Source organism: Rheinheimera sp., from assembly GCF_036782235.1.
In the GTDB taxonomy this organism is placed as follows: Bacteria; Pseudomonadota; Gammaproteobacteria; order Enterobacterales; family Alteromonadaceae; genus Pararheinheimera.
On sequence record NZ_DAIPZL010000001.1, the window covers coordinates 409,175 to 466,845 of the forward strand.

The following is a 57,671-nucleotide window of genomic DNA, read 5'->3' on the forward strand; positions in this document are numbered from 1 at the left end:
GGCCATATGAGTTTTTTTGAGCAAACAGTGGCCGAACTGAACCAGATGACAACATTGCTCCAGTTGGAAGCTTATGTCATTAAGTTCGCGGAATTGTCCCATATAGACTGGTGTTGTTTTGTTGTACATAGCAATCACACTGTCTTTATGGGTTCAGTACCTGAGCCTGTCAAACAACGCCTGACTGCGGCGACGTTAAAACAGCTCAACCTGCATTGTTGCAAACCTTGCTGGTCTGACTCCGATGACTTGCTCAAAACGACTTTACCACAGGCCAGCTTGCTGATTCCTGTGGTGGCGTCGCGTCCGGATTATGGATGTCTCATTTTGGGTTTTTCCGCATCAGTTATCGAACCAAAACTCGCTGAAAAGCTTGGCTGGTTTTGGCAAGTGATTGCGATGTATCTGTATGACACTTATCGACGACTGAACGGCAGCGACAAGGTTCGCCACTCTCAGTTAACCCCACGTGAAATAGAATGCGTTTACTGGGCTGCTCAAGGTAAAACTTCCTGGGAAATTAGCCGGATCCTCAGCATCACCGAACGCACGGTGAACTTCCACCTTAGCAACAGCATGCAAAAAACCGGCAGCAGCAACAGGCAGCAGCTCATTCATAACTGCATGAATATACTGTGATTTTTTGTAGTTATTAATTAGTTATAAAAAAAGAATAGCCTGATGATTGTTGTATCAGGCGCTTCATCACACCCTTACACAACCCATTGATTAAGTATCGAGGCGCATCATGAATGATTTTTTTAGTCTGGACCAACCGTTAACTGCAAATACCACTTTAGAAGGTTTTATCGAAGTCACAGCCCTGGATGAACTGGACAAAATTGTTGGTGGTTTTCTCAATCCCGACGAGATTTACATCCAGCTGGAAGACGATGCAGTGACTACACCACGGCCTTAACCAGACGTTGGATACTGAAGTTTTTGACAGGGTGACAGAGGGTGAGACGTCGCTGATTATAAACACCTTATTTTCCGAACAGGACAGTCTGAGATGTCATATCTGAAGCTCTTTCGTAAAGAAGCGCTGCGCCAGCAATACAAATCACAGGAGTTTGGTGATTCGGTGATTCAGCAGCCGTTATTGTTGGATAAAGCGCTGCTGGCCATGGTCATTGCGGTTTTTTTTATGTTGTCCCTGGCGATTCTTTATCCCTTTGTCAGCACAGAGCGATTAAACCTTGTCGCACATGAATCCAATTATTTTCCGATCGTATCACCAGTGCCGATTGTGGTGGAAAGACATTTACATCCGGATGGCAGCCGTATCAACCGGGAACAGGTTATTACTCAGGTTCGTACTTTTGATATAGCCAGTCGCATTGAACAGACAGATCTCATCAGCAGCAATGAAACAGGCATTTATTTTTCAATACTCAATGCAGGAACAACAGCTGAAGCTTTTCAAGCCTTCGCCAAAATTCTGCGGGTGAATAACGAACACTTATTTTTCTTTACCTTGTCCGGGGCAAAATCCGAGCAGTTAAAACCCGGCCAGCTGGTCAAACTGAAAGCGGGTCATCATCAGGCGAAAGGCAAGGTGCACTCGGTCGTCGGCCCATTTCAAAAAGGCATCATGAACATCGGTATTCAGTTAGAGCCTGCTTATGATGTTGCGGTATTGCACCCTGCAGCGGCGGTTCGACTGGAGCTCAGCGTAAAGCGCGACAACTTTTTTGCTTTGCTTGGTGAGGGTCGTCAATGAACATGTCTGACTACATTCAATTTAGCAGCAAACAGCTGCCGGTTTATCTGCAAAGCGAAGTCGCTGAATGTGGCATTACCTGCATTGCGATGGTCGCCTGTTATCACGGTTTTAAAACCAATATGTTGGCGATGCGTCAGAAGTACCCTACAGGTTTGCATGGCGTGACCGTAAAACAAATAGTGCAGATTTCTGACGAATTAGGCTTATCGGCCCGTGTGCTTAAACTCGATTTAGGCCAACTGGCCAAAGTGAAAAAACCAGCCATTTTACATTGGAATTTTAACCACTTCGTCACATTGGCAAAAGTGACCAGCCGCGGCATTACCATTCATGACCCGGCCAAAGGGCGTCTTCATCTGGACTGGAATCAGGTGTCAGAATCCTTCACCGGCATTGTGATTGAGCTGGTTCCCTCAGGCAATTTCGAGCGCAAAGATGAACGCATCCGGGTACCGCTGCGTCAATTTATCGGCAAAGTTGATGGATTATGGTCGTCTTTAAGCAAGATTTTTATCATCGCGCTACTGCTACAGGGCTTGCTGCTTGTTTCTCCTTATTACATTCGGGTGGTGATTGATCAGGGCATAAGTTCCGGCCAGGCCAGTCTGTTGTGGTCGGTATTTATTGGCTTTTCCCTGGTGCTGGTACTCTCGGTCATGGCACAGATTATCCGTGCCGCTGCCATTATGTATCTGGATAAAAATCTGAGCTTTCAGATAAAAGCCAACATTCAACGGCATCTGCTGCATTTACCTTTGAGTTTTTTTGAAAGTCGGCATGTTGGCGATATCAAATCCAGATTTGAAGCTTTTAATGAAGTCCAACGCTTGATTAGCCGCGGATTTATCACTGCAGTGGTCGATGGATTGTTAAGCGTGTCGACCTTAATGATTATGTTTCATTACAACAAGGAGCTGGCACTTGTTTCCGTTGGCTTTTTGCTGACGCTGTACATCATTCGTTTTTTCCTGACAAACAAAGAAAATACTCATTTAGAACAACAATTAAGCAAACACGCCCGGGAAAATAGTCATTTTATTGAAACCATACGGGCAATCATGCCAATAAAAAGTTTTGCTAAAGAAAACAGCCGCTTATCCAGTTGGATGAATTTTTATGCTGACACCTTAAACGCCAGTATCCAACGCGAAAAAATTACCATTGCCAGTGATGTGACCCAGAATGCCCTGAGCAGGATCGAGTATCTGGTGATAGTGCTGATTGGAGCGCAGTTTATTATTGACGGTGCTTTGAGTCTGGGCATGTTCTTGGCTTATCTCGCCTACCGGCAACAATTTGCGGATAGTGCCCAATCCTTGATTGATAACATTTTCCGCTTTCGTATTGCCGGCACTTACCTGCGGCGGATGTCCGATATTGTGATGCAGGAACCTGAGCAGGATCAGGGCAGAATCGCAGTGCAAAGCGGGCAAGTGGCGGGTGCATTAGAAGTACGGAATTTGCATTTTAGATACAGTGAAAATACGCCATGGCTGTATCAGGGGCTGAGTTTTAGCATCAAGGCCGGAGAGTCGGTGGCGATTGTGGGCCGGTCCGGTTTAGGTAAGTCCTCTTTACTCAAAATTATGACGGGGTTAATCCAACCACAACAAGGTGATTTGTTGCTCGATGGTATGCCACTCAAGACTTTGGGCTTTCGACAGTTCCGGCGCTTCAGCGCGACCGTGATGCAAAATGATCAATTATTAAATGGCTCACTCCTCGAAAACATCACATTTTTCGACCCTTCGCCAAATCTGGAGTTGGTCAAAGAGGCACTCAAAGGTGCCGCTATCTGGGATGAGATCCAAGCAATGCCTATGGGCTTGTACACTCAGGTAGGCGATCTGGGCAGTGCATTATCAGGCGGGCAAAAACAACGAATTTTACTGGCGCGGGCCTTTTACACCCAGCCGAAGATCCTGTTTTTGGACGAAGCGACCAGTCATCTGGATAGCTTAAGTGAGCAACGCGTCAATCAATATCTGAAACAAAAAAACATGACAAGGATCAGTGTTGCCCACCGCAAAGAGACCATTGAGGCTGCCGATCGGGTGATTGATTTAGCCGAATTAACGGCGATAGCGCCAGTTGCAAAAAGTGCTTAAAAATAGGGAATAGCAACGATGAAAAATAAAGTTAGCACTCTGGTGTATAGCACCATTGGCACGCTGTCAGTGCTGTTACTGGTCAGCGGCTGGAGCATCGGCTTTGCCGGAGGTTTACATTATGTCAGCGAAGCCAGTGTCAGTGTGGCTACAGTGCAAAGCGGTGACTTTGTCCAACGGGTCACAGGGTATGGCAGTTTACAATCGCGCAACCAAAGGCTGCTGACAGCCAGCAATATTGCCACTGTCGATGAAATAAAATTGCGGCCCGGCGCCGTTGTTGAACCCGACACTATCCTGCTGACACTGAAAAACCCCGCACTTGAAGTTGCGGCACAACAAGCATTGGCGAACCTGCACAATAAACGCAGCAACAGCCGCCGCCTGGTGCTGGAGCAACAACGCGAAATTTTAGAGCAAAGCTCCCGCCTCGCTGAACTGAAATCCGACTCAGAATTGGCCGCATTACAGGTTGAGGCCGAAGCTCCGCTTGCCACTGCCGGCATTATCTCCGGCATGGATGCCAAGCGCAGCCGTGCCAAAGCAATACAGTTGGCGGAACGTTATCAGTTGGAAAAACAAAAGTTGGCCACACTGGAACAGGTGCACCAGCAGTACCTGTTGATCCAGCAGGAAGATATTCAACAAGCCGAAGCCGAACTGAACAACGCAACTGCTCAGGTACAGCAATTGGTGGTTCGGGCCGGTATGAAGGGCGTGTTGCAACGTTTGCCGGTGAACCTTGGCCAAAGTGTGAACGTCGGTGATGAGCTGGCGTTAGTCGGCAGCCTTTCACCTTTAGTGGCCGAGATAAAAGTGCCACAAATGCAAGTGCGGTTGTTGCAGTTGGGCGCGAACGCCGAAGTGGATACACGTCACGGCATTGTCACAGGTCAAGTGGTGCGTATTGACCCTGTGGTGACTGACGGTGCAGTACAGGTCGATATTCTGTTACCCGAGCAATTAAGCAGTGATATTCGCCCTATGCAAATGGTTGACGCTCGGATCCATGGCCAGAGCCGCGGCCAGGTGAGCTTTGTCGACCGCCCGGCCGGCGTGGCTGAGGATGCAAGGGTTGAGCTGTTTAAACTGGATGCGAATCAGATTGCCAGCCGCGTGCCGGTGCAATTTGGTAAGGCCTCTGGTCAACAAATTGAAATAGTGTCAGGTCTGGTGCCTGGCGATCGTATTGTTGTCAGCGACTTACAGTTTGATAGCAGCGTGTCACAACTCAAACTGACTCAATAAGGAACAGGTCATGAAAACCGATGTACTCAAAGTAAAACAACTTAAAAAACTCTTTCAGTCTGGTGACCAGTCGCAAGTGGTGCTGGATGGTGTCAGTTTTAGTGTGCAGGAAGGCGAATATGTCGCCATCTGCGGTCCTTCCGGCTGCGGTAAATCGACGTTATTAAATATTTTAGGCTTGTTAGACACTGCTGACAGTGGTGAGTATTTTATTGACGGTTTGCTCGTGTCCGACATGAACGCAGAGCAACGTGCGCAGATGCGCAGCCGGCGAATAGGCTTTGTATTTCAGGCATTTAATCTGATTGATGAATATACCGTACTCGACAATGTCGCCTTACCTCTTAAATACCGTGGTGACAGCCTGAAGCAACGTCAGGCCAGGGCGTTGGAGTGTCTGGAAAAAGTGGGTCTGGCCGATCGGGCCGCCTTGTTTCCCAACCAGCTATCCGGTGGTCAGCAGCAACGTATTTCCATCGCGCGGGCCTTGGCGGCAGATTCCGGCATTATGCTGGTCGATGAACCTACCGGTAACCTGGATTCAAAAAATGGTGATGCCGTGATGGCTTTGCTGGCTGAACTGCATGCTCAGGGCACCACTATTATTCTGGTCACCCACGACCCGCGTTATGCCACTATGGCGCACCGGCAAATAAATCTGCTTGATGGCAAGGTGGTCCATGCTGCCGCTTCACATCTTGAGGTACAGGAGCAGGTGGCATGAATTGGCAAATGATCTGGCGTCAATTTCATCAGGCACGGCAATATTATGTCACTGTAATACTCAGCCTGGTGTTTACGCTTACGCTGCTGTTTAGTGTGCTCAGTCTGGTGAATATTACTTTTTTTGCTCCCCTGCCCTATAAAAATGACCGGGAGCTGTATTTTATTGGCGGTGAACTGAATTATCAGGGGGCTACACACCAGGCCAGTAACTTACAGACCTTGTTTGATTTTCAACAAAAAAGCCAACTTATTGAACAGACGGCTATTTATTTTAATTTTCAAACGGAATACAAACTGCTGGATTTACCGGCTCGACCCAAAGTTTCGGTGCTGTTCGGTGCCCACAATATTTTTGACGTGATGGGTGTTGAGCCTTTGTTAGGCCGGTTATTTAACGAGCAGGAGCAAGCTGGCAATAAACAACCTTCGGTGGTGTTAAGTCAGGCCGTCTGGGAGCAACATTATCAGGGCAGACCGGATATTGTTGGCCAAAGTATTCAACTGAATCAACGTCAGTTTACCGTGATCGGGGTGTTAAAACAGCCGCTGGAGTTACCCGACTTTCAAGATGCACACCAGGCAATTTGGTTGCCACTGGATATGGATGAATTTGTTGATATCCGTGGCTTTGATGGTTATTCCGCAGGTTTTTATGCGTTAGGTCGGTTAAAGCCCGGCGTCACGCCACAAGAGGCCAGTGCAGAAGCCTTTCAGATCCTCAAGCAAGCCTCGGCCCAGCGCCATCCCGATTTACAACACATGTTTGAGTATTCCGGCAAGGTCGTGCCGCTCTATCAGCAAATCCGCGGCGATTCTGGCAAGTTAGTCCTGATGTTACTGGCTGGTGTTTCACTTCTTACTTTAATTGCGCTGGTGAATTTATCCAGCATGCAGCTAGCGCGAGCTGTCAAACGCTTGCAGCCAATGGCGGTTTGTTATGCCTTTGGTGCCAGCAAAAAACAAATGTTTATTCAGGTGTTTCAACACAATGCAGTGCTGTTGTTCGGTGCCGGCTTACTGGCGTTAACCCTGACCTGGCTGGGATTCAGCACTATCACACAGGTGGCCTCCGCTCAGTTACCTCGCATCAGTGCTTTGCGTATTGATGGATTGATGCTGTTGCTCACTCTTGTTGTATTACTGGCGATTGCGCTTTTATTTAGCTGGATTGAGTTGAGTAGTGTCAGGGAACAGCAGCTGATGTCGGCATTGCAAAGCAGCGGGAAAGGTGCCGGCAAACAGTTACGACAAGGGGTGGCTCATAGCTTAATTGGTGTGCAGTTATTTTTATCTTTATTGGTCCTGTTGGCGACTGCGCACGTGTTTGTCATTGCCTGGACTGAAGCAAACCGCTCTACCGGTATCAATAGTACCGACCTCTGGTCGCTGACCGTTAATTACGCAGATTTGGAAAATCGCGAGCAACGGCAAAATAACCACAAAGCCATGTTACAACGCCTGGCGGATATACCTGATATTATAGCAGTCACTGCGGTGTCAGAGCCAAGAGCACCCAGAGTCCGGAAACAGGATGCGATCAATAATGCGCAGGGTGAGGTCATTTCAACGGCACGACAAATAGCCACACTCCCTGGCTACTTTCAGTTTTACGGTCTGGAAGTGAGCGGACAGGATTTCCAGCCAGATCAAGTTGGCCTGGAGCATTATCCGGTTATCGTCAACCAGCGTTTAGCCGATCGTATTGCCCGGCTCAGTGGTAAACCCGCCACAGGACAAAGTATTTCGCTCAGCGGTGACAGTACCCAACGTCAAATCATCGGGGTCGTCGCCAATACCAACTTCCCGGGCGATCCTGGTTTTGAAGTGGATGAGGTTTTTTATCCGGCGGACAACAACGGCAATAATGACTACAGCTACCTGCTGAAGCTGAACCCTGGTGCCGTTTTGCAGCATAGCCTCATCGCAGACATGTTACAGCAACAAGATCCGCGGCTGGGTCTGTTAGAACTCACCAGTGTCGAGAATGCATTTGCACGTTTTTCACTGGCACACCGCCTCGCCGCCGCGTTATCGGCCACATTGGCGTTGATGAGTTTATTAACTGTATTGGCCGGGATTGCCGGCATAGTGAGCTATCTGGTGCAGGCGCGTCGTTATCAACTCGGGGTAGAAATGGCAATGGGTGCCAGCCTGAAGCAATTGCTGCAGGGTAATCTGATGCAACTGACACAGCCAATAGGCGCAGCATTACTGCTGGGTTTCTGTTGTTTTTTCTTTCTCGCCGGTTTTAGCCGTACCATGCCGCAGTTAATGTTTCTGGCAAACTGGGGATTGGTGTTTGCGTTATTGCTATTGTTAGCCCTGGCCGCATTATTGTGCAGTTTTATTCCGTTACGCCGGGTATTACTGACCGATCCAATTAAAGCACTGCGTAATGAGTAACAGTTGATGAGCAAAGCTATCAGAACCATCAACTGGGAAAAATACACTGCGTTGTGTTCCATGTTGGTGGCACTTTGTGCCCTGGCGACGTCCATCTGGCAGGGCATCAGTATGCAAGAGCACAACAGGATATCGTTAAGACCTTATCTGGAAACTGAGATGAACAGCAAGGATGATGGTAGCTGGGAACTCTTTATCAACAACAATGGGATGGGGCCCGCGCAGGTCAAAGGCTTACAGTATTTTGTGGATGGAAAATCTTATGCCAGCCGGGAGGATTTTCTGCTGGCATTAGGAGAAGACCCCAATTGTTATATACGTGGCAACATTGGTCGTTTTTATAAAGTTGCAGATCGGCAGATGGTCTATAGCACCTATAGAAAAGCCTGCTTTAAGGCCGAATCTGAACGAGTGGCAATGTTCAGCAGAATGAAGATTGTCATCGATTATCAATCTTTGTATGGCGAGTCTTATCAGCTGGTCATTGGTCAGGAGCAATAAACGCTCACTGGCTTAAAAGGTTAAAAACGCCTGCACCACACTAAAATCGTCAGCCCCCCATCTACGGCTGGAAAAACTAACAGCTGATCACAGTTTTCCCAGCCTTTTTCCCTGCCAACTTTGTTGAAACTTCATTATTTGGTTATAAAAATCGCACCAAATTGTCATTCCCAGGCGCAACACTTTGCAGGTGAAACCTTGCATCAACCGGGGATGACTGATGAACCGAATCAGCTTTGCACTTTTCACCCACCAGCAAACGTTGTCTGATTTACCAAGTGCCTTTCTCTTATCAGCAGGCGGTATCCAAAGATGTTGGCAACAGATACTGTGGCCATTGCTGTTGATATTGTTGTTGGCGCTGAACCAGCAGGCACAAGCTGCGCAGCCAAAGAACAGCAACTTCAGCCCTAAAGTAGTGCTGGTCAGTATCGACGGTTTGCGCTGGCAGGAATTGTTTTATGGTGCTGACGAACATCTTGCCAATGACGGCCGTTATGTCAGAGATGCAAAACTGCTTAGCCCTTTACTCGAAGGCAATAAAGCGGAAAAGTTGATGCCGTTTTTTCACCAGATGATTAAAAAACAGGGTTTATTGGTTGGTGACCGTCACCAGGGCTCTTTGATGAATGTCAGTAACAAAGCCCGGGTATCTTACCCCGGTTATAACGAAATGCTGAGCGGTGTGGCCGACCCTGGCCTGCATAACAATACCCGCAGATACAATCCCAATGTCACAGTGCTGGAATGGTTGAATCAACAACCGGCTTTACAGGGCCAGGTGGCGGCTTTTGGCTCCTGGGATATGTTGCCTTATATTCTGAACGTGCCACGCAGCCAGTTGCCGGTCAATGCCGGTTTTGCCAGTGCCAGTGGTGAGCTGACCCCAGAGCTGCAACTTTTGAATAAACTACAACGCCAAACCCCGAGCCCCTGGGCTTCGGTGCGGCTAGATGTATTTACCCATCAGTTTGCGCTGGAATATCTAAAACGGAAAAAACCTAAACTGCTCTATGTAGCTTTTGGTGAAACCGACGACTTTGCTCACGACCGCCAGTATGATCAATATTTATGGGCGGCCAAACGCAGCGACCAGTTTATTGCTGAGCTGTGGCAGCAGCTGCAAAACGACCCTTTTTACCGCAATCAAACCACTTTGTTGATCACCACAGATCATGGTCGTGGCCGCCACGCCGACAGCTGGTCACATCATGGCAGTGTTCGGGCTCTGGCCGGTTATTTGCAAAAACTCAGCGGTAGCGCTGCAGTTGAAGGTTCAGACGAGATTTGGCTGGCAGCCCTTGGCCCCGCCATTGCGGCCCAGGGCATCAAAAACACCGGCACCACTTGGTGGCAACATCAGGTGGCAAGCACAGTGGCAGAACTCTTAGGTTATGATTTTCAGCATTTTCAGTATAAAGCCCAGGCTGCTTTGCCGGTGTCGGGCAACAGTCAGCAGCTGGCACAAGGCAACAACAGTCTGCCGGCTACTGCACCTTAATACTGCACCTCAAAACTGCGCCTGCAACTGCGGATATGCCCTCGGGCGCCGGGTAGTACACCAGGCGAGCTGTTAACGGCGCTGGTAGATTTCCAACGGCAAGCCGTCCGGATCGGCAAAAAAGGTAAATTCTTTACCGGTATAAGGGTCCACCCGGATAGGTTCAACCACAATGCCGCGCCCTTCCAGCCAGTCTTTGGTTTGTGCGACATCGGCCACCACAAAACTCAAATGGCGCAAACCCTGAGCTTCAGGTCGGCTTGGCCTTGGTGGTGCATCAGGAAATGAAAACAGCTCCAGCTGACAACCATCCGGCAAGGCTAAATCCAGTTTCCAGGACTGGCGTTCAGCGCGGTAATGCTCCGCCAGCACTTTAAGCCCAAGCGTTTGACTATAAAAGGTTTTTGATTTTTGGTAGTCGCTGCAAATAATGGCAACGTGGTCTATGGCTAATAACAACAGTCTCTCCGGAACTATCAGTGGTAGCAATGTTAAGGCGCGGGCCGGCGCATGCCCGGATAACGCTGATACAACTGTTTCAGCGCGTCGGATTGTTGTAACGCCGCCATGCCTTTATCCCAGCGTTTTTTCAGCATAGCGCCGCGTATCGAATGCGAAAACCCAACATAAACAGGTACCTGCAGTATTTCCTGCAGCACCAGTTTATGGTTTTGCAGCAGTGGCTGGCCACTTTCGTTTAAATCGGCCTGCTCGGCCAGGTAAACGTCAATGCGGCCTTTAATGACCATTTCAAGGCCTTGTTGCACCGAATGCACTTCATAACCTTCGGCGGTCAGCCCCAATACAGCACCGTAGTTATAGGCCAGATCCCAGGCCAGCCGCAGCTCGGCAAGTGCCTTGACCGTTAATGGTATCCCCTGGCGCAACCCGGGGCGATAAACCGCCATAATGGTATCAAAATCAATGGGTTCTTCTGACAATAACAGCTTATGGCCATCTTCTTTTGTCACCGCCAACACCATATCCGCCTGCTGTTTTTCCACCAAACCCACAGCACGGTTAAAGTTGCTGAACTCCAGTTGCAGCTCCCCTTTTTTGGGTGTTAACACCAGTTGCACCAGCTCAAAATAACCGCCGCTGCCATCTTCATTGGTATAACCGGGCCAGCTTTTGGTCATCAGCCTGATGTTGTCTGCCGCAAGCGGCCAGCTCAGCATGATGAATAACAACAGTAAAAAACGGCTCATCATCAACAGTCCCATACCAAAGCACTGTAAATGAGCTTAGTGGCAGAATTGCGGCTCAGCCAATCTGGGTACCACAGATAAAAAAGGCGCCACAGGCGCCTTGATGATATCACTGGCTTTTAAAGCCCTTGTTGCGCCTTGGCCTGAGCTTCAACCTGACGCCACACCCGCAGCAAATTACCGGACAGAATTTTTTCAATGTCGGCTTCGCTGTAACCACGGCGAATTAAACCTGCAATCAGATTCGGGTACATAGATACATCCTTTAAGCCTTCAGGTAAAGAATCACCGACACCGTCAAAATCCGAGCCTATGCCAACATAATCCACGCCCACCAGTTTGGTCACGTAATCAATGTGATCAAGCACAGTGTCGACATTGGCAAATGGATAAGGATGTTTTTTCAGATATTCAGCTCTGAAGATTTTTTCATCTGTGCCTTTAGGCGCAGCGGCCAGTGCAGCTTTAAATTGCAGTCCCCACTGGTTGGCCTGTGACACCACAAAAGATGAACCAAAATTAATCTGAATCACCCCACCGTTTTTTGCCAATGCTTTGATCATGGCATCATCCATATTACGTTCAAAACCCGGCACAAAACTACGCAAAGACGAGTGCGAGGCAATAACAGGCGCTTTGGTCAGCTGAATCACTTTATAAAAAGCGTCATCGGATACATGCGAAATATCGATCATCATGCCAAGCCGGTTCATTTCAGCCACCACTTGTTCACCAAAGGGGCTTAAACCTTTCCATTTGCGGCGCATATCGTAGCTGGAATCGGAAATGTGGTTCGACTCCGAATGCGCCAGCGTGATGTAACGAATACCACGCTGATAAAAATGCTGCAGGTTCTCCAGTTTGCCATCGATAGGCGTGCCGTTTTCCATGCCAAGCGCCAGCGAAATTTTGCCTTGGTTAAAATGTTTGGCTAAATCATCTGCGTTATAGGCCATAGCAAACTTGTCCGGCGCCCGGCCCACCAAAGCTTCCATACTGTCAATCAGCTGATTGGCCAGCAGATAACCACCACCGGACTTTTCATAACTGGATGGAATGTACACCGACATAAAAGGCGCATTTAAACCACCGGCTTTGGCGCGCGGGTAATCAAATTCGCCACCGGGAGCGGCCACACTGACATCTTCCCATTTGTCCTGCAAACGGTAAGGCACGTCGATATGGGTATCCACAATCAACATTTGTTGTGCCAGTTGCTGGGCGCGCCCAGCTGGTTCTGTCGCCACTGTGCTGGTTGATGAAGTGCCAGAAGTGCTGGCACAACCGGCCAGCAGCAATGTCAGACTGCAAGCAATGAGAGTAGGTTTAAACACTGGATAGTCCCTCTGGAAAACGCCGTTGTTGTCGGCAAATTCAGTGTTTTTAGCCAGTCACACAGCGTAAAAACCCTGATTTATCATTGTTTTTGTCAATTTTTTTGTTGTCTGGCACAGAGCATAAAACAAATACAGCCAACAGCACTATGGTATTGGACTGTTATTTTTTACACTTGGCCGAAGCAAGGTTGTTAATGCCACAAGCTGTCAGGCAAAAGAGCTCAGCCCGCTGCTGCGGCCTGCAAGCCAAACTCCGCTTCCAGCAAAGCAGCAACCTGTGCCGCTTCCACCTGCTGCACCTGAGTAACACCGGCCACAGTTTGTTTAAATTCGTTGCCGACCAGCATTTTACGACCTTGTGGCGTTTGCAGAATAATCAGCAGTTTTTGCACAAAAATAGTGTCTGGGTGCGTCGAGTTCAGGAAATTTGCCGGCATAAAGTCCAGCCAGTCGGCAGGGTATAAATCAAAACCATATTGATTAACCCAGTTGTTATCCAGCTGCGCCTGCAGCACATACTGGCCAGGCTCAGGGCTGATTAAGCGGAACAGGTCAAAATCCTGCTGCTGCACTAAATTCACCTGCGACAAAGCAATAGGCGCACGCAAACCATAACTGCCAAACCCTAAATCACACAACAGCTGCTGCCCTTCTACTTTCACCAGCAGCGCCATATGGGTTTTCGGCCGACGCATCGGGTAAAACATTGGCCGGCAGAATACAAACTGATACTCCAGCCCCAGCGCTGTGATGGCCATGGCAAAGAGGCCGTTCACTTCATAACAATAACCACCACGGCGTGCTTTGCCGTCACTACCAACAATTTTTTTAACTATCTGCTCAGGCTCAAGCGACACCACTTTTTTTGCCTGCACATCAAGATTTTCAAAGGCAATGCTGCGCAGTTGCTGCTGCATCAGCGCTGTGACAGTGGCAATATTCGGTTGCACCTGCTGCTGATAACCAATACGTTTCAGGTACAGTTCAAGACTAAAATTGCTGGCGTACATCTTTTACTCCACGCTTTGTGCTGAAATTGCCGTTATTGTCACCGATTTTGCCAAAGGCCGCCATCACCACAAACTCTGGCGCAACCTCAGACTCAAAGCAGCAGGGTACAAGCCGGGACCGGCATAAAGCCATTGCCGCAGGCCCTGAGCTTTGCGATGATAATTTATCTTTCAAAACAGGTTGACCCTATGCCGCAATACCAGCGTTTCACCCCCGAAGATGCAGCAGTTTTTGCCAATGATCACAGTGAGTTATTTGGTGTACACAGCAAACTGACCAGCGTCAGTTTTGGCGACAACCATATGAATCAGGTGTTTCGGGTAAAAAATCAGTTTGGTACCAGCCTGATTGTGAAACAGGCCCTGCCGGTTGCCCGTGGTTTAAGTGAGCAGTGGCCGCTGAGCCTGGATAGGCTGCGTATTGAAGCCGAAGCTTTAATTCAGTTGGGCAAGGCCTCACCCGATCATGTGGTGGAAGTGCTGCATTACGACGCAGAACAGGCCGCTATGTTGCTGGAAGATTTGGATCAATATGAGCTGCTGAGTAAAACTCTGGCCAGCGGCCGGCAATTCCATCAGCTGGCTGAGCAGCTGGCGCAATTACTGGCGCACCACAGTTTTTTCAGCAGCGACTTTGCCACCGACATTGCCGGTAAAAACGCTGGCCTGAAAAAATTTAATAACCCACAGGCGCAGCAGGTGGTAGAAGATCTGCTGTTAAGCGACCCTTATATCAACCATGAACGCAACCAGCATCAGCCGCATTTACAACAACTGGCCCGTCAGCTGTGGCAGGACGAAAAACTGCAGTCGCAGGTGGCCGCGTTACGAGCCGCTTATCGCAGCTGCCCACAAGCACTGCAACATGGTGATTTAGGTTGTAACAGCATTTTTGTCTGTGGTGACGACATTAAAGTAATAGACGCCGAGTTTGCCTGTTATGGCCCGGTCGGTTTTGATTTAGGTCTGTTTTTTGGCAGCCTGATGTTGCAATATTGCGCCGCGCCGGGGGTAATGAACAATACAGAGCGCGCCCGTGATCAGCAAAATTATTTACATAACCAAATCAAAGATTGCTGGCTGCATTTTGCTAACACCTTTTTGGCTTTATGTCAGCAGCATTGCCGCGACCCACTCTTTAGTAACCGCAGTTATCAGGAAAAGTTTGTGCTGCAGGTGCTGCGTTATAGCATTGGTTTTGCCGGTGCCGAGCTGATACGCCGGGTGATAGGCGCTTTTCCAGCCGCCGAATTTAAACAAATGACCAACAGCACGGCCAGACAACAGGCGCAGCAGCAGGCCATTACACTGGGCTGCCGGTTGATTATGCTACATGCTGAAGCCAGCAGCATCAGTCAGTTGCTAAGTCCGCTGCAGGATCTGCAAATGCAATAAACACTGTGACGAGGGCAGTGGCATCACAGAAGGCTGCCCTGGATTTGACATTATTGTGGTTGGTAACGTTGCTGAATGTTGCGCACCGTTTGGTCTTTTTCCATCAACAGCCAGGCCTGTTGTAGTTTGGCAAACTGGGCTGCACTGATACTTTTTTTGCTAAAACCAAAATAAACCGGTGCCTGATAAATTTGCACTATGGGCCGATATAAACTGGCACTTTTTAGTTGATGTTGTTGCCAATAATGCAACACTGAGCGGTCTTCCAGGATGGCGTCCACCCTACCGGCATTGAGCAGCGCCAATTTATCCTGAATACTGCTGATAGGCACCAATAACGCCGCAAAGCCCGGGTTGCGCTGAACTGCAGCAAAATCCTCACCATAATAAGCACCATTTAATACCGCAATACGGGGAGCGGGCTTAAGATGGATGGTATCGGTTAAGGTTCTGACTTCTTTAAAATCCGCCGCTTTACCAATCAACCAAATCGCTTCAAGATGATGTGGGCCGAGAAAATAATAATCTTTTTCGCGTTCGGCGTTACGGTACAGGTGGCTGATCACATCCAATTCGCCACTTTTTAACTGCATCAGCGAACGCAACCAGGGGCTTGAGCGATAGTCAATCTGACAACCCACTTTAGCTGCCAATGCCTGCAGCAATTCCGCCGTTTGCCCATGCCAGTGCTGCTCGTCGTTTTTAATCAGATGCGGCGGAAAGTCGGTTTCAGCGGCAAAGCGCAGCTGGCAAGCAGTGGCTTGCAGATTCAATGCAAGGCATAACAGAGCAAATACAGACTTCAGCCATCCTTTCACTACAACCTCTCCGGCAAATCACAGAATTTCGGTAAACCAAGTTACTGTATTCTGTTTGGCAGATAAATAGCCAGCCGTTGTTTTGCGACCGGCAGTGGCAATTCTGATCTGTGGGATCTAACACGCTAACAGTCCGCAAGCCTGATAGCTACATCATCACTGTGAACTGCCGTGTTTTGGTGTTTCTGCTCAGGCATGCTACAACTGAGGCCGGCAGCAACAGCAAAAGAGGCAATCACATGCAAAAAGTAACTGGGATAGGTGGTGTATTTTTAAAAGCACGTGACCCTATGGCGCTGGCTCTCTGGTATCAGCAGCATCTGGGCGTGCCTTTGTTACCGGATAGTCCATATGGCAGCTTTATCGCGCAAAGTCAGGATGAAACTGTCTGGTCCACTTTTGCTGATAACAGCGATTATTTTGGCCGACCGGAACAACAAATGATGCTGAACTACAGAGTCACTGACTTAAATGCCATGCTGGCACAACTTCAGGCTGCGGGCGTACGGGTGGATGAACAACGTGAATCCGGTGATTATGGTGATTTTGGCTGGGCTTATGACCCTGAAGGTAATAAGTTTGAATTATGGCAACCTAAATAACCCGTCAAAGTTGAGCCGGCCCACCGGCTTCCTTCTTTTCAACAACAGATTAAATAGCGGCTGCTGACTGGTTAGCCTTTTTCTGACATTTATCCCGAATATGCAGCCAAATGAGCGTAACTCCCTCAATAACAAGCGGTTATAACGAATTAATGGTATATTAGCTGATGATTATCAGACAGTGTTGTGGTCACTCCAAGACTGTCGGGCTGGCGGGCAGCGTGAAAACTGCTACACCTAAGCAGTTGCTCCAACACACTGTTATCGCTCAGGTCATAACTGTAAAGCGCACAGACGCTCCACCCCAATCGGGCTCAAACTAAGGGTATCCACTGATGAAAAGCAAACAATCATTGTTAGCTCTGCAGATCAAGGCCGCTTTAATCGCTGCCACTGTTGGTCTTTCTCCTGCCGCTCTGGCGCAGGAAAGTGACAAAGCCAAACAGGATGATCAGCAACTTGAACGTATTATGGTGACAGCGCAAAAACGCGTGCAAAGCACGCAGGAAGTGCCTATTTCGGTTGCCACTTTATCGGGCGAAAAGTTTGACGCTATTTTTTCTGCCGGTGACGACATTCAGGCGCTGGGCGTAAAAGTACCTGGTTTATATGCCGAATCATCCAACGGTCGTGCCGCACCACGTTTTTATATCCGTGGTTTAGGCAACACCGACTTTGACCTGGCCGCTTCTCAGCCGGTGTCGGTGATCATGGACGACGTGGTGCTGGAAAACGTGATTTTAAAAAGCTTCCCGCTGTTTGATATTGAACAGGTGGAAGTGGTGCGTGGCCCACAAGGCACTTTGTTCGGCCGTAACACCACAGCAGGTATTGTGAAGTTCAGTACCGCCAAACCGCGGCAGGATTTCGACGCTTATACCAAGTTTTCATTGGGGAATTACGGCACCCGCAATGTGGAAGCTGCTGTTGGTTCTGGCCTGACTGACGAACTGTCAGCCCGGGTGTCAGTGTTGTCACAACACCGCGACCACTATATCAACAACACCTTTACCAATGAAAAAGACGTGATGGGTGGTTTTGATGAAACTGCCGGTCGTCTGCAATTTTTATATGAAACTGGCAACCTCAGCGCTTTACTGAACGTCCATGGCCGTAAACTGGACGGTACTTCGTCTATTTTCCGCCGTAATGTTTTTACCAAAGGCAGCAATGAGCTGAACGCCAATTATGACCGCGACAACGTGGCTTATGATGGTGGCAACAACTTCCAGAAATATGACAACTCAGGTGCGTCATTAAAACTGGATTTTGATCTGAACGATATGACCTTCACTTCTATTACCGCCCATGAACAGGCTGATGGTAATGGCCGTGGTGATATCGACGGTGGTACAGAAGCAGGTCCGGGCCCATCAAAAGTCGGCAATGCAGTGACTGAAGATCAACTGAAGGACTTAAAACAGTTCACACAGGAATTCCGTTTAGCCAGCGACACCAGCGAAGCGCTGGAATGGCAGGTCGGAGCCTTTTATTTTGACTCTTCTTTTGGCGTGACCAGTATCGACGGCTTTTTTGGTCAAACCTCGGTATACCATGACAACCAAAGCTGGGCTGTGTTTGGCCAGAGCACCTATAACCTGTCTGATCGCTGGGATGTGACTGGTGGTGTTCGTTACACCCACGACAAAAAATCCTTTTATGTGGGCGAGCAGAACGTCAATGGTTTTGCTTTAGTGATTGGTGTGGCGCAAATTCAGAACTACGCTCCAATTGACTTAAGCGACGGCCAGGTGAGCTGGGAATTGGCGACCAACTACCGTTTAACCGATCAGACCTCATTGTTTGCCCGTTTTGCCAACGGTTTCCGCGCTCAGTCTATTCAGGGCCGTAACGTGGCTTTTGAAGAAGATCCAACCACAGCAAAATCTGAAACCATCAACTCTATTGAGTTGGGTGCCAAGTCAGATTTATTGGGTAACACCCTGCGCTTAAACGGAGCTGTGTTCTATTACAACATTGACGATATGCAGCTGTCGGCCATTGGTGGTAACAACAACGGCAACTCGCTGGTGAATGCTGAAGAAGGCACAGGTTATGGTTTTGAAATTGACGCCGACTGGCGTGCACTGAGCAACCTGACACTGGGCGGTGGTTTTAGCTATAACAAAACTGAGTTAAAAGACCCGAACCTGCGTGTGGGTGTTTGTGGCTCAGAAATGTGTACGCCATTAGATAACACTATCATAGTGGGTACAGCACCCTTTACCAAAACGCTGGCTTATGTGAATGGCAACCCATTCCCACAAGCACCTGAAACTATCCTGACGTTAAACGCCCGTTACGACATTCCGGTGAAAACCGGTGAAATCTACTTCTACACAGACGTGGCTTTCCAGGGCGAAACCAACCTGTTCCTGTATGACGCTGTTGAATTTAAAACCGACAACAATATGGAAGCAGGCCTGCGTATTGGTTATCAGAACTACGACGGTAACTACGAAGTGGCCTTATATGGCCGCAATATTACCGACGAAGACAATGTTAAAGGTGCAGTGGACTTTGCCAACCTGACCGGTTTTGTCAACGAACCGCGCATGGTCGGTATTGAGTTTAAGAAAAGCTTTTATTAACAGCTGATGTGTTAAAAGCACAAAAAACAAGGCGCCATCGGTGCCTTGTTTTTTTGTGCACCGGGTGATGGTTGTTGTGCTGTCGTGGCAATCACAACAACCGTCTCGCTCCTTTTACAGTTGCAAGCGGCTGCACTCAGCCCTGATGACAGGCCTTGATGGTTTTAATAGTGGCCTGCGCCAGAGGTGAGGTGGCATTGGTTTTGGAAGTGATTAACACCACCGGAATTTGGTAATGGTATTTTTCCGGCCTGATGGCCTGAAACAGGCCTTTTTCCACCCAATAACTGGCGTAATGCTCGGGTAAATACCCAATAAACTTGCCGGATAAAATTAAATGGGCAATGCCTTCGTCGTGATAAGCGCTGGCGCTGTGTTGGTAGTTCAGGCCGTCGTTCCGGATTTCTTTATCCCGCATATAGTTACTGCTAATGACCTCAGCCTGCGCCAATAAAGTATGGATATCTTTGGCATCACAACCAAATAACGGATGGCCCTGGCCACAATACAGATAGTTGGTTTCCAGATGCAGTGGCTCGTAATTCAGACCGCGGATATGATGGCGGCTCACGCCAATCCCCACCAGAGCGCGGCCATTAGCTACTGAGGTTTCTACTTCCCGCGCTTCACAGACATGAATATCAAACTGCAGGTTATTACTTTTATCTTTCAGTGCTGCTATCGCCTGGGCCACACCACAGCGGGGGTCGCTGACCAGAGTATCGATAATGGCAATTGTCACCCGGCCCGATAAATGGTGTTTAGAGCCCGCCACTGTACTGGCAAAGGTTTCACATTGTTGCAGTAACTCCAGTGATGCCTGATAGGTAATACGGCCGGCGTCGGTGAGCTCAAAACCGCTGCGGCCACGTTTACACAGCGTCAGACCTAAACGAATTTCCAAATCAGATAAATGGGTGCTGATGGTCGAGCGGCCAATATTCAGCCTGGACTCTGCCGCCGACAAACCACCACATTCCACAATAGTGACAAAAATACGCAATAAGCGTAAATCAACGTCCTGCACCTGCATTTGCCGACCGCCCTTTAGTTCGATAAATCCGGAATAAGATACGATTATTATGTATTTATAAAACATCTGACACAAGCTAGCATTTGACCATCACACGCCTTTGTGGCGGCCATACAGCAAGACATTTCAGGAGTCAGTCATGGTTTTTAAATACGGTATTGATCGTCTCGATTTAGCCACAGTGAACGGCATTGCCGACGGCAGCATTCAAGCAGAACTTTGCGCCGAAGCTATCGCCAAAATTAACCAAAGCCGCAGCTGTGTGGATGTGATGGCGGCCTCCAGCAAAGCTATTTATGGCATTAACACCGGTTTTGGCCCTTTATGTGACACCCAGATTTCTCCGACTGAAACTGCCTTGCTACAAAAAAACCTGCTGATCACCCATGCAGTGGGTGTAGGTGAACCTATTGCCAAAGCGATTTCCAAGCTGATGCTGATCACCAAAGTACATGCGCTGAGCCAGGGTTATTCCGGTGTGCGGCTGGAAGTGATAGAGCGCATGCTGAAGTTTATTGAACTGGATTTAATTCCGGTGGTGCCGGAGCAAGGTTCTGTCGGCGCTTCCGGCGATTTAGCGCCGCTGTCACATTTATTCCTGCCACTGATTGGTGAAGGTGAATTCTGGGCAGGTAATAGCAGCGTGCCGGCCAGTGAGGCCTTAGCGCAGCATGGTTTAACACCGCTGGAATTACAGGCCAAAGAGGGTTTGGGCCTGATTAACGGCACCCAGTTTATTTTGTCCCACGGCATTACCGCACTGACCAAAATGCAGTACTTACTGAATTTAGCCGATGTGGCAGGCGCCATGAGTATTGAAGGTATGCAAGGCAGCGGCTCGCCTTTCCGCCCTGAATTACACCAAATCCGTCCTTTTGCCGGCAATATCGAAGTGGCAGCGCGGATGCGCCGGTTATTTAAAAACTCACAAAATATGGCCTCGCACACCGGCTGTGCCCGGGTGCAGGACCCTTATTCGCTGCGTTGTATTCCGCAGGTGCACGGCGCCTCACGCAATGCTTTTCACCACCTCAAAGAGCTGGTTGAAATTGAGATGAACTCAGTGACCGACAACCCTATTGTGATTAGCAGCGAAGAAGCGCTGTCCGGTGGTGGTTTCCACGGTCAGCCTTTGGCGATGGTGCTGGATTACACCTCTATTGCCGCCGCTGAGCTTGGCAATATTTCTGACCGCCGTTGTTATTTGCTGCTGGAAGGCCTGCATGGTTTACCACGGTTGTTAACCAAAGCCAGTGGCTTAAATTCGGGTTTGATGATCCCGCAGTACACTACAGCGGCGCTGGTCACCGAAAACAAATCTTTATGTTTCCCGCCTTCTGCCGACAGCGTGCCTACTTCGATGGGTCAGGAAGATCATGTGTCTATGGGCAGTATCTCAGGCCGGAAGCTGAACCAGATTTTAGGCAACCTGGAAAAAATCCTGGCGATAGAGCTGATGTACGCAGCTCAGGCCATTGAATTCCGCCGCCCTAACACTTGCTCAGACTTAATTGAAGAAAATCATGCCATTATCCGCGCCAAAGTAGCTAAGCTCGAAGAAGACCGGCTGTTAAAACCGGACATCGACGCCATGATTACACTGGTCAAAACCCAGGCCTTGAAGGTCGACTTTGCGGTCAATGTTTAAGGAGTGCAACAGATGACTTTTCAGGATCAAATCAAACAAGGTATTCCAGCAGAGCTGCCAGCAGCCAAAGCTTACCCTGTGGGCGCCAACCGTGCGCCTAAACGCAAAGACATTTTAACCAAAGCGGAAAAACAACTGGCGGTGCGTAATGCGCTGCGGTATTTCCCCAAGGCATGGCATGCAGAACTGGCAGTGGAATTTGCCAAAGAACTGAATGACTTTGGCCGTATTTATATGTACCGCTTTAAGCCGGACTATGCCATTAAAGCCCGTGCTATCAGCGATTATCCGGCCAAATGCCAGCAGGCCGCGGCCATTATGCTGATGATTGACAATAACTTAGACCCGGCCGTGGCGCAGCATCCGGAAGAGCTGATTACTTATGGCGGCAATGGCGCAGTGTTCCAGAACTGGGCGCAATACCGCTTAACCATGAAGTACTTAAGCGAAATGGCAGAAGACCAAACGCTGCATATGTACTCAGGCCATCCGATGGGTTTATTCCCTTCATCCATTGAAGCGCCAAGAGTGGTGGTGACCAACGGCATGATGATCCCCAATTATTCCAAACCGGATGACTGGGAGCGGTTTAATGCCCTGGGCGTCACCCAATATGGTCAGATGACCGCCGGCTCTTTTATGTATATTGGCCCGCAGGGCATAGTGCATGGCACCACCATTACGGTGATGAATGCGTTTCGCAAAGTGCTGCCAAAAGGCGATAGCCCCAAAGGCAAAATTTTCTTAACGGCAGGCCTAGGTGGCATGAGCGGTGCTCAGCCAAAAGCCGGCAATATTGCGCAGTGTATTACGGTGTGTGCTGAGGTGAACCCAAAAGCCGCCACCAAACGCCACCAACAAGGTTGGGTGGATGAGCTGATTGACACTATGCCAGCCTTAATTGCCCGGGTAAAACAAGCCCAGGCCAAGGCTGAAGTGGTGTCTATTGCTTATATCGGCAACGTGGTGGATGTATGGGAAGCCTTTGATGCCGAAGATATTTTTGTACATTTAGGCTCAGACCAAACGTCATTACATAACCCCTGGTCGGGCGGTTATTACCCTGTGGACGTTTCTTATGACGAAGCCAACCGATTAATTCGTGAAGAGCCTGAGCTGTTTAAAACCAAGGTGCAGGACACCTTAAAACGCCACGCCGCTATCGTGAATAAACACACGGCCAAAGGCACTTATTTCTTTGACTACGGCAATGCGTTTTTGCTGGAAGCCTCACGCGCCGGTGGTGATGTAATGGCGCAAAACGGCATCGACTTTAAATATCCGTCTTATGTGCAGGATATTTTAGGCCCTATGTGTTTTGACTATGGTTTTGGCCCTTTCCGCTGGGTTTGTACCTCAGGCAAGCCGGAAGATTTAGATAAAACCGATGCCATTGCCGCACAAGTGTTAAAACGTTTGATGTTAGCTGCGCCGGAAGAAATTCAGCAGCAGATGCAGGACAATATCAGCTGGATTTTGGATGCCAAACAAAACAAGCTGGTGGTTGGTTCTCAGGCGCGCATTTTATACGCCGACGCAGAAGGCCGCGCCGAAATTGCCGCTGCTTTTAACGCTGCGATAAAACGCGGTGAAATTGGCCCTGTGGTATTAGGCCGTGACCATCACGATGTCAGCGGCACCGACTCGCCATTCCGTGAAACCTCCAATATTTATGACGGCAGCCGTTTTACTGCCGATATGGCCATTCACAACGTGATTGGCGACAGCTTCCGCGGCGCCACCTGGGTGTCGATCCACAACGGCGGCGGTGTGGGCTGGGGTGAAGTGATGAACGGCGGTTTTGGCATGTTGCTGGACGGCTCAGTGGAGGCAGATCGCCGGTTAAAATCGATGTTGTTTTTTGACGTCAACAACGGCATCGCCCGCCGCAGCTGGGCCCGTAACAATGAAGCCGATTTTGCCATCAAACGCGAAATGGCGCGCACACCTAAATTGCAGGTAACGCTGGCCAATCGGGTAGACGACGATATTCTTGAGCAGTTGTTTTAAGCTGGCATAACTGGGTTTTTAAATAGCAGCGGGTTTAAAACGAGGCTGCTTTAAAACAGCCCTGCTTTTTAACAGCCCCTCTTTTAAACAGCTTTGTTTTTGAGTGGGTTTAAAAAAGATAAGAGCCGCAAGGCTCTTATCTTTTTTGTTTTTGGCGGTGGCAAAAATCTCTGATGTAACCTGATTCTTTTTTAGCAACTGTCCGCCGTAACCCACCTTCAGCTTTACTCAATTTTCTGTTGTAACCAACCACCGGCAACTACTGCGTTCGCCCGTTCGCGCCTCCCGCGCGCACTCTTGAATGCTCACTCCGCACCTCCCGGTGTTTGGTTTGCTTGGGGCGCGAGATGCTGGGGTGACACGGACGTTTTTTTACTGCTGGTTCTGGAAGTTAAATAGGGGCTTTGAGCGAAGATGCGAAATTAACGTTGAGCTCATAGGCGCCGCGTAGCGGCGTCCTGCAACCCCAAAGGGGTTGCGAAATGGAGCGATTTGTTATGTTTATCTTTTTTGAACAAAACTACAGACCAATTACTTGCCAATTACATCTGTTTTTTTCGATGTATGAGTGACCATTAGACGTGTCACACTCGCAAACTTGATAGTCGTAACTACCACCACTGTCGAGGCACTTATCTATAGCAGACGATAATTTCGAGTTTCCGGCAAGCCCAAGTACTATCGATAAAACCAGACCTATTGTAACTACTGCAGATAGGACCAGTTCGAATATTTTGAAGGACTTCTTGTAGGTGCTGTGTCGTTTGTACTGTGAAATCCAGGTTCTTCTATGTCTACGGTTAAAGACAAATAGTGTGAACACAAACACATGTTCAATTATCTCTGTCAATGGTACTGACCCTCAAGAGAAACATAACTATAAGCGCACGCGCGCGAACTTTGGTGAGCGTCGCCGCGGCCGCAGGCCGCAAAGTGCCGCACCTTGTTAGCCGTAAAACCGAACATCAACGACTCAAACTAAAACCAAACTGTTTAATATTCATGAGTTTTGTCGTTCTGTTTACATGAAAGTTGAAACAAAAACGCTTTCTCATTTGCGAGACCAACCTGCTTAATTACTAAATCTGGAAGGTGGGCTTTCTCTATATCATTTATATTGCACGAATGTTGCTTTGCAAAAGCATCAATCTCATTAGAATTAAAACCATCCATTTTTTTCAGTACAACTGCCACGCCAGGATTAACACAGCAGCCTATATAGTCAGTGAGATATTCATGATCCAACGCGATTAATTTTGCACCAAATATTACTATTTCTTTCTTCGGAAAGTAAAAATGATGATAATCACCAAGAATATTAGCCTTTTCATCTATGACACCTTGTTTCTTTAACATTTTCAATGAATAAATGCTATCCATCGACTCTTCGATAGTGTCTGGGGAGGCCTCAAGTAATTTTTTTACTTCTAAAGCTGGTTCGGCACATAAAAAGAGCGATTGCATCAATAGAACTAAGACAACTAGATACTTCATAAAAATCTCTCTATGCATGCCTATATGGCTAACTACCAAATTTAGCGCGGGAAAACGCGCATGCGTTTTGCCGTCGCAGCCCATGCGCAGCGTGGGCGATTAACATTTGCTTGTTATGTTTGCTTAATTGTTATTTCAGTTGCCAAAAGAATATATAACCAAGCAAGTGAGAACCCAACCTTTCGTTCTTCTACAACCATCTTTTCAAGTTTCGAATACTCAATTATTTCTCGACTAAATTTCTCTACCCGTTCATGTATCCCCTTTGGTTCGATGCTATGCGCCATAGCGTTTCTTATTTGGTTTAACTCCTTTAACGATTGCCATACTCTGTCTTCGACGGCTTTTGGTTTTAAGGACCAATAAAATCTTAGCTTCTCAGAGAACATCATTCTTTCATTTACCTGAATACCCAACGGATTACTAAGTTTAAGGAACTCTCTTAACTTGTCGCTAAGCACTTCTTCGATTAATAAATGGCCTTTTAAAATGACCAAATCTAGATCTGCATCTTTGGGTAATAGCGTCAAAAATCGTGATAGGCCCGTTTCTTCTTTTTGCATTCAATTTTCCCAAAACACTTAACACATGCTACAACGGTGAGCGATCGCGAGCCCCAGCCCAAAGGGCTGATGCTGCTTACACTTGTTATGTTTTGTGCTCTCCAAACCTAACAAAACTGCTAATAAAATTCACACCCAACGCCAGATAAAGCGCAGGTATTACAAAAACCCATAATCCGAACGCAGCAAGAATGTCAGCTTTCAAATTTACTTCATCTACCGTAGCTACCGCTGCAGACTCGAAATGTTCAAAACTACCGGACAGCCAGCTGAAATATAAACCCGCTAAAATAACAGCGATAAAGCCAAAGAATAATTTTAACTCAGGTGCCCATACTTTTTTTCGAGATATAAGTAGAAGAAAACCAAGGGGGCTCAAAGTGAATAGAACTACTAAGCCATTAACGAGATAATATAAAAAAAGTGCCAAAGAAACCTCCCTGAGTAAACATAACGCTGTGCGCATGCGCGCGAACTTGTGAGCGTCGCAGCGGCCGCAGGCCGCGAATGCCGCACCTTGTTATAACTCATTTACTTTCCGACAGTGAAAAAGCTGGCAACTGAAAGTCAGATTTGCTTCTTACTACCCAGCTATATACTTGAAAATGCTCACCATTGAGTTCTTTAATGCGGTGATCTGTTTCAATATTGTTCTTGCACGTTTGCTGCCATAGAGTCTTTACCTGTCGTATAAAGCTGACCTCAATTTCGCCTGTTAGCTCATTGAAAACTAAAGTCCGGACAAAGTTGTTCAACGCATCAGCTTTAAATTTCTCTTCGGCAGCTGGGTAAAAGTAAAACTTCATACGAAGCTCCATGAGTTATAACAATTTAATAGAAGGCAGAACGCTCGCAAGTCGAACATTTTTTTGCCTTCTTTTATGATTTTACTCATATCAAGCTAAAGCCTAAGTTACTATTTTTCAACTTATTTTTCTAAATTCGATAAATATTGACTTCACAAAACCCATACACCTTGTACGCAAGTTGTTCTGAAAAAAACTCATGGTTAATCACTGGTTATTTCGGCAGTGGTTTTGCTGCCTATGAGGCTGGATTTAATAAGGAAAATACCGATGAATTTATCCATTTTTTGGTACAAACAAATTAACCAATTCCCCAAGCCAGCGCTCTTCCTTCCCCTTTGAGCCAAGCCGATAAAAATTGGAAGTTTGAGGTTTTAAGACGCCAACTGTTTGAGGCAAGCGACGGTAGCGCTTGCCGAGTTTTGGCGGCGCCTCAAACTTTTGATTTTTAGCGGGCTTTCGAAGGCTCACCGGGGTCGTTTTTTGCGTCACTTTTTGTCGATACAAAAAGTGACTCGCCCGCACAGGCGAGTCTGTGCTTAGCGCCATGCCGCAGGCATCAACAAAACAGGCCAGAGTGTTACCTATGTGGTTGAACTAATGCCAAGAGAAGCAAAAGCCTCTGCAGGCTCCAAAATTTACCCACATAAAAACAAATAGTTATTGTTTTTCAGCCATTCAACTTGCCAAATTTAAAAACAAAATATTAACATTACCGTCATTCAAATAAGGCACCCTGTTGCAGTGGAGATGCGCTGATGAACCAGCAAAGGAAACCCACTGCGTCTGGTGTTTTCAGAAAAAATCCCTTTGGGCTTTACCGAAAAGTCAGGAGTAAAAGCGTTGAATAAATGGTTATTAGGCCTGGTGCTGCTGTTGTCTTACGGTTGTGTGGGTATTGGCAATCTTGCCGGGGTACAGGTGAAAGCTTATGAAGGGCCTGACAAGCCGGTTTCTGAATTGGCTTTGTTACTTGGCGGGCCATTAGAAGTGCAAGGGTTGGGTTACGTCACTTTGGCTGAAGTAGACAATAAAGTTTATGGTAATGAATTAAAGGGTTATCCCGATCAGCTGTTGGTAACGCCGGGCAAACATCAGGTAAAAATCAAATGTATGCTGGGTATGGATTATGGTTTTCTGCTGCTTGATGTTGAGGTAAAAGCCAATAGCAGATATCGCTTATCCTGCCAGAGAGCATTAGGCAACACAGCTACTGCGCAAATCAAAGAACTGAATGCCACTGATCAAAGCTAAACAACTTTACTAACAACACAGCATCGAAAAACAGCACAATAACGGCAAAATAAAACAGCGAAGGCAGAACTGAAAGGCTTTATCTTCCGTTCTGGCTTCGCGGCTTCCCGATCACAACTTCACACCAGCATACCGCCCGCCAGGGTTCAGGTCACAAAACACTGCAACAGATGCCATAAAAACAATATTGCAGCTCAGCCCTTGAACACCAGCAGTCATCAAGCAACACCTTGAGTTATCGGTACTTGCTGTATAGAGTCAATGCAGTACTTGCCAGCTGATAAGTGCACTTAAATCAGAGGATTGTTTATGTTTGATTGGTTTGGCCTGAAGGCTTTGCGGGAAGAAAACCAGCAGTTAAAAGAACAAGTCAGTATGCAGGCGCAAATTCGCGACAGCGTCAGTAAACAAATGATGCGCTTAACCATGGACGCTAACGGCAAAATCCGGGCTGTGAATGCGAATTTTTGCAGTGAAAGTGCCCTTAATGAAACTGACGTGATTGGCCGGCCAGTACTGGATTTAGTGCCGTCTTTTTTGCAGCAAACTGAACACTTTAACAAGCTGGCCACTGCGCTCAGAACCGGAGATTTCTGGATAGGAGCCTGGCAAATTGCCAACCGGCAGGGGCAGGAATTCTGGTTGCGCGCTGCGCTTTGCCCGGTAAAAACCAGCACTGGTAAGCTGGATCATTTTGAAATTTATGCCAATAACCTCACCCGCACCATCGAAACGTCACAACAGCATGATGCGCTGATCAAAGCTATGCAACGCTCTACCGCTGTGATTGAATTTGATATGAAGGGCCATGTACTGAGCGCTAACGACTTGTTTTTACAGGCCATGGGCTACCGGCTTACTGATATTGCCGGTAAACATCACAAAATGTTTTGCCCGGCCGATATCCACCAAAGCAGCGAATACAGCCAGTTCTGGCAACGTTTAGGCCAGGGCCAGTTTGTCGCCGACCGTTTTCGCCGGGTCGACAGTGCCGGCCGTGAAGTCTGGCTGGAAGCTTCTTACAACCCTATTGCCAATGCCCGTGGTGAATTTTACAAAGTGGTGAAGTTTGCCACTGTCATTACTGATCAAGTGTTGCAGGAAAGAGAAGTGGCCAGCGCTGCTCAGGTAGCTTTTTCCACCTCACAGGCCACGGATCAAAGCTCGCGCCAGGGCAAACAGGTGATGCACGACACCGCCGCCGTAATGGCGCAGCTGGAAGCCCAGATGAGTAAAGCGGTGGAAAACATTAACGACCTCGCCCGCCAGGGCCAGCTGGTGCAGAGTATTATTCAGAGTATTCAGGGCATTGCCGATCAAACCAATTTATTGGCGCTTAATGCCGCTATTGAAGCAGCCCGGGCCGGTGAACAAGGCCGCGGTTTTGCCGTAGTAGCCGACGAAGTGCGGCAACTGGCATCCCGCACCAGTGCAGCCACAGTGGAAATAGTGGATGTGGTGAACCGCAATCAGCAGCTGTCGTCCAGTGCGGTGCAAATGATAGAGCAGAGCCAGCAACAAGCTCAGGATGTCAATGCGCTGATTGGTCAGGCCCGGCTGGTGATTGATGATATTCAACTGGCTGCCCAGCAAGTGGTTGACTCTGTCTCCAGATTTGCCAACAGAATAAAATAAATTTTTGGCCGGGCCCTCAGCTGCCACAACAGCAGGGGCCCGAGTTCTGATGCCATTATAATTCCACAACAGTTCCACAGCAGTGCCGCCTGCTTACACCCAACCGGCAATCAGTGCCAACGCCAGCAGCAGCAACATGATTGATATCAGCCGTTGCACAGCAAGCAGTGTGACTTTTTGCAGCATTTTTTTACCCAGATAAGCGCCGGAAAAAGCGGCAGCACAAGCCGCCAGCACCAAAGGCCACTGCACCTGCTGTAGCGGTAGCTTGGCGCCATACACCGCCATCCGCGCCAAATCAACCATCACCGCCAGCACCACAGTGGTTGCCACCAAAGCGTTTTTATCAAGGCCGGTTTTACGCAGAAACAACGAGCGTAAAGCGCCCTGATGACCGGACAAACCACCAAAAAAACCGCTGATAAAGCCACCCAGTGGCAGCCATTGTGGCGGCAGCTGCACAGCAGCAAACCGCGGCGATAATTCCAGCAACACAAACACCATAATCAGCACGCCAATCACCAGCTTGATTGGCATAATGTCAAAATGTTGACCGAAGATTGTATATTGATACCAAGCGGGCTGTGCCCCAAGCTGCGACAAGAACCAGGCCCCAAGCAGCGCCGCCAATACCGCAGGCAAACCAAATTGCCACAACAACCAGAGATTGGCCTGACGACCAAGCAGCATAAACTTAAACAGGTTATTGGCCAGATGCACCAGCGCCGTCATGGCTATCGCCAAATCCAGCGGAAAAAACAGCGCTATGACCGGCATTAGCAAGGTGCCCAAACCAAAACCGCTGAATAATGTAAATAACGAAGCGGCAAAGGCCGCACTACAAACAATCAACCATTCCATTGCATCCCCTTCAGTCACTATAAAAACTTTTGCCCTGCTGCTGATACATCAGGACAGAACTGGACGAATAAAGCGGCAAAACGCTAAGCTGCCGGCTTGTACTCCAACCTGCACAGTTTTTTTATGCAAGAGCCACTGATGCCTTTATGTTCTGCACTGTTGCGGCAACCGCTGCGTTTGCTGCTGCACTCCCTGTTGCTGTGCTGCGTTTTTTTCAGCCTACTGGGCCACAGCAAACCGCTGGTGGTGGCCACTTATGCCTACCCGGACATTGACCGGCAGGCAGCGGTCACTCCTTTAGCCAACTGGCTGGCTGCTCAGCAACAACAGCAGGTGACAGTACTAGTGGCAACCAAACCGGAAGAACTGGTGCAGCTGGCGGTGCAGGGCAAAGCCGATCTGGTGGTGCCCAATCTGGTGGCCTACCTGCAAATTCAGCTGCAGAATCAAACCATGCTGAATTTTCTGGTGCCCGCTGGCCAGCAAGCACAGCAACAAGCTGTGTATACCTCGAGTTTGCTTGGCAAAAATGTAACAGATTTTCAGCAGCTGCAACTGTTGTTACAACAAGGCCAGCCACTGACCGTATTTGCCGTCTGGCCTGATTCGGCGTCTGGCGGACTTATTGCCACTGCAGCGCTGAAACAACAACTGGCCAGGCAGTTTTTAAAGCTGAAGTTTAACTATGTTGGCAGTCACCAGGCGGTACTACCAGCCCTGGCCGCAAGCGAACAAGGCCTTGGCATAGTGGCCAGCGCAACCATACCAGCACAGCTGCCTAAAGACGTCAGCGAGATCTGGCGCTCCGCCGAATTGCCTTTTGGCGCTTTACTTTGTAACAGTCAGACTTTGCCTTGCCACAAGCTCAGTCAACAACTTAGCAAGGCGCCACAAGCTGCAGCAGTATTGCAGGGCCTGCAACAGGGCTGGGCCGAATTTCGCCAGAGCACCCATCTGGCACCTGTGGATGATGCGCCTTATCAGCCACTGCGCGGCCTGCTTAGCACAGGCTCAGCCAAGTAGCACACTGCGTAACCGCTGCTCACACAGTGGTTTTTCACACCGCTGTTTTTCACTAAACACAGCGCCCTGTGCGCAGCTGCTTTGGTTGTATTTTCCCCCGAAATTTTGCAGTGATCTGCGCAGCAACAGCCACGGCAAAACCAACTTGCCTCACACAAGAAACAACATCTGCTGACAAAGAATTACAGACTCCGCCAGCGGCGCTTTTTTACTATGGCCCGGCATCCAGCCAGCCGGCTGTCACAGTGTCCCCGGAGGATTGATGATGAGAATGTCTACCCGCTTTACCTGGTGTTTATGGCCCGCAGTGCTGACGCTGACAGCTTGTGTATCGACCGCCAAAATGGCACTGCCAGAGTCGGCGGCACCAGCTGTTGAATACACAGTGCGTGGTGCCAATCCTTTTGCCTGGGATAAACCACTGCAATTTGGCCGCTGGCATACCACCCAGCTTAAGGATAAAGGCCGGCTTGATGCCGGGCTGAACTTTGGCAAGCTTGGTATAGACGGCACTTATCATGGCAAAACCATCAGCACCAACACCGGCAGCGCTGCACGCTGCAGTGGCCTGCTGCTAAGCGCCAGCAAAGGCACGCTGGCTGTAGACCCTGCTTTTGGCAACTTGCCGGTGTTATCCTGCACTTTTTCCGGTACTCAGCAAGGCGAACTGTCACTGCGTCAGGATCATTTAAATCGTCTGCAAGGGCAACTGGTGAGCGGCAACAAGGTGTACGACATCAGCTCAGTACATCAACTGGCGGGTGGTTTGTTTAGCAGTGCAGTGCCGGTTGGGTTTCACTTAAAAAAACAGCAGCAACTCTATTGGTCGGTAGAAAAAATTAACGAAGGCCGGGTGTTGTTATGGCAACAAGGCGACGCGGCTGAGCAGGATTTACTGGCAACAGCCAGCCTGATATTGCTGGCCACCCATTTTGATAATTTATTATGGGAAGAGCCGGTACCTTAAACTGTTCAAGCTTCAACACTGGTCGGCGGCTCCGGGCAACAGAGCTGATATTTATTCAGTGAATAATATCGCCCAGAAGCAGCAAAGGCGCCCTAAGGCGCCTTTGCTGAAATAACGACATTGATGCCGCGAAGTAAGTCCTGATACTTAACCCGAATTACGCATCCCGGCTGCGATACCGGCGATAGTCACCATCAAAGCGCGTTTAATATTGTCATTGACCGTTTCCGGCGCATGACGGACACGGTTTAACAGTTCCACCTGCAAAATATGCAGTGGGTCGACATAAGTATTGCGCAGTACTATCGACTCCCGGATCCAGCTTTCGTTGGCCATAAAATCTTTAGCGTCAATGAGTTGCAGCAGCAGTTTGCTGTCAGCTTCCAGCTGATTGCGAAGCTCAACACCAAGATGTTTTAAATCAGCCGGCACCAGTTTTTCGTCGTAATAAGCGGCGATCTGGGCGTCGGCTTTCAGGTACACCATTTCCAGCATCGACAAACGGGTGGCAAAAAACGGCCATTCGCGGCGCATCTGGTGCAAAGTGCTGGTATTACCTTGCGCCACCACTTTGGCCAGCGCGCTGCCGGCACCGAGCCAGGCCGGTAACATTAAACGGTTTTGTGACCAGGCAAAAATCCACGGAATAGCCCTTAAGCTCTCCACGCCACCATTGGGGTTCCGTTTAGGCGGACGGCTGCCCAGCGGCAACTGACCAAGCTCGAGCTCAGGGGTGGCTGCACGGAAATACCTTACAAAATCAGGGTGATGGCGCACTATAGCGCGGTAAGCTTCACAGGAATCTGTCGCCAGCTGTTGCATCAGTGTGCGCCATTCGGTTCTGGGCACTGGTGGTGGCAACAACACCCCTTCCAGCACAGCCGAGGCATACAGCGCCAGACTGCGCTGCGCCAACTGGCTTAAACCAAATTTAAAGCGGATCATCTCACCTTGTTCTGTCACCCGCAGGCCACCTGCCAGAGATCCCGGCGGCTGCGACAAAATAGCGGCGTGAGCCGGACCACCGCCACGGCCGATAGTACCACCACGGCCGTGGAATAACGTCAGCTGCACTTTGGCTTGCTGGCAAATGGTCACCAAAGCTTCCTGCGCACTGTATTGCGCCCAGCCTGCCGCTATAGCGCCGGCGTCTTTGGCTGAATCGGAATAACCAATCATCACTTCCTGCTTGCCCTGAATATAACCACGGTACCAGTCGATAGCGAGCAACTTGCTGATACATTCAGGGGCGTTGGTTAAATCGGCCAGGGTTTCAAATAATGGCGCCACCCGCATCGGGAAGCTGATGCCGGCATCTTTCAGTAACAGCTGCACCGCCAGCACGTCAGACGGCTGACCTGCCATGGAAATCACATAGGTCGACAGCGCTTCGCTGCCGTGGCGGGCAACAATGTCGCAGGTATCCAATACTTCCTGCACTTCGGCGCTGGGCTGCCAGTTTTTTGGAAACAGCGGCCTTTTGCTGGCCAGTTCATTCAGTAAAAACGCCTGGCGGGCACTTTCGTCCCACTGCGCATAATCGCCCAAACCTAAATATTTGGTAAATTCGCTAAACACCTGGGTATGCCGGCCCGATTCCTGCCGCACATCCAGTTTTAACAAGGTTAAACCAAAAGCATAAGCGCGGCGGATGGTGTCCAGCAGTTTGCCGTTGGCGATCACCTGCATTTTGCAGTCGATCAGCGAGCGGTAACACAACAGCAGTGGTTCCAGCAGCTGTGTGTTATGCCAGAGTAAATCATCCGGTCTTTGTAATCTGTCGTGTTTTAATGCTTCTGTCAGCCAGTCGCGGGTATACAACAATTTGTTTTTTAACTGTTTTAATACATCACGGTAAGGCTCAGACGAATTACCGCTGGCGTCTCTCAGCGCCTGATTGGCTAAATTCATCGACAGCTCGTTGCCCAGCACTTCCAGGTCGCGACTGAATAAATCTGCGGCTTTCCAGCGGCTTAACAACAACACCTGCCGCGTGACTTTGGCGGTGACAAAAGGATTGCCGTCCCTGTCCCCACCCATCCAACTGGAAAATTTAATAGGGGCAGCGTCCAGCGCCAGGCCATGGCCCAACACAGGTGTTAAGGCGTCATCCAGTTCGCGGATAAAATCCGGAATGGCGTACCACAACGAAGTCTCTATAACGGCAAAACCGGATTTGGCTTCATCCACAGGCGTTGGCCGTTGCTCGCGGATTTCGTTGGTATGCCAGGCCTGGGTAATTAAATCACTGAGCCTAAGCTCAATTTTATGGCGCTGCGCGCCAGTAAGATCCTGCTCCAGTTCGGCCAGACAATCGGCAATTTGTGTCAGTTTATAAATCAGGGTGCGGCGGGTCACTTCAGTCGGGTGCGCGGTGAGCACCAGCTCTATCGATAAATCCGCCACTGCCTGGCGGGTTTTGGCCACATCGACATTTTTTTGCTTTAACAGCGCCAGTAATTCGGCCAAAGGCTCAGGTTTTTCAATAGAACCATGGCCCGCCTTGGAAATGGTATGAAACTGCTCGGCTAAATTGGCCAGATTTAAAAACTGGGCAAAGGCACGGGCGACCGGCAAAATCTCATCGTCGCCCAAACCGGCCAGAATTTGTTTAAGCTGCTGGTTTTCAGCTTCAGTGCCCTGCCTGGCTTGTTTAGCCAGCTGACGGATTTGTTCAATCCGCTCCAGCACTGCGTCCCCTAACTGATTCCGTACTGTGTCGCCAAGCTGAGTACCCAGCAGGCCCACATTTGCCCTCAAGGCAGCATATTGTGACATGTCCCATTCCTCGTGCTGCGCGCTGTGGCGTCTGTTGTTGCTGCTGTTGTCGTAATCAATGCTTATTTTTAATCCACCCTAGCCTGTTCTTTGCCGGTACTCAACACTGACAGATTACAAAACAGGCAACAAAATGGACTTTCAGCCTTTTAGATGGCTTTATATTTCACATTGGCACAACGCAGGCTAAAAAAGCAACAACAAAGGGCAGAAATGTCAGGGTAAAGGGCGGGCAGTGAGAGCTGTGGATACTGACAGTGAGAGCTGCGGATAATAGTGCAGCTCAATACAGGGACAAAAACACAAATAAAAACGCAGATAAAAAAACAGGTGCTGATACAAGCACCTGTTTTGGCGACAACAATAGCATTAACGACGCATAATAAAGTCGTCGGCGCTTCTGCGTACCTTGGTTAAATTCACCAGCCAGTCACCTTCTGCAGCGCGGTAGCCAAGCGGTAATAACAGCACAGAGCGTAAACCCAGCGCAGACAGATTTAAAATTTCATCCACTTTTGCCGGCTCAAAACCTTCCATCGGTGTGCTGTCGACCTGCACTTCAGCAGCAGCAATTAAGGCGCTGCCAAGGCCGATATAAGCCTGACGGGCGGCGTGCTCAAAGTTTTCTGCAGCACTGCGGTTAGGATAAAACGCCAGTAATTTCTGCCGGTAAGCTTCCCAACCTTCGTTTTTAAAACCACGTTGTTCATTGACCAGATCAAACATCATATTAATGCGATCTGCGGTGTAGTTGTCCCAGGCGGCAAACACCAATAAATGTGAGCAGTCCGTGATTTGGCTTTGATTCCAGGCCACAGGTTTAATTTGTGCTTTGATGGCCGGATCTGTCACTACCAGCACCTGGTAAGGCTGCAAACCACTGGAGCTGGCCGATAAACGAATGGCTTCCAGAATATGCGCCAGCTTGTCATCCGGCACTGTTTTGGCTGCATCCATACTTTTGGTGGCATAACGCCAGGACAATAAACTTAATACATCAGACATTTTTGAGCTCCTTCACAGCAAAGGAGCGCAGTCTAACAGTTCTATACCATACGGTACAATAACTATTTATACCAATTGGTACAATATTTTTTACCTGGCTGACCTGCTGTGGCCCGGCAAGGCTTTGCTGTGCTTTGCTTTGCTTTGCTTTGCTGTGCTGTGCTGTGCTGAATTGTGACTAGGCCTTTTTGCCAAAAGGCCAAAAGCGGAAACTACGACTGTCTGCTTTTTGCGGTTCAGCCAGCGCGTTATCTTCGGGTTCGGCTGCCACCAGCGCCGACACATCCACCTGCACTTCATGCTGCTGCCGCCAGGCACCTTGCCGCCACGGGCTTTGTGGCCTGACCGGCGTGCTGTCGGCCGCTTCGCCAGCCAGACCAAAAGCAAAAGCGGCAATAGGTGGACCAAAGGTTTCAAACAAAGTGACAGCACCCAGCACCACAGCGGCTATCACTGCGGCTTGCTCCGGCACTAGCTTGCCGCTGGTTTGCACCAGACCAATGGCCAGGCCCGCCATCGGAATGAGCAACAAACCTGTGGCTGAAGCTTTACCCCAGGGCTGCAACCCAAACCGCAGTGCCACACTCACCGCCAGCACTTTCACCAACGAGCGGGTGAATACCAAAGCCAGAATGGCCGGTGCATAGGCAATTAATTCTTTCAGGTGCAAACTGGCGCCGGCAAATACAAAAAGCACAATAAAAAACAGCTCAAAAGCACTGCCAAACTCCAGCGCCGACACCACTTCGTCCTGCTCCACACTACGCACTACAATGCCGACAATTAAAGGCGCAAATAACATCGACAGTTGCAGCTGCTGCGCCAGGCCCAGGGTTAACATCAGCGCCCCCACCACCAGCGCCAGCTTATATTGCGCCGCTTTGGCAGTGCGGCTGCTGATAAAATGCAGACCAAGACCAACCACAAGTCCCAGCAGCGCCGAACCCAGCAACAAATACAAAGGTTGTAAAATCACTTGCTGCCAACCGGCATTTTCCTGCAGCAATAAAGCCGGGATAACCAACGCAAATACCAGAAAAGACAACAGGTTATTTAGCGCCACCAGGGTTTTGGCCGACTCTGTGACCGGGCCTTTGGCGCCGACTTCATGCGCCACGTGCAGCAGCACTGCCGGTGACGATGAAATTAAAATGGCGGCAATCACAGCTGCTATTACCGGGCTAAAGCCCAGCCAGAAACTGACCGCAAACACGGCAATAAAAGTACAACCGGATTCCAGTAAGGCCACCGCCAATAACCGCGGTGACGCGCGGATAAAACGTAAATCCAGTGATGAACCCAGCCGGTATAAAATCAGCGCCAGCGCAATGTCGATTAAAATCCGCGCGTCTTTGAGGGTGTTGTAATCCAATAAACCCAACACACTGGGGCCGACTAAAAAACCAACCCCCATAAAACCTGTGATACTGGGCAGCCAGGACCAATGATGTGCCAGATAACCGCCTAAAGTGCCCACCACCAACAGCACCCCAAAAGATAACAGCGGTGTCATACTCAAACCATGCTGCGGCAAAAACTCCATGCAAAACCCTTGTTGTTATTGCTGTTATTCAGAAGTTACAGCAGACAGATGACAAAAAAACAGCACAGCACCAGCGGCCTGATTCAGCACACTCTGGGCACAAACTGCAGTGAAAACGCCCCCAGCTGACCAAACTCAAACTGGATTTTTGGCCCTATTGGCAACTCCAGCACACCGGCATAAGAGCCGGTGATCACCGCCTGCCCGGCCGTCAGTCCGATACCCTGAGCCGATAAAAAGTTCACCAGCCAATACAAAGCCGCCTTGGCATCGCCATTTGGATGCTGCGCCTGCTTTTGCAACAACAGGGCATCGTCGGTACTGATACTGAGCAAAAACTGGTTAAGATCCAGATCTTTAGCAGCTACAGCAGGCCCCAGAACTAAACCCTGATTAAATAAACCATCGGCCAGCTGATCAAAATAAAGGGCACCACTGTCGGGCAAAAACCGGCTTTGGATCAGCTCCAGCGCCAGATGCACACCGCCTATCGCTGCATCTATGTCTGCTTTGTGATAAGGCTTACCCTGCCCTTTGGCCGGTAAATCAGTGTGAAACACAAAAGCCAGTTCCGGCTCCACTCTGGCCAGACCCTTTGATTGTGGCACCACTGAAGGCCAAATGGGGCAGATGGCGGTCGGGAAACGGCATAACTCAGCGGCATACAAAGGTGCGACCACTTGTTTTTCGCCATTGGCGTCCACTGTGGGCAAAGCGCATTTCCAGCCGGCAATGGCCGAAGGCAACATAGCCGCCACCTGTTGTTGCAGGGCAAAGGCCTGTACAAAACTCTGTGGCCTTAGGCCCTGGGGTAATAAAGCGGCCACGTCACCCTCTACACGACGACGAGCCAAAATGGCAGCAGCAGTTTCAGACATCAGCAGACTCCAGCAACAAAAAAACACTGCACTGTAACACGACTACTTTGTTTGCGGCATGAAAGCCCACGGATGCAAACGGCTGACAATTGACATGCCCTTTTCTCTTCAGTACCTTAAGCGCCATTGCGGGTGTCGTATAATGGTAATACCCCAGCTTCCCAAGCTGGTGCCGTGGGTTCGATTCCCATCACCCGCTCCAGATTTTGTCAGCTATAGCCCCTTGCCTCAGAACCGGGCGGTTCGCCGAGTCAGTACAAACCAACTATCGCCTCTGTACACACAATGACCGCAAAGCCATTGCCTTTGCCCCAGCGCTGCTTTACTGCTTGAGCATCCAGGCTAAGAAGATGTTGTGCCTGGCATCCACCACAGTATTTAAAAACAATAACTTATTAATGCCGGGAACTGTTATGAAACGTCTTTTGTTACCTATGATGCTGTTTTCACCTGCCGCAGTGCTCGCTGCCGATTTGGAGATGGCCAACAAAATCCGCCATGAAGGTTTTATTCAGTCGGAAGTGATGCATACGCTGGAGCATCTGACCGACAAAATTGGCCCACGCCTGACCGCGTCACCACAAATGGTCAAAGCCAACCACTGGACCTTACAACAGCTACAAGACTGGGGTTTAAAAAACGCTGAGTTACACCCTTTTGAATTTGGCCGCGGCTGGAGCAGCGAGTCGGCCAGCATTATGCTGATAGGCCCACGCCAACAGTCTTTGCACGGTATTCCGGTGGCCTGGACACCGGGTACAAAAGGAGCTGTCACTGGTGAAGTGATGTTATTTGACGTGAATACCAGCGCCGACTTAGCCGCTTATGCCGGCAAACTGGCCGGTAAAGTGTTACTGATGGGTGAAGATTTAAAAATTGAACCGCCGAAAACAGTGATCTTTGAGCGTTTAAGCGCACAAAAACTGACCGATATGAAAGACTACGACACCAGCGCCCGCGCCAGTTATGAGTCTTTTATGACCAAAGCCATGCGCGACAGCCGTATGCAAAGTTATAAATTTAACAAAGAGTTAGAAGCGTTTTTGCAAAAAGAGCAAGTGGCCGCTGTGATTTACCGCAGCAGCCGTCAGGGTGGTTTAGTGCGGGTATTTGGTAAGTCACACCGGGTGGGCGAAACTTTCCCGGTACCAGCCATGATCATCGAACAGGAAGACTACAGCCTGTTGCTGCGGATGCTGGATCGCAAAGAGCAGCCCAAATTAACTCTGGATATCAAAGCCCGTTTTCACGACGAAGATATGAAGTCCTACAACACCATAGCGGAAATTCCGGGCAGCGACAGCAATGGGGAAGTAGTGATGGTGGGCGCGCACCTGGACTCCTGGCATGCCAGCGATGGTGCAGTGGATAACGGTGCCGGTGTGGCTGTGGCGATGGAAGCAATGCGTATTTTAAGCAAGCTGAATGTTAAACCTAAACGCACTATTCGTATTGCGCTCTGGTCGGGTGAAGAACAAGGTTTGTATGGCTCCCGCGCTTATGTCAACGACTTCCTGGCGAGCCGGCCAGAACCTCAGGACCCGGCCGAAAAAGCGCTGCCACGTTATTTATGGTCAAGCCCGGGCTGGCCAATTCAACCAAAAGCTGCGTACAACAAATTGTCGGTGTACTTTAATATGGACAACGGCAGCGGCAAGTTCCGCGGCATTTATACCGAAGGCAATGTGGCAGTAAAACCGGTATTCACCGACTGGTTTGGCCCTTACAGCGACTTAAGCACCGGCACTATTTCACCTTTATCCACTGGCGGTACTGACCACGAATCTTTTGACGATGTAGGTTTGCCTGGCTTCCAGTTTATTCAGGACCCACTGGATTACAGCACCAGGTTGCATCACACCCATATCGATTCAATTGACCATGTGGTGGCCGAAGACTTAAAACAAGCGTCTGTGCTGATGGCCGGTTTCCTGTACGAAGCAGCGATGGCCGACAAAATGTTGCCGCGTAAACCAATGCCAACCCCACCTTCAAAAGTACAGCAACAACAAAAAGATTTAGAAGCTGCCAAAGAGCGCCGCTTGCGTGAGCTCGAAGGCAAAAAGGCACTGGATACCAAAGCAGTGTATTAAACCTTTAGTGTGTTAGCCTGGCGGCTGACGCTGCCAGTGCAGCTCTCTGAGCTAAAACAGAAAATAAAACAAAAACACCGGCAAATGCCGGTGTTTTTTTGCGTGAACGCCAGAGGCTGCTGACTCGGGCCAATGTGATAACTGCAATTGCAGCTTACAGCTGTGACTGTAAATAGTTGGGTAAACCCAGCATGTTAATTTGCCGCAGTTGCTGTTCCAACCAGTGCGCATGGTCGTTTTCAGTGTCATCCAGCAGGGTTTGCAGCATAGTGCGGGTGACATAATCCTGCTGCTGCTCGCATAAAGCGATGGTCTTTTTTAATAAAGCGCCTACTGCGTATTCCACGTTTAAGTCGTTTTGCAGCATCGAAGGTACGTCAGAGCCAATTTGCAAACCGTCGCGGGTGACCATATCCGGTGTGCCTTCGAGGAATAAAATCCGTTCAATAATTAACGAAGCATGGCCTTTTTCGTCTTCCACTTCGTGGTCGATGCGCTCAAATAACTTGTGCAGACCCCAGTCTTTGTACATGCGCGAATGGATAAAATACTGATCCATGGCACTGAGTTCATTGGCAAGCAGGGTGTTCAGCGCATCGATAATTTGTTGTTTGCCTTGCATTATTTGTCTCCTTCACCCAGTTTGCTTTGCAGGTAATTGGCCAGCCCCATCACACTGATCTGATACTGCTGGGCATTGATCCAATCAATATGTTCTTCTTCATGTTCCAGAATTTCCTGCAGAATTTCGCGGCTGACGTAGTCCTGCTCTTTTTCACAGAGCGCAATGGCTTGTTTTAACAGCGGCAACTGCTCCAGTTCAAAATCCAGATCACACTGCAACATTTCTTCGGTGTCTTCACCAATGCGCAAACGGCCAAGCGCCTGTAAATTTGGTAAACCTTCCAGAAACAACACCCGCTCTATCAGCTCGTCGGCTTGTTTCATATCGCGGATCGACTTTTTGTAACAGACATTGTTCAGCTCAGCCAAACCCCAGTTTTTATAAATGCGGGCATGCAAAAAATACTGGTTGATGGAGGTCAGTTCGGACGTCAGCACGTCATTTAATGCGGTAATTACCGCCGGATGGCCTTTCATGGTGGGGCTCCTGCACGTCAGATTAAAAGTCGGATTTAACATCAGCCTCAGCCTCAGAGCAGAATAGGCTGAACAGCACGGCAAAACCCGCCGGAAATGTTGACTATTTTAGTCGGAGATAGCGGAATGTCGAGTTTTAATTTTTAAAAAACATGAATAAAATCATAAACATGCAATTGAGAACGCTTCGCTTTAACACCAGAGTTCTTGTTGAGTTTTCCCCCAACTGCTCAACAAGAAAAACTGATGCCTTTTCAATTACCTGGCCCGGTGTTTGCCTGAGTGGCCGCCAGAATGCCTGCTGAAGAGCCTGCCGGAACCTTTGCAAAAGTGCCAGTCAAAGCGCCCCAAAACTCTGGCAGGCCCCCGTTAAAATGTCTGCTGTTATGCGGCGCTGGCCGGTTTTTTCAGCTGCCACAACCGATACAGGTCGCGCCCTGTTTCATACAGCAGATAAAGCCCAACAAGCCAGGCGCTGTGTTTCAGCACCCTGTTAATATCAGACAGCTCCAGTAACTCAGGCAGTGGCTGTGCTGTGCCGGCCACTATCGCATCCAGACTCGCCAGCCAAACGAGCAAACAGATAAAAGCCAGGTTTAAAGCCAGATTCACCCAGAGTGTTGCCTGCTGCCAATAAGGTTTTAACCAGCACCAGATGCTAAAAGCCACAGATAACAACAATAAAACTGTGATCACCGGCCGCTGTTGTTGCACTACATCACTAAGCACCACTCTAAGGCCCGCCAGAGTTTCGGCCGGCATCCACAGCGGGTACCAGAACAACAATAATAAAAAGCCGGTAGTGGCAAGCTCGGTGATACTGTCACCCAGCCCAATCTGCTGCCATGGCCGTTCAACCGGCGGTAAATCAGTCGCTTGCCACTTTGCCTGCTGCACCCAGCCTTGCAGCGGGCCACCGAACTGCTGTGCATAAAAAATCAGTGTGATCACCATAAAAGCTGTGGCGGCTTCGTCAAAAAAGCCAACTGTCAGCTGCAATATAAACTGCACTGGCCTGAGCTGTTCAGCCTGCAGCAGCGTCATACTGGCGCCCAGCACCTGCCAGACAAACAACAAGGCCAACACCAGCTTCAGCACCTGCCAGTACAGCGGCATCAGCTCACTGCTGACCAGCGGCTGTGGTGGCACATACTGGCAGGCCACTCTGCGTGGATGTCCCCATTGTTGCAGCAGCGCAGCAATTTCACTGTCGGTTAATCTCCGGCCGGCTTCTTCCGACTGATGGGCAATTTTATCGGCAATATCGGCGCTGAGCTCACGGCCAATAGCGGCTTGTTGCTCCTCGGGTAAATAGCGCTGCACTGCGCTGACATATCGTTGTACAAGTTCCATCAGATATTCTCCACTAAGTTGGCCAGAGCGCCGTTCAGTAACTGCCATTCTGCGGCCAGTTGTTGCAGCAGCAGCGCCCCTTCAGCCGACAGCTGGTAATAACGCCGCTCCCGCCCTTCTGCCTGTTGCCATTCACTGTCGAGTAAACCCTGCTCGGCCAGACGCCGCACCAACGGATATAAGGTGCCTTCGTCAATGTCGATGCCATTGTCGAGCAGTTGTTTACGCAGCGAATAGCCATAATGAGGCTGTTTTAATGACGCCAGCACGGCCAGCACCAGTACACCGCGCCTGAGTTCACCCCGCATTTTGTCCAACCGGCTTTCTGTCATTGTTGTTCCTGTATCACTGACACCGCACTGCGTGTCATATTAAGTTGTCTGCAGGCGGCACTTTCACCAGACTGCCACTGATAAAAAGCCACTGAACAATACTGTGCGCCACACACTGTATGACACACAGTACATACTATGCAACACACAGTAATAATTGCCAGCTTTTTTCTATATTTATCTGTAAGTGCTTGGTAAAAATTGTTTTTTAATAAACCACAGAACAGGACCCTCAGATGATTTTTGATTGTGCAAAGATGCCGCCCGAGCGGCTTTACCCATTGCTGGCCGGTACTGTGATCCCAAGGCCTATTGCCTGGCTCAGCACTTGTGATGATAAGGGCCAGACGAATCTGGCGCCTTTTAGCTTTTTTCAGCTGGTGACCGACCAGCCACCGACGCTGATGATTTCGATTAACCGCCATGCTGATGGCAGCCAAAAAGACAGCAGCCGCAATTTGCAGCTGTGCCCGGAACTGGTGGTGCATCTGGTGACACCCGAACTGGCCGGCTTGATGAACGCCACTGCGGCCAACTTTGCCAAAAACGTCAGCGAAATTGACGCGCTTCAGATCAACACCATACCGTCACAACAAGTGCGACCAGCAAAAGTGGCCGCCAGCCCGGTTCGTTTTGAGTGCAAAGTAGTGAGCCAAACACCCTACCCGGCGCACCAGCCCAGCTGCGATATCCTGCTGGCCGAAGTGTTATGTATCGATATTGCCGATGCGCTGCTGGACGAGCAGTACAAACTCAGGCACAACGAACTGGACCTGTTAGCCAGGTTAGGTGGCTTGTGGTATAGCCACAGCCGGCAGCCGGATAATTTTCAGCTGGCCAGGCCAGCGTCGGCCTCTGCTGCAGTAAAAAGCCAAACTCAGGCTGATAGCAATCCTGACTGAGACTATGGTAAAAAGGCGCTGTCAGGCTGAACCCGAAGTTTCAGCCGTTGTTTGCTTCGAGGTTTGATTATGTCGCAGTCCGTACCAGCCGAAAAAAAATCGCAAGGCCTTCTTCCTAACCTTCTGTTTAATATTGCAATTCCGGTAATTATTCTCAGCAAGTTCAGCACCGAAGCTTATTTAGGCCCGGTCTGGGGTTTAGTAGTGGCACTGTGTTTCCCTGTTGGTTATGGCCTGTGGGAGTTAAAACAGTCGGGCAAAATAAACTTTTTTTCGGTGGTGGGGTTAATTTCGGTGTTACTGACCGGCGGCATGAGCCTGCTGCAGCTGGATCCCAAATATATCGCCATTAAAGAAGCGGCCGTACCCGGCATTATTGGTTTATTGGTGTGGTTCAGTCAGCACAGCAAATTCCATTTGATCAAAGCCATGCTGGAAAATGCCCAGCTGTTGAATATGGAAAAACTGCAAGCGGCGCTGGCCAAAACCAATAACACTGAAGTTTTTGAGCAAAAAATGAATGTCACCAACCAGTTACTGGCCGGTTCCTTTTTTGTGTCGTCGCTGCTGAATTATCTGCTCGCCAAATGGATTTTAGTCAGCCCACCCGGCACCACTGCCTATAACGAAGAACTGGGTCGGATGACAGCGCTGAGTTACCCGGTGATAGCCCTGCCCAGCATGGTATTAATGATGGCGGCACTTTGGTATTTATTCAGTCAGATTGGCAAACTGACCGGCGAGGATGTGGAAAAGTTTTTGCAGTAAAAAACTGCCAGACCAGCGTGCTCAGTGCTCTTGCGGGTTCTGTGCTTTTAACGGTTTCAGCGGTTTTAACAGCGCATTGAGCTTTTTGACACAGGCCGCTGTGATGGTTTTTTTACTGAACATCAGATGGATATCGGCCTGATATAACACAAAAGGCAACACCGCCAGCGCTGGCAACTCCCTTTGTTGCGCCTGGTGCTGCTGGAGCCACTGGCTGTCCACTATGCTGTAGTCGGCGCGCTGGCTTAACACCAGCTCCAGCCGCTGCTGTGCATCAAATATCGCCAACGACCTTTGTATCACCTGCGGCAGCTGTTTGAGCTGCTCAAACTCTTCACCGTAATAACCTTTGGGGTTATAAGCACCAGCCAACCGGCGTGCCGCCAGCGCGAAAAAACCTGCTTTGTTGTTGATTTGCGGGTAAGTCTGCAGCAGTTGTTTGTGCACTATCAGCTGGTTTATTTCAGTGCGGTAAGCTTTGGAAAACCAGGCATATTCAGCCCGCTCTTTGGTATAAGAAGCGGCAAAAATTATATCCACCTGCCCCTGCGCCAACTGATTCAGCGCCCGCGATTCGGGCAGCGGTACCAACTTCAGTTCAGCGCCAACCTGTGTCAGCAAACTGCGGATCAGTTCAATGTCAGTGCCTGTGACCGACTCGTCGTGCACTTCCACATAAGGCGCCCAGCTGCTGTTATAAGGCATCCGAAACTCAGCCGGGCACAGATCCGCCGCCAGCCGGGCACAAAAAAACAGCAAAGATAACAGCAACAAACCAGAGCGCATCACAACCTTTTCCTGAGCTTTATCAGATAAATATCACTATAGCCCAGAGTACTGCACTGCGACGCCCGGCTTACCGCAGCGCCGTATCAGTGCACAGCTCAGCGCTCAGACTCAGGGCACCACTGTGCTGTTAAAACGCTCAAAAGCCGCGGCTAAATCCGCAATTAAATCGGTTGGATCTTCCAGGCCAATATGCAGCCGGATCACGGGGCCGGTATAAGGCCAGAGGGTAGCAGTTCTGATACTTTGTAAATTCAGATTAAAAGTCACTAGGCTTTCATAACCGCCCCAGGAAAAACCCATTTTAAAAAACTGCATGCCTTCCACAAAAGCAGTCACAGCTTTGGCGTCGCCCTGTTTCAGTACCAGCGATAACAAACCATTGCTGCCGGAAAAATCGCGTGTAAATTCAGCGTGGCCCGGATGATCGGGCAAAGATGGGTGCAAAATACGGGCAATTTCCGGCCTTTGCTGCAGGTACGCCAGTACCTGCGCGGTATTTTGCTGATGCTGCGCCAGCCGCACGCCAATAGTTCTTAAACCCCGTGCGGCCAGATACACATCATCGGCCGACGCACAATAACCCAGCAAATAACTGGCTTCCCGCAGCTGCGGCCAGTATTTTTCATTGGCGCTGGCCGTACCCAGCATCACATCAGAGTGGCCAACAATATATTTAGTGGCCGCCTGAATAGACACATCTACACCATGGGCAAAAGGTTTAAACAACACAGGGGAAGCCCAGGTGTTATCCAGCATCACCAGTACATTATGCTGTTTGGCCACAGCACAAATGGCCGGCACGTCCTGCACTTCCATCGTAATAGAACCTGGTGACTCGAGGAAAATCACTTTGGTGTTAGGACGGATCAGCGCCTTGATTCCAGCGCCAATCAGAGGATCATAATAAGTGGTATCAATACCGAGGTTTTTCAGAAGCTTATCGCACAAAGCCCGGGTGGGTTCATACACAGAATCCACCATCAGCAAATGGTCACCGCTTTGTAAAAATGCCAGCAAAGCACCACTGATTGCAGCTGCACCACAAGGATATAAAGCACAACCGGCACCACCCTCCAGCTCACAAATAGCGTCACTAAAAGCAAAATGAGTTTGGGTGCCACGGCGGCCATAATAAGGTACCTGCTCACCTCTTTTGGCTGTGGCATGTTTGAGTTCACTGACGGTATCAAACACCACAGTGGATGCCCGCACCACGGGCACGTTTACGCTATAACCCGTCCATTTTTTATCGCGGCCAGCATGCACAATTTTACTTGCGATCTTCATAACTCCCCCTCAGACATCCGGATGCCTGCATTGTAGGCATAGCCTGAGCTCAATTGCCAGATGCTGCCAAGGCCAACCCCGGTAAGCCAGCCGCTGAGTTTTACACAAAAACTGTTGTTTTTATTGCTATTTGTTGGCAAGTTAACGTCTTTCCGGCAGAAAAAACAGCAGGATGACAACGCTGAACACAAAAAATTTGTTGGCCCGGCACAAGCGTGATCTGGCCTTGTTATTGGCATTTGCCTTCAGTGCCACCACAGCTGTTGCGGCTGAAACTCAGCAGCAACAACAGAGCAACTGCAGCGCCGCCCTGCTACAGGGCAGCTGGCAATTAGCGTCGGCCCGTTATCTGGATGCCAATGGCAAACTGCTGGCAGAAATTAAGCAGCAAAATACCTTCAGCCGCAAACTGATTGCCGGACGGCATTTTAGTTTTATCACCTGGCAGCCTGACGGCAAATTTGAAGTAGCGGCGACAGGCACTTTTTACACCAACAGAGCAGGTTATCACGAGCAGGTCGATGCGGCGTCGCCGCCACGGTTAAGGGGCAAAACTTACCATTTCCAGTGTCAGTTAACCGGCAGTCTGTGGTTCCATCAGGGGATGGAAGATGGTGTGCTGATTAAAGAAGTGTGGCAAAAGCTCGATGACACAGAGCGCTAACGGCTGAAGCAATACAACTTTGCCCGACTGCCAAAGCCTTCACAAGCACCTTTAGCGCTGCTGCAATGCAGCTATCTCTTCAGCACGGGTTAACTGCTCAAGCGCTGGCCTGGCAAAATAATATCCCTGAAAATAACGAATGCCGGCACCAGCCAGATAATCCAGTTCGGCTTGCTGTTCTATGCCTTCGGCCAATACTTCTGTGCCCATCTCCAGACAAAGCCTTTGCACATTAGCCACCAGCTGCTGTTTGGCAGGATGTTGATGAATATCGCGGATAAGCCCCATATCCAGTTTCAGCACTCTGGGCCGCAACGACTCCAGCCAGGATAAATCTGCATAACCAGAGCCAAAATCATCAATGGCAGTAATAAAACCTCTTTTGGCGTAACTGTCGAAAATCTTCAGCAGCTTTTTATGATCCACAATCTGCTCACTTTCGGTCACTTCAAACATAATATTGCGGATATCAAAACCAAACATATCAGCCGCTTCAATAGTGGCGCGAATACAGGTTTCAGGGTTATACACCGCATTGGGTAAAAAGTTGATGCTGAGCATTTTATCAAGACCCAGCCTGGACGCAGTTTCAATGGCTTTGACCCGGCAGGCCTGGTCAAAATAATATTTGTTTTGTTCGTTAATACGTTCAAACACCCAGCCGGCACCTTCACCCAAAGGCCCGCGAACCAGCGCTTCGTAACCTGCGACCTGCCGTGTTTGCCAGTCGATGATGGGCTGAAATGCCATACGGATCTCAAACCCCAGAGACTGACCACTTAAGCAGTCCATGCAACTTTGTTGTTTGATTTGACTCGGAAATTCCATCACAGCCTCGTTTTGGCACTTTTGTCTTAGTGTGGGCACCATTTAAACGCTTTGCAAAGCTTTATGCGAAAATTCGCTGTTATTGAGCTATGAATGCTGGGAAAAAGCAGAGCTGCTCTTGTGATACCAGCCACCACCTGATAGCAAACGGCAGCATAGGGTCAGCACTTGCTTTTACCTCATGCTAAACCATTTAGAGTGAGAGCTAAACCTCGCGCCAGCGATACCAAAGCCCATCAAATGCAGAAGTTTCGCTCCCCATCCCCTACTACTGTGCCACGGCCTGAGTTTTACAACATCACAACAGCAGCAAATCCAGCTCAGAGGGATTGCCGTATCAGCTGAACATGGCAAGCGCGCGCTTGCCATGTATAATGCCGGCATTGTGCCCTATCCAACTTTGCTGTGGCCCAAGGCTGCAAATAACTTTTGGAACCTCATGAAATATAAAGATTTGCGCGACTTTATCGCTCAGCTGGAACAACGGGGTTTATTACACCGTGTGAAAGTGGAAGTAGACCCGGTATTGGAAATGACCGAAATTGCCGACCGCACCCTGCGTGCCGGTGGCCCGGCGTTATTATTTGAAAATCCAAAGGGTTTTAACATTCCGGTACTGGCGAATTTATTTGGCACGCCAGAGCGGGTAGCCCTTGGTATGGGTCAGCCCGATGTCAGCGCTTTACGTGAAGTGGGCAAATTGCTGGCCTTTTTAAAAGAGCCGGAACCGCCAAAAGGCTTAAAAGACGCCTGGGACAAACTGCCGATCTTTAAGCAAGTGCTGAATATGGCGGCCAAAGTGGTAAAAAAGGCCCCTTGCCAGCAAGTGGTGCTGGAAGGTGACGCCGTTGATTTAACTAAATTACCTGTAATGACCTGCTGGCCAGGCGACGCAGCGCCACTGATCACCTGGGGTTTAACTGTGACCCGCGGCCCGCATAAAGAGCGGCAGAACCTGGGCATTTACCGCCAGCAGGTACTGGGTAAAAACAAAGTCATTATGCGCTGGTTGTCACACCGCGGTGGTGCTTTAGATTTTCTCGAATGGCAAAAAGCCCATCCGGGTCAGCGTTTTCCGGTGGCAGTTGCTTTAGGCGCCGACCCCGCCACTATTTTAGGCGCTGTAACACCAGTGCCTGATACTTTGTCTGAATACGCTTTTGCCGGTTTACTGCGTGGTGATAACACCGAAGTGGTGAAATGTATCAGCAACGATTTACAGGTACCGGCCAGCGCTGAATTTGTGCTGGAAGGTTATTTAGAGCCGGGTGAAATGGCGCCGGAAGGCCCTTACGGTGACCACACAGGTTATTACAACGAAGTGGATTCGTTCCCGGTGTTTACCGTTACCCACATTACCCACAGAGAAGATCCGATTTACCACAGCACTTACACAGGCCGGCCGCCGGATGAGCCCGCCATTTTAGGTGTGGCGCTGAACGAAGTGTTTGTGCCTATTTTGCAAAAGCAGTTTCCGGAAATTGTTGATTTTTATCTGCCGCCTGAAGGGTGCTCTTATCGCCTGGCTGTAGTGACGATGAAAAAACAATATCCGGGCCATGCCAAACGCGTGATGATGGGGGTTTGGTCTTTCCTGCGCCAGTTTATGTATACCAAGTTTGTGATTGTCTGTGATGACGATGTGAATGCCCGCGACTGGCAGGACGTGATCTGGGCCATCACCACCCGGATGGACCCGGCGCGCGACACCACTTTAATTGAAAACACCCCCATTGATTATCTGGATTTTGCTTCACCCGTTTCAGGTTTAGGCTCAAAAATGGGGATGGACGCCACCAATAAATGGCCGGGGGAAACCAGCCGTGAATGGGGGGTGCCGATAGAAATGACACCAGAGGTCAAACACAAAGTGGACGAACTCTGGTCCAGCCTTGGTATCCAACTGCCGGCCAAAGGGCCAGTCCAGGGGAAAGGTTAAGCATGAGCCATCTGGTCACTATTTTACCCAGCGGCCTGAGCTTTCAGGTGCGTGAGGGCGAAACTATATTGCAGGCGGCGCTTAAGCATGGCATCGACTTTCCCAACCGCTGCCGGCAAGGCGTGTGCACCTCCTGTGTTTGCAAACTCAAAAGTGGCCAGGTGCATTATTTGCCACCTGAGCCTTTAACCGACCTCGACAAAAGCCAGAATTTTACCTATTGCTGTTTGGCTTATGCCGACAGCGACCTGGTATTACACCACCCTTTTATTCGCGGCTGATACCATCAACACCACAAAGCCAAAGCACTGAACCTAAGCACGGAACCAAAGAACAGAACTCATGACTGAATCACAATTAAAAGCCGCGTCAAACAAAGTGTTATGCACCGTCAGCCGTATTCAGCCGCTGACCCCTACAGTGCAACAGGTGATTTTAACGCCCAAGGCACCGGTGGAATTTAAAGCAGGTCAGTACCTGCAGATTTATTTATCCGACAGCGACAAAAGGCCGTTTTCGATTGCCTGCGCACCTGGTTTTACCTTCGAAGGCAAACCAGCGCTGGAACTGCAGATTGGCGGCGCTGTAACCGACAATTACGCTAGTCAGGCCTTAGCGCATCTGAGCGATAACACTGAAGTGCTGGTGCAGGTGGGTTTAGGTGAAGCTTATTGGCGGGAAGACAGCACAAATCCCATTATTCTGCTGGCCGGTGGCACTGGTTTTTCTTATGTGCACAGCATTGCCAGCGCTATTGCCAATGCCAATCTGAACCGCAGCGTGCAGCTGTACTGGGGTTTAAGAAACCCTCAGGCATTATATGCCGCCGACGAACTGGCCGCCTGGCAGGCATCAAACGTGCAATATCAGCTGAATCTGGTGGTACAGGAACCGGATGCCAACTGGCAGGGCCGCACAGGTTTTGTCCATCAGGCGGTGCTGGATGATCATGCCGATTTAGCCGCTTATGATATTTACATCGCCGGACCTTTTGCCATGGTCGGTGTGGTGCGCGACGCCTTTTTAGCCAAAGGCGCCAAACGTGAGCAGATGTACGCCGACGCTTTTGCCTGGCTCTGAGTGCCATCTGCCACTGACGCCCTTGTGGTTGTCGTCAGTGGCAATTTGCGGCACAATCCCGCCCAATAACAGCGCAACAGGTCTAACCAGAGAGAGCAGCATGCCACACCTGACCCAGATTAAAGTTCGTGGATACCATTTAGATATTTATCAGCATGTGAATAACGCCCGTTATCTGGAGTTTTTAGAAGAAGCACGCTGGAGTTATCTGGAAGACAGTGGTGATGTAGCTTATTTTGAGCAGCTGAACCTGGCCTGGGTGATAGTCAACATCAACATCAATTACCGTTTTGCCGCCACCAATGGCCAGACTTTGGAAATTGCCACCCAATTCAGCCAGATCGGCAGTAAAAGTGCGGTGATCCATCAGGTGATTAAAATTCAGGGGACTGACACTGTGGTGGCTGACGCCGATATTACTTTTGTCTGCCTGAACCGCAGCACCGGCAAAGCCGCTTTGATTGAAGGTGCGCTGAAAGAGCGCCTGGAACAACATCTGAACGACTGAGTTCGCCATCCACTTGATTCATCAAGGTATTTGGCAGTAAAACCGCAAGTCTTTGCCGCAAAAAAGCGCTGAGTGATTGCACATTGCCAAGGCTTGGGTTAGGCTCAAGCCTGTTATATTCGATGGTGATGAAACGAAGATGCCACACCAAAGCAGCAAAAATCATTGCTTTCACAGTGCCTTATGGCGGCGCTCTTTATTTGTGCTGCTGTTCACCGGCCTGAGTCTGAGTCTGAATGAGCCTGGCAGCGAACTCTCCGCCCAAAGCGGGAAAAAACTCCCCTTATCCCAGCCCGTCAGTGCGGTGCAGTTTCATTATCTGATGAAAGAAAATGCCGCCGCAGATGCAGCGGCACGGCAGGATGCATTTCCGGCCCGCAGTTTTGAACGCCATTCACGCCGGCTGCAGGTGATGACCAGCAAAAACACCACCCCCTATCAGCGCCTGGCCTGAACAGGCCGGTGTTATCCTTTATTTGCATCAGTGTTCAATAGTTTAACATCCAGCCGAAAACAGCGTTGTAAAGCCCCTGACGGGCTTTACAACCTGTTATTCAGCGCTGTTAGTACGGACTCACAGGGCTATAAAAAGACGTGTTGCGGCCATCAATGCCAATACGGATGGGCGTCACAGTGGTGCTGTTGTCCAGCAGATTAAATCTGTCTCCAGGCAACAACTTAAAGCGCAATAAGTCTTTAATAATCACCGGCTGGCCACAGCTGGTCTGAGTGTACTGGGTTTGGCTGTCGGCACGCAGCACATACACTTCGTTGGTGCCATCCACTATGCCCTGGCCGTCTGCTGTCACAAACAAAGACGTTGCTTCAGATACTGCAATCACCCGGCCATTTTGCCCCAGTTTGGCCTGAAACACCGCAGAGCGGCCCATCCGATCCCGCTGGCGGAAATGGGTGTCGTTCAGCGTATTAGCCAGCAACGGAAAATTCAGGAAAGTGCTGCTGATGTTAATAGTGTTATGGCAATAGTCTGTCACCACTTCACTGCTGATGGCACCACTAACCCCATCCGGATCATACACATACTGACTCAGCACATGATCACCAGCCGAAGTGCCGCCAACAACACCCCCTTTGGCATACACATGCTCGATAGCGCCCTTAACCAGGGTGCCCTGCCAGGCATTCAGATAAGCCGACTGGTCGCCGCCGGCAATAAATACCGCCTCCGCACTTTTAATGGCCCACTCCACATAAGCTGAATTTGCTTTGGTTTGGGTATCGACAATCAGGGTTTCCACTGAGGCTGCTCCTGTCAGTCCCTGCAGGTAGCTGTTGTATGCGTCTGTGCCGGCGGCGCGCAGTACCACAATATTGCCACCTTTGATTTGTGGCGCCATGCGGTTGCTAAAGGCTGCGTCTACATCGGTGCCACCGCCCATCAATAACAATGAACCCTGACCTGATGTTAATGCCGGGCAAACATCACTGCTGCCGCCCAGCAGATAGCTGGTCAGGTTACTGGGTTTGGCCGGCCTTACCCCATAACTGCAACTTGTTGGGGGGGTACTACCGCCGCCATCGCCGTTAAAAGTGACATTCAGGGTGTAACTGCCGGTGCCACTGTAACGGCTGATTTTAATAAAATGTGTGCCGGCGCTGGCTGCGCTGTAAGTACCGGTTTCTGGTCGGGCGCTGCTTTGGCCGGACAAAATATAACTGCCGCTGCTGCGGTACAGATAAAAATCAAAATCGGCGCTGCTGCCATGATTCAGACTGATGCTGATATCTGCTGTGCTGGTGGTATCAAAACGATACCAGTCAATATCACTGCTGCTGGCGATGCTGCCATTGACTGTCTGGCCACTGCACAAACCGCTATTGGCTTTGCTTTCGGTGTTGTTATTTTCTGTTTCCTGCTGCAGACAAGCGGCACTGGCATGGCCAGCCGCAGACAACAGCGTCGCCAGGGCGACGGCTTTTATCGTTGCTTTCATTGTTGCTTTCCTGTTTTTGTTGTTTTGACGATCGGGATAAAAGGCCAGAATGGCCCATGGTTTCAGGCGTTATGCCGGCGCAAAACGGCATAACTCCGGAATTCCGGGTGCTTAAGCGGGGAAAAACTTATAGATCAAACCACTCCGACAAGTGGTAATCGCTGGCGCAGGCGTGCAGATTGGCAGGTTTGTGCACCTGTTGTGACAGCGGTAACCCTGAAAGTGGTATCAGCTTCTTCACAATGACTCTGCATAATAATTTATCAGTGGAGTTTTAATATGCGGCACAGCTCAAGCGCTGTCAATCAACAAAAAAAGGGAATTTGGACAACAAAATGTCAACTATTTACGATTTTTATGTAAAAATCATGCCAGTTTAAAACGAACTTAACAGGAAAAGGACTTCTTATGCGTCAACTCGCTATGCTGGTGTTGTTATGCAGCACTTTTGCCAGTCAGGCCGATCTGCTGGATGCAATGAAAGCTTATGAAAACAAAGATTTTACCAAAGCAGCACAGGAATTTACTGCGCTGTTACCACTGGCCAATGAGCAGGCTGCCTTTAATTTAGGCGCCATGGCGGCTAACGCTGAAGGCCAAAGCCGTGATTTAGTGAAAGCGCTGGCTTATTTTGAATTTGCTGCCAGCCGTGAACACCCAAGCGCCAAAACAATGGCCGATAAAATCCGCAGCAAGCTGTCAGAGGCAGAACAACAACAGGCCGGCACTATGCTGACCCAGCTGCAGCAACAAGTCAGAGTCCACGACAAAATCAAACCTGAACTGCTGGCGCTTTTTGACAGCGAGCGCAAAGCGGTCAAACGTATTGCGCCTGAATATCCAAAAGAAGCAGCAGCGCGCGGTATTTTCGGCTCAGTCACACTGCGGATGCTGGTCAACGAACAAGGGACTGTGGAGGCCGTTGATGTACTGAATGCTTTCCCTAAAGGGGTATTTGACCGTGAAGCCATCCGCGCACTTAAACGCTGGAAATATGAACCTGGCAACAGCAAATTTATCGGTCGGGTCATGCTGACCTTTAACATAGGCGATGTTGATCACCGTAAAGTTGAGCAGCTCCTTGGCGAATATAATATGTGGCAATACGCAGCACTGGGCTCACCGGCACACCAGAATGCGCTGGCGCATATTCTCGATCTGGCACGAAACCAGAGTGACTACACACAATTTATCGATGATTCACTGCCACCTGCACTGGGACCTATTACTGCGGATCTGGTGAAAAATGGCAAAGTGGTCAGCAAAGAGCTGCAGCTGCCTGAAGGTTTTACACACGATGCTTTTGTCACCCTGGATGACCAGGCCGTCGTGCTGGCAGTGCATGACAATAATGCTGAACATCAGGCCAAACTGACAGCGCAGCTGCTGGGCAAACGCCTGACCACAGAGCAGGTGCCTGCTGGTTTTTATAAACTGCAAAATCAGGACGGCGATAAAAGCCCGAGGCTGCTGAGCGCACAGCGGATCCCACAAACTTATTCCGACAGCTACTGGCTGGAACAGGCCGCCCGTGGCGGTAGCATCGAAGCACAAAGAGCACTTGCGGCCTTAGAGCCACAGTGGGAGATGTATCTGCTGGAACAACAAGACCCTGTGGTGCAATCCTGGGCCGGTACAGCGCTGATTCTGGGCGGACAAAAAGCCGAAGGCGAAAAACTGCTGGATGCAGCTATTGCCAAAGGTCACGCCACAGCCAAAGAGCTAAAAGCTGCATTATAACTGCAACTCAGGCCAGCCGGGCGCCATTGGGCACCGGCTGGTCTGGCACCGCAAGCACCACAGCGCCATCGTCGCGATAAAAACCGGTCACCAGGCATTCAGATACAAAAGGCCCGATTTGTTTTGGCGGAAAATTCAGCACCGCCAGCACTTGTTTGCCAATCAGCTGCGCTGGCTGATACAAAGCTGTTAACTGGGCACTGGAACGCTTTTGGCCAATGTCAGGGCCAAAATCGACCGCCAGCTTCCAGGCCGGTTTACGCGCCTGTGGGAAAGCTTCGGCCGCCACTATAGTGCCAACCCGCAGTTCCACCTGCATAAAATCATCCCAGCTGATAGGATCCATCTGTGCGCTCCGTTGTGGGGTTTAGCTTAAACTTTGCAGCCTGGCCTCTTGCCATTGCAACAGTTTATCGCTGAAGCTGCGGGCGGCATGCGCCGGACTGCTGGAAGGCAAAGACCAGACTTTGATGCTGGCAGGAAGAGTGACAGCAGATTTTTGCAGTTTTTGCCAGCTTTTGGCCGCTGTGCCACCGTTAAGCCAGATAGCCCGCAGCTGCGGCAATTCTGTCAGCAAGAAAGCAATATCATTCAACTGCACTGACGAAGGCCGGATGGCACTGTCGAGACTGCCCTGACGCTGACAAACCCCAATCACATCCCACAAGGCCACGCCGGCATTTTGCAGCGCCAGCAGCCGCTGTGGATAAGGCAGGCTGGCATCCACTGCAAACAGTTGCTGCATTAAAGGCCAGAACTGATTGCGCGGATGTCCGTAATATTGCTGAGCGTCAAGTGACGCCTGACCCGGCATACTGCCAAGGATCAGCACTTTGGCATCGGGCCTTGCCACAGGCGCCAGCCCAGATAACAGCGGTAATGTGATAGTCACAAGCCAGATGTTAGTTGGACAAAGCGGCTGCTTTGGCCAGTTCAGGCTGATACTGCAGCGCTTTTTCCCAGGCATGGCGCGCCTGTTCTTGCTCGCCTTCCTGCTCGGCACAATAACTGAGCAGCGCATACAGATAACCATTGTTGTTATGGTCGCGCAACCAGTGTTGCACTTGTTTGCGCAGCGTCAGCACAGAACGCCCTAACGGAATTTGCCGGATCGCACTATAAGCCAAAGGCACATCGGCCAGCGCCAGACTATCGAGCAATAGTTTCTCCGCTTGTTCGGCGTCACCACTGACTGCTTTGGCCCTTGCTTTGCCTAAAATGGCGGCCACAGATTTGCGTTCTTTCGCAGGTAAATTGCTCCAGTACGGCAGGTTTTCATCAAACTGGCCAGCCTGTGCTAAACCCGCCACAGCAGCCGGATACAGCTGATACCGGTATTGTTGCCACTGGGCTTTATTCAGCCATTGTTGTTTGATGGCAACAGGCACCTGCTCCAGCAACGTTTGCCACTGACCGGCCTGCAATAAAGCCGCAAGCCAAAGCCGGCCCAGCGCACCATCTTTTTGATTTTGTTCAATACGTGGCGCAAGATAAGCTACAGCTTTTGCCGCATCACCCTGCTGCAATAATAAATCTGCCACCACCAGCGCGCTGTCGTTGTCGTCGCTGTCAAGCTGCGCGGCTTTTTGATTGGCTTTTTGGCTGTCACCGGCACGCTGAGCCGCATAACAGGCCATGATCTGTTTGATTTTGTCCCAGT

The 57,671-nt window shown here is 49.7% G+C and carries 54 protein-coding genes, 1 tRNA gene and 1 pseudogene (1 of these 56 cut by a window edge); 29 read left to right on the forward strand and 27 right to left on the reverse strand.

Translation table 11 applies throughout. The features are described 5' to 3' along the window. The first annotated feature begins 27 nt into the window (after positions 1 to 27). The 9 genes from V7P87_RS01740 (at position 28) to V7P87_RS01780 (ending at position 10,213) form a co-directional block, all read left to right on the forward strand. Positions 28 to 639 (forward strand): helix-turn-helix transcriptional regulator, encoded by a 612-nt coding sequence (locus V7P87_RS01740; protein WP_333795888.1) that lies wholly within the window; start codon positions 28 to 30, stop codon positions 637 to 639. 109 nt (positions 640 to 748) lie between these two features. Beyond that, positions 749 to 919: a hypothetical protein gene (locus V7P87_RS01745; protein WP_333795889.1), complete on the forward strand. Its 171-nt coding sequence runs from the start codon at positions 749 to 751 to the stop codon at positions 917 to 919. Positions 920 to 1,105: 186 nt separating this feature from the next. Then, positions 1,106 to 1,723, forward strand: coding sequence for a hypothetical protein (locus V7P87_RS01750; RefSeq protein ID WP_333795890.1), 618 nt, complete (start codon positions 1,106 to 1,108; stop codon positions 1,721 to 1,723). Positions 1,724 to 1,725: 2 nt separating this feature from the next. Further along, entirely contained in the window at positions 1,726 to 3,834 is a 2,109-nt protein-coding gene (locus tag V7P87_RS01755; protein WP_333795891.1) for a peptidase domain-containing ABC transporter, read from the forward strand. Positions 3,835 to 3,852: 18 nt separating this feature from the next. Further along, the gene (locus tag V7P87_RS01760; RefSeq protein ID WP_333795892.1) at positions 3,853 to 5,082 is read left to right on the forward strand and encodes an efflux RND transporter periplasmic adaptor subunit; all 1,230 of its coding nucleotides are present in this window, start codon (positions 3,853 to 3,855) and stop codon (positions 5,080 to 5,082) included. 10 nt (positions 5,083 to 5,092) lie between these two features. Further along, a complete protein-coding gene (locus V7P87_RS01765) occupies positions 5,093 to 5,806 on the forward strand; it encodes an ABC transporter ATP-binding protein (protein WP_333795893.1) in 714 nt (237 codons plus the stop codon). Beyond that, complete coding sequence (locus tag V7P87_RS01770) at positions 5,803 to 8,211, forward strand: ABC transporter permease (protein WP_333795894.1); 2,409 nt, start codon at positions 5,803 to 5,805, stop codon at positions 8,209 to 8,211. The genes V7P87_RS01765 and V7P87_RS01770 overlap by 4 nt, the downstream gene beginning before the upstream one ends. A 6-nt stretch (positions 8,212 to 8,217) precedes the next feature. Then, positions 8,218 to 8,712, forward strand: a complete 495-nt coding sequence (locus V7P87_RS01775; RefSeq protein WP_333795895.1) for a hypothetical protein — start codon at positions 8,218 to 8,220, stop codon at positions 8,710 to 8,712. 337 nt (positions 8,713 to 9,049) lie between these two features. After that, positions 9,050 to 10,213, forward strand: coding sequence for an alkaline phosphatase family protein (locus V7P87_RS01780; protein WP_333795896.1), 1,164 nt, complete (start codon positions 9,050 to 9,052; stop codon positions 10,211 to 10,213). Between the two features lie 72 nt (positions 10,214 to 10,285). Here V7P87_RS01780 and gloA2 read toward each other — a convergent pair whose 3' ends face one another. The 4 genes from gloA2 to V7P87_RS01800 form a co-directional block, all read right to left on the reverse strand. Continuing rightward, positions 10,286 to 10,672: an SMU1112c/YaeR family gloxylase I-like metalloprotein gene (gene gloA2 / locus V7P87_RS01785; RefSeq protein ID WP_333795897.1), complete on the reverse strand. Its 387-nt coding sequence runs from the start codon at positions 10,670 to 10,672 to the stop codon at positions 10,286 to 10,288. A gap of 32 nt (positions 10,673 to 10,704) precedes the next feature. Next, positions 10,705 to 11,421, reverse strand: a complete 717-nt coding sequence (locus V7P87_RS01790; RefSeq protein WP_333795898.1) for a substrate-binding periplasmic protein — start codon at positions 11,419 to 11,421, stop codon at positions 10,705 to 10,707. Positions 11,422 to 11,540: 119 nt separating this feature from the next. Then, positions 11,541 to 12,755 (reverse strand): dipeptidase, encoded by a 1,215-nt coding sequence (locus V7P87_RS01795; protein WP_333795899.1) that lies wholly within the window; start codon positions 12,753 to 12,755, stop codon positions 11,541 to 11,543. Positions 12,756 to 12,979: 224 nt separating this feature from the next. After that, complete coding sequence (locus V7P87_RS01800) at positions 12,980 to 13,768, reverse strand: arylamine N-acetyltransferase family protein (protein WP_333795900.1); 789 nt, start codon at positions 13,766 to 13,768, stop codon at positions 12,980 to 12,982. Between the two features lie 156 nt (positions 13,769 to 13,924). Here V7P87_RS01800 and mtnK point away from each other — a divergent pair, with 156 nt between their 5' ends. Continuing rightward, the gene (gene mtnK, locus V7P87_RS01805) at positions 13,925 to 15,163 is read left to right on the forward strand and encodes an S-methyl-5-thioribose kinase (RefSeq protein ID WP_333795901.1); all 1,239 of its coding nucleotides are present in this window, start codon (positions 13,925 to 13,927) and stop codon (positions 15,161 to 15,163) included. 50 nt (positions 15,164 to 15,213) lie between these two features. On the opposite strand, the gene V7P87_RS01810 is transcribed toward mtnK, so the two are convergent. Further along, positions 15,214 to 15,981 carry a substrate-binding periplasmic protein gene (locus V7P87_RS01810; protein ID WP_333795902.1) on the reverse strand — a complete coding sequence of 256 codons (768 nt, stop codon included), beginning with the start codon at positions 15,979 to 15,981 and terminating at the stop codon, positions 15,214 to 15,216. 239 nt (positions 15,982 to 16,220) lie between these two features. Here V7P87_RS01810 and V7P87_RS01815 point away from each other — a divergent pair, with 239 nt between their 5' ends. Next, the gene (locus tag V7P87_RS01815; protein WP_333795903.1) at positions 16,221 to 16,583 is read left to right on the forward strand and encodes a VOC family protein; all 363 of its coding nucleotides are present in this window, start codon (positions 16,221 to 16,223) and stop codon (positions 16,581 to 16,583) included. 335 nt (positions 16,584 to 16,918) lie between these two features. Continuing rightward, positions 16,919 to 19,174 carry a TonB-dependent receptor gene (locus V7P87_RS01820; RefSeq protein WP_333795904.1) on the forward strand — a complete coding sequence of 752 codons (2,256 nt, stop codon included), beginning with the start codon at positions 16,919 to 16,921 and terminating at the stop codon, positions 19,172 to 19,174. A gap of 136 nt (positions 19,175 to 19,310) precedes the next feature. Here V7P87_RS01820 and V7P87_RS01825 read toward each other — a convergent pair whose 3' ends face one another. Further along, positions 19,311 to 20,207, reverse strand: coding sequence for a LysR family transcriptional regulator (locus V7P87_RS01825; protein WP_333795905.1), 897 nt, complete (start codon positions 20,205 to 20,207; stop codon positions 19,311 to 19,313). 139 nt (positions 20,208 to 20,346) lie between these two features. Here V7P87_RS01825 and hutH point away from each other — a divergent pair, with 139 nt between their 5' ends. Together hutH and V7P87_RS01835 are read left to right on the forward strand one after the other, a co-directional pair. Then, the gene (hutH, locus tag V7P87_RS01830; protein WP_333795906.1) at positions 20,347 to 21,855 is read left to right on the forward strand and encodes a histidine ammonia-lyase; all 1,509 of its coding nucleotides are present in this window, start codon (positions 20,347 to 20,349) and stop codon (positions 21,853 to 21,855) included. Between the two features lie 12 nt (positions 21,856 to 21,867). Then, positions 21,868 to 23,865 carry a urocanate hydratase gene (locus tag V7P87_RS01835; protein WP_333795907.1) on the forward strand — a complete coding sequence of 666 codons (1,998 nt, stop codon included), beginning with the start codon at positions 21,868 to 21,870 and terminating at the stop codon, positions 23,863 to 23,865. An 18-nt stretch (positions 23,866 to 23,883) separates the two neighbouring features. On the opposite strand, the gene V7P87_RS01840 is transcribed toward V7P87_RS01835, so the two are convergent. From V7P87_RS01840 to V7P87_RS01860, 5 genes are all read right to left on the reverse strand, one after another. After that, positions 23,884 to 24,063, reverse strand: coding sequence for a hypothetical protein (locus V7P87_RS01840; protein ID WP_333795908.1), 180 nt, complete (start codon positions 24,061 to 24,063; stop codon positions 23,884 to 23,886). A gap of 795 nt (positions 24,064 to 24,858) precedes the next feature. Further along, positions 24,859 to 25,359: a hypothetical protein gene (locus V7P87_RS01845; protein ID WP_333795909.1), complete on the reverse strand. Its 501-nt coding sequence runs from the start codon at positions 25,357 to 25,359 to the stop codon at positions 24,859 to 24,861. Between the two features lie 113 nt (positions 25,360 to 25,472). Continuing rightward, positions 25,473 to 25,922, reverse strand: a complete 450-nt coding sequence (locus tag V7P87_RS01850; protein WP_333795910.1) for a hypothetical protein — start codon at positions 25,920 to 25,922, stop codon at positions 25,473 to 25,475. A gap of 85 nt (positions 25,923 to 26,007) precedes the next feature. Next, complete coding sequence (locus V7P87_RS01855) at positions 26,008 to 26,352, reverse strand: hypothetical protein (RefSeq protein WP_333795911.1); 345 nt, start codon at positions 26,350 to 26,352, stop codon at positions 26,008 to 26,010. Between the two features lie 97 nt (positions 26,353 to 26,449). Next, on the reverse strand, positions 26,450 to 26,728 hold the full coding sequence (locus tag V7P87_RS01860; RefSeq protein ID WP_333795912.1) for a hypothetical protein: 279 nt from the start codon (positions 26,726 to 26,728) through the stop codon (positions 26,450 to 26,452). Positions 26,729 to 27,571: 843 nt separating this feature from the next. Between V7P87_RS01860 and V7P87_RS01865 the strand changes: the two genes are divergently transcribed. Next, on the forward strand, positions 27,572 to 27,982 hold the full coding sequence (locus V7P87_RS01865) for a hypothetical protein (protein ID WP_333795913.1): 411 nt from the start codon (positions 27,572 to 27,574) through the stop codon (positions 27,980 to 27,982). Positions 27,983 to 28,408: 426 nt separating this feature from the next. Beyond that, positions 28,409 to 29,542, forward strand: a pseudogene (locus V7P87_RS01870) (methyl-accepting chemotaxis protein); the annotation flags it as partial. Between the two features lie 168 nt (positions 29,543 to 29,710). On the opposite strand, the gene V7P87_RS01875 reads toward V7P87_RS01870, so the two are convergent. Continuing rightward, the gene (locus V7P87_RS01875) at positions 29,711 to 30,478 is read right to left on the reverse strand and encodes a sulfite exporter TauE/SafE family protein (RefSeq protein WP_333795915.1); all 768 of its coding nucleotides are present in this window, start codon (positions 30,476 to 30,478) and stop codon (positions 29,711 to 29,713) included. A 138-nt stretch (positions 30,479 to 30,616) separates the two neighbouring features. Here V7P87_RS01875 and V7P87_RS01880 point away from each other — a divergent pair, with 138 nt between their 5' ends. Both V7P87_RS01880 and V7P87_RS01885 read left to right on the forward strand, forming a co-directional pair. Next, a complete protein-coding gene (locus V7P87_RS01880; RefSeq protein WP_333795916.1) occupies positions 30,617 to 31,501 on the forward strand; it encodes a PhnD/SsuA/transferrin family substrate-binding protein in 885 nt (294 codons plus the stop codon). A gap of 262 nt (positions 31,502 to 31,763) precedes the next feature. Beyond that, positions 31,764 to 32,468 carry a hypothetical protein gene (locus V7P87_RS01885; protein WP_333795917.1) on the forward strand — a complete coding sequence of 235 codons (705 nt, stop codon included), beginning with the start codon at positions 31,764 to 31,766 and terminating at the stop codon, positions 32,466 to 32,468. A 147-nt stretch (positions 32,469 to 32,615) separates the two neighbouring features. Here V7P87_RS01885 and ppc read toward each other — a convergent pair whose 3' ends face one another. From ppc to V7P87_RS01905, 4 genes are all read right to left on the reverse strand, one after another. After that, the gene (gene ppc, locus V7P87_RS01890; RefSeq protein ID WP_333795918.1) at positions 32,616 to 35,246 is read right to left on the reverse strand and encodes a phosphoenolpyruvate carboxylase; all 2,631 of its coding nucleotides are present in this window, start codon (positions 35,244 to 35,246) and stop codon (positions 32,616 to 32,618) included. 369 nt (positions 35,247 to 35,615) lie between these two features. Beyond that, positions 35,616 to 36,251, reverse strand: coding sequence for an NAD(P)H-dependent oxidoreductase (locus V7P87_RS01895; RefSeq protein ID WP_333795919.1), 636 nt, complete (start codon positions 36,249 to 36,251; stop codon positions 35,616 to 35,618). 178 nt (positions 36,252 to 36,429) lie between these two features. Then, a complete protein-coding gene (locus V7P87_RS01900; protein WP_333795920.1) occupies positions 36,430 to 37,794 on the reverse strand; it encodes a cation:proton antiporter in 1,365 nt (454 codons plus the stop codon). 83 nt (positions 37,795 to 37,877) lie between these two features. Beyond that, positions 37,878 to 38,672, reverse strand: coding sequence for a hypothetical protein (locus tag V7P87_RS01905; protein WP_333795921.1), 795 nt, complete (start codon positions 38,670 to 38,672; stop codon positions 37,878 to 37,880). A gap of 128 nt (positions 38,673 to 38,800) precedes the next feature. Here V7P87_RS01905 and V7P87_RS01910 point away from each other — a divergent pair. Both V7P87_RS01910 and V7P87_RS01915 read left to right on the forward strand, forming a co-directional pair. Beyond that, positions 38,801 to 38,874 (forward strand) — tRNA-Gly (locus V7P87_RS01910). Between the two features lie 211 nt (positions 38,875 to 39,085). After that, positions 39,086 to 40,765, forward strand: a complete 1,680-nt coding sequence (locus V7P87_RS01915; RefSeq protein WP_333795922.1) for a M20/M25/M40 family metallo-hydrolase — start codon at positions 39,086 to 39,088, stop codon at positions 40,763 to 40,765. A 154-nt stretch (positions 40,766 to 40,919) separates the two neighbouring features. Here the strand turns inward: V7P87_RS01915 and bfr (V7P87_RS01920) are convergent, their stop codons facing one another. The 4 genes from bfr (V7P87_RS01920) to V7P87_RS01935 all read right to left on the reverse strand — a co-directional run bounded on the left by bfr (V7P87_RS01920) (position 40,920) and on the right by V7P87_RS01935 (position 43,551). Continuing rightward, positions 40,920 to 41,387 (reverse strand): bacterioferritin, encoded by a 468-nt coding sequence (gene bfr / locus V7P87_RS01920; RefSeq protein ID WP_260655398.1) that lies wholly within the window; start codon positions 41,385 to 41,387, stop codon positions 40,920 to 40,922. Then, positions 41,387 to 41,866 carry a bacterioferritin gene (gene bfr / locus V7P87_RS01925; RefSeq protein WP_260655397.1) on the reverse strand — a complete coding sequence of 160 codons (480 nt, stop codon included), beginning with the start codon at positions 41,864 to 41,866 and terminating at the stop codon, positions 41,387 to 41,389. The genes bfr (V7P87_RS01920) and bfr (V7P87_RS01925) overlap by 1 nt, the downstream gene beginning before the upstream one ends. A 384-nt stretch (positions 41,867 to 42,250) precedes the next feature. Further along, positions 42,251 to 43,219: a hypothetical protein gene (locus V7P87_RS01930; protein ID WP_333795923.1), complete on the reverse strand. Its 969-nt coding sequence runs from the start codon at positions 43,217 to 43,219 to the stop codon at positions 42,251 to 42,253. Next, the gene (locus V7P87_RS01935) at positions 43,219 to 43,551 is read right to left on the reverse strand and encodes a PadR family transcriptional regulator (RefSeq protein ID WP_333795924.1); all 333 of its coding nucleotides are present in this window, start codon (positions 43,549 to 43,551) and stop codon (positions 43,219 to 43,221) included. Before V7P87_RS01935 ends, V7P87_RS01930 begins: the two co-directional genes overlap by 1 nt. Before the next feature lie 236 nt (positions 43,552 to 43,787). Between V7P87_RS01935 and V7P87_RS01940 the strand changes: the two genes are divergently transcribed. Continuing rightward, entirely contained in the window at positions 43,788 to 44,453 is a 666-nt protein-coding gene (locus V7P87_RS01940; RefSeq protein WP_333795925.1) for a flavin reductase family protein, read from the forward strand. A gap of 69 nt (positions 44,454 to 44,522) precedes the next feature. Then, positions 44,523 to 45,221, forward strand: coding sequence for a VC0807 family protein (locus V7P87_RS01945; protein WP_333795926.1), 699 nt, complete (start codon positions 44,523 to 44,525; stop codon positions 45,219 to 45,221). A gap of 21 nt (positions 45,222 to 45,242) precedes the next feature. On the opposite strand, the gene V7P87_RS01950 is transcribed toward V7P87_RS01945, so the two are convergent. Together V7P87_RS01950 and V7P87_RS01955 are read right to left on the reverse strand one after the other, a co-directional pair. Continuing rightward, positions 45,243 to 46,007, reverse strand: coding sequence for a substrate-binding periplasmic protein (locus V7P87_RS01950; protein WP_333795971.1), 765 nt, complete (start codon positions 46,005 to 46,007; stop codon positions 45,243 to 45,245). Between the two features lie 111 nt (positions 46,008 to 46,118). Beyond that, positions 46,119 to 47,297, reverse strand: coding sequence for a cystathionine beta-lyase (locus V7P87_RS01955; RefSeq protein WP_333795927.1), 1,179 nt, complete (start codon positions 47,295 to 47,297; stop codon positions 46,119 to 46,121). Between the two features lie 199 nt (positions 47,298 to 47,496). Between V7P87_RS01955 and V7P87_RS01960 the strand changes: the two genes are divergently transcribed. After that, positions 47,497 to 47,961, forward strand: a complete 465-nt coding sequence (locus tag V7P87_RS01960; RefSeq protein ID WP_333795928.1) for a hypothetical protein — start codon at positions 47,497 to 47,499, stop codon at positions 47,959 to 47,961. A gap of 51 nt (positions 47,962 to 48,012) precedes the next feature. Here the strand turns inward: V7P87_RS01960 and V7P87_RS01965 are convergent, their stop codons facing one another. After that, positions 48,013 to 48,789 carry an EAL domain-containing protein gene (locus tag V7P87_RS01965; RefSeq protein WP_333795929.1) on the reverse strand — a complete coding sequence of 259 codons (777 nt, stop codon included), beginning with the start codon at positions 48,787 to 48,789 and terminating at the stop codon, positions 48,013 to 48,015. Between the two features lie 439 nt (positions 48,790 to 49,228). On the opposite strand from V7P87_RS01965, the gene ubiD reads away from it, so the two are divergent. From ubiD to V7P87_RS01990, 5 genes are all read left to right on the forward strand, one after another. Continuing rightward, the gene (gene ubiD / locus V7P87_RS01970; protein WP_333795930.1) at positions 49,229 to 50,728 is read left to right on the forward strand and encodes a 4-hydroxy-3-polyprenylbenzoate decarboxylase; all 1,500 of its coding nucleotides are present in this window, start codon (positions 49,229 to 49,231) and stop codon (positions 50,726 to 50,728) included. A gap of 2 nt (positions 50,729 to 50,730) precedes the next feature. Then, the gene (locus V7P87_RS01975; RefSeq protein ID WP_333795931.1) at positions 50,731 to 51,009 is read left to right on the forward strand and encodes a 2Fe-2S iron-sulfur cluster-binding protein; all 279 of its coding nucleotides are present in this window, start codon (positions 50,731 to 50,733) and stop codon (positions 51,007 to 51,009) included. Between the two features lie 61 nt (positions 51,010 to 51,070). Beyond that, a complete protein-coding gene (gene fre / locus V7P87_RS01980) occupies positions 51,071 to 51,808 on the forward strand; it encodes an NAD(P)H-flavin reductase (protein ID WP_333795932.1) in 738 nt (245 codons plus the stop codon). A 100-nt stretch (positions 51,809 to 51,908) separates the two neighbouring features. Next, on the forward strand, positions 51,909 to 52,316 hold the full coding sequence (locus V7P87_RS01985) for an acyl-CoA thioesterase (RefSeq protein WP_260655384.1): 408 nt from the start codon (positions 51,909 to 51,911) through the stop codon (positions 52,314 to 52,316). A 139-nt stretch (positions 52,317 to 52,455) separates the two neighbouring features. Further along, a complete protein-coding gene (locus V7P87_RS01990; RefSeq protein ID WP_333795933.1) occupies positions 52,456 to 52,770 on the forward strand; it encodes a hypothetical protein in 315 nt (104 codons plus the stop codon). A gap of 109 nt (positions 52,771 to 52,879) precedes the next feature. On the opposite strand, the gene V7P87_RS01995 is transcribed toward V7P87_RS01990, so the two are convergent. Further along, a complete protein-coding gene (locus V7P87_RS01995) occupies positions 52,880 to 54,271 on the reverse strand; it encodes a pre-peptidase C-terminal domain-containing protein (protein ID WP_333795934.1) in 1,392 nt (463 codons plus the stop codon). Between the two features lie 408 nt (positions 54,272 to 54,679). Here V7P87_RS01995 and V7P87_RS02000 point away from each other — a divergent pair, with 408 nt between their 5' ends. Then, positions 54,680 to 56,011 (forward strand): TonB family protein, encoded by a 1,332-nt coding sequence (locus V7P87_RS02000; protein WP_333795935.1) that lies wholly within the window; start codon positions 54,680 to 54,682, stop codon positions 56,009 to 56,011. A 7-nt stretch (positions 56,012 to 56,018) separates the two neighbouring features. Here the strand turns inward: V7P87_RS02000 and V7P87_RS02005 are convergent, their stop codons facing one another. The 3 genes in view from V7P87_RS02005 to V7P87_RS02015 are tightly spaced (at most 21 nt apart) and all read right to left on the reverse strand, a layout consistent with a single transcriptional unit that may run on beyond the window. Then, entirely contained in the window at positions 56,019 to 56,357 is a 339-nt protein-coding gene (locus V7P87_RS02005) for a tRNA-binding protein (RefSeq protein WP_333795936.1), read from the reverse strand. A 21-nt stretch (positions 56,358 to 56,378) separates the two neighbouring features. After that, positions 56,379 to 56,903 (reverse strand): DNA-deoxyinosine glycosylase, encoded by a 525-nt coding sequence (locus V7P87_RS02010; RefSeq protein ID WP_333795937.1) that lies wholly within the window; start codon positions 56,901 to 56,903, stop codon positions 56,379 to 56,381. 10 nt (positions 56,904 to 56,913) lie between these two features. Next, positions 56,914 to 57,671, reverse strand: partial view of a heme biosynthesis HemY N-terminal domain-containing protein gene (locus V7P87_RS02015; protein ID WP_333795938.1) — the 3' portion only. Its footprint extends 343 nt past the window's final position; the window shows 758 of its 1,101 coding nt (coding positions 344–1,101); its start codon lies off the right edge, out of view — the gene reads right to left on this strand; its stop codon occupies positions 56,914 to 56,916.

Coding starts and splice junctions, on each gene's coding strand:
- V7P87_RS01745 (WP_333795889.1), top strand. CDS start 749: ATGAATGATTTTTTTAGTCTGGACCAACCGTTAACTGCAAATACCACT.
- V7P87_RS01755 (WP_333795891.1), top strand. CDS start 1,726: ATGTCTGACTACATTCAATTTAGCAGCAAACAGCTGCCGGTTTATCTG.
- V7P87_RS01760 (WP_333795892.1), top strand. CDS start 3,853: ATGAAAAATAAAGTTAGCACTCTGGTGTATAGCACCATTGGCACGCTG.
- V7P87_RS01765 (WP_333795893.1), top strand. CDS start 5,093: ATGAAAACCGATGTACTCAAAGTAAAACAACTTAAAAAACTCTTTCAG.
- V7P87_RS01770 (WP_333795894.1), top strand. CDS start 5,803: ATGAATTGGCAAATGATCTGGCGTCAATTTCATCAGGCACGGCAATAT.
- V7P87_RS01775 (WP_333795895.1), top strand. CDS start 8,218: ATGAGCAAAGCTATCAGAACCATCAACTGGGAAAAATACACTGCGTTG.
- V7P87_RS01790 (WP_333795898.1), bottom strand. CDS start 11,421: ATGAGCCGTTTTTTACTGTTGTTATTCATCATGCTGAGCTGGCCGCTT.
- V7P87_RS01800 (WP_333795900.1), bottom strand. CDS start 13,768: ATGTACGCCAGCAATTTTAGTCTTGAACTGTACCTGAAACGTATTGGT.
- mtnK (WP_333795901.1), top strand. CDS start 13,925: ATGATAATTTATCTTTCAAAACAGGTTGACCCTATGCCGCAATACCAG.
- V7P87_RS01815 (WP_333795903.1), top strand. CDS start 16,221: ATGCAAAAAGTAACTGGGATAGGTGGTGTATTTTTAAAAGCACGTGAC.
- V7P87_RS01820 (WP_333795904.1), top strand. CDS start 16,919: ATGAAAAGCAAACAATCATTGTTAGCTCTGCAGATCAAGGCCGCTTTA.
- V7P87_RS01825 (WP_333795905.1), bottom strand. CDS start 20,207: ATGCAGGTGCAGGACGTTGATTTACGCTTATTGCGTATTTTTGTCACT.
- hutH (WP_333795906.1), top strand. CDS start 20,347: ATGGTTTTTAAATACGGTATTGATCGTCTCGATTTAGCCACAGTGAAC.
- V7P87_RS01835 (WP_333795907.1), top strand. CDS start 21,868: ATGACTTTTCAGGATCAAATCAAACAAGGTATTCCAGCAGAGCTGCCA.
- V7P87_RS01845 (WP_333795909.1), bottom strand. CDS start 25,359: ATGAAGTATCTAGTTGTCTTAGTTCTATTGATGCAATCGCTCTTTTTA.
- V7P87_RS01850 (WP_333795910.1), bottom strand. CDS start 25,922: ATGCAAAAAGAAGAAACGGGCCTATCACGATTTTTGACGCTATTACCC.
- V7P87_RS01860 (WP_333795912.1), bottom strand. CDS start 26,728: ATGAAGTTTTACTTTTACCCAGCTGCCGAAGAGAAATTTAAAGCTGAT.
- V7P87_RS01875 (WP_333795915.1), bottom strand. CDS start 30,478: ATGGAATGGTTGATTGTTTGTAGTGCGGCCTTTGCCGCTTCGTTATTT.
- V7P87_RS01880 (WP_333795916.1), top strand. CDS start 30,617: ATGCCTTTATGTTCTGCACTGTTGCGGCAACCGCTGCGTTTGCTGCTG.
- V7P87_RS01885 (WP_333795917.1), top strand. CDS start 31,764: ATGATGAGAATGTCTACCCGCTTTACCTGGTGTTTATGGCCCGCAGTG.
- ppc (WP_333795918.1), bottom strand. CDS start 35,246: ATGTCACAATATGCTGCCTTGAGGGCAAATGTGGGCCTGCTGGGTACT.
- V7P87_RS01895 (WP_333795919.1), bottom strand. CDS start 36,251: ATGTCTGATGTATTAAGTTTATTGTCCTGGCGTTATGCCACCAAAAGT.
- V7P87_RS01900 (WP_333795920.1), bottom strand. CDS start 37,794: ATGGAGTTTTTGCCGCAGCATGGTTTGAGTATGACACCGCTGTTATCT.
- V7P87_RS01905 (WP_333795921.1), bottom strand. CDS start 38,672: ATGTCTGAAACTGCTGCTGCCATTTTGGCTCGTCGTCGTGTAGAGGGT.
- V7P87_RS01915 (WP_333795922.1), top strand. CDS start 39,086: ATGAAACGTCTTTTGTTACCTATGATGCTGTTTTCACCTGCCGCAGTG.
- bfr (WP_260655398.1), bottom strand. CDS start 41,387: ATGCAAGGCAAACAACAAATTATCGATGCGCTGAACACCCTGCTTGCC.
- bfr (WP_260655397.1), bottom strand. CDS start 41,866: ATGAAAGGCCATCCGGCGGTAATTACCGCATTAAATGACGTGCTGACG.
- V7P87_RS01930 (WP_333795923.1), bottom strand. CDS start 43,219: ATGGAACTTGTACAACGATATGTCAGCGCAGTGCAGCGCTATTTACCC.
- V7P87_RS01935 (WP_333795924.1), bottom strand. CDS start 43,551: ATGACAGAAAGCCGGTTGGACAAAATGCGGGGTGAACTCAGGCGCGGT.
- V7P87_RS01940 (WP_333795925.1), top strand. CDS start 43,788: ATGATTTTTGATTGTGCAAAGATGCCGCCCGAGCGGCTTTACCCATTG.
- V7P87_RS01945 (WP_333795926.1), top strand. CDS start 44,523: ATGTCGCAGTCCGTACCAGCCGAAAAAAAATCGCAAGGCCTTCTTCCT.
- V7P87_RS01950 (WP_333795971.1), bottom strand. CDS start 46,007: ATGCGCTCTGGTTTGTTGCTGTTATCTTTGCTGTTTTTTTGTGCCCGG.
- V7P87_RS01955 (WP_333795927.1), bottom strand. CDS start 47,297: ATGAAGATCGCAAGTAAAATTGTGCATGCTGGCCGCGATAAAAAATGG.
- V7P87_RS01965 (WP_333795929.1), bottom strand. CDS start 48,789: ATGGAATTTCCGAGTCAAATCAAACAACAAAGTTGCATGGACTGCTTA.
- ubiD (WP_333795930.1), top strand. CDS start 49,229: ATGAAATATAAAGATTTGCGCGACTTTATCGCTCAGCTGGAACAACGG.
- V7P87_RS01975 (WP_333795931.1), top strand. CDS start 50,731: ATGAGCCATCTGGTCACTATTTTACCCAGCGGCCTGAGCTTTCAGGTG.
- fre (WP_333795932.1), top strand. CDS start 51,071: ATGACTGAATCACAATTAAAAGCCGCGTCAAACAAAGTGTTATGCACC.
- V7P87_RS01985 (WP_260655384.1), top strand. CDS start 51,909: ATGCCACACCTGACCCAGATTAAAGTTCGTGGATACCATTTAGATATT.
- V7P87_RS01990 (WP_333795933.1), top strand. CDS start 52,456: ATGCCACACCAAAGCAGCAAAAATCATTGCTTTCACAGTGCCTTATGG.
- V7P87_RS01995 (WP_333795934.1), bottom strand. CDS start 54,271: ATGAAAGCAACGATAAAAGCCGTCGCCCTGGCGACGCTGTTGTCTGCG.
- V7P87_RS02000 (WP_333795935.1), top strand. CDS start 54,680: ATGCGTCAACTCGCTATGCTGGTGTTGTTATGCAGCACTTTTGCCAGT.
- V7P87_RS02005 (WP_333795936.1), bottom strand. CDS start 56,357: ATGGATCCTATCAGCTGGGATGATTTTATGCAGGTGGAACTGCGGGTT.